We start from the raw sequence: 57,671 nt of genomic DNA, 5'->3' as shown, positions 1-57,671 counted from the left end.
ATATATTTTATATCAATATTCCGTTAGGAATTATTGCTACAATCTTGGCACTTACCTTTGTAAGAAGTCCAAAATATGGAGAGAAATTAAAAGCAAATCAGGTTGACTGGTGGGGAATTATATTATTAGCCGCTTTTATTGGATCACTTCAATTCGTTCTGGAACACGGACAACAAGATGATTGGTTTAACGATTCGCTTATTGTAACCTTAAGTGTGGTTACTGTTCTTGGATTAATTTTATTTGTATGGAGAGAGCTTACTTATAAACATCCAATTGTAAATTTAAGTGTTTTAAAAGATGGTAACTTAAGAATTGGAACTGTAATGTGTTTCATTCTTGGTTTCGGTTTATACGGATCGACTTTGATTATCCCAATTTATACGCAATCTATTCTAGGATGGACCGCAACTGATGCCGGATTACTATTGATTCCAGGTTCGATTACAACCGCCATAATGATGCCATTTGTTGGTAATATGATTCAGAAAGGTGTTCCGCAAGGATATATGGTTGGAGTAGGATTTTTAATTTTCTTCTTCTTTACCTTCATGATGAGAAATCGTCTGACACCGGATACAGGAGTTGAACATATGTATTGGCCTTTGATTTTAAGAGGAATTGGTTTAGGATTACTTTTTGTGCCTATTACTACACTTTCGCTTTCTACATTAAAAGGAAAACATATTGGTGAAGGAGCTGCTTTTACCGGAATGATGAGACAATTAGGAGGATCATTTGGTATTGCAATTATTACCACTTTTATCACCCGTTTGAGTCAGGAACACAGAGTTAATTTATTAACGAATTTAGATCCTGCAAATTATCAGGTTCAACAACGCATTATAGGAATGCAAAAAGCTTTTGAAGCAAAAGGTTATAGTGCCGATGTTGCTCTTAAAAAATCCTATCAGGCAATAGATTACGCCGTTTTAAAACAAAGTACAGTGATGTCTTATATGGATATTTTTATGTATCTGGGAATCATGTTCTTATTCTGTATACCAATTATTCTTTTCATTAAAAAAGGAAAAAACAAAATTAATCCTGCTGATGCAATGCATTAATAATAATTGATTTATAATACGAAAAAGCCGAACTATTTATTTAGTGCGGCTTTTTTATTTTTATGTGTAATGATGATTACAGTTATATAATTTGAAAGGATTGAAAGCCAGCTCAAATATTTGCATAATCTGAAGGGATTAAAATCCCTTCTTACAATATAATCCGAATCTTCGAATCTCTCCTAAAAAACTTATTATTTCAGAATCTTAGAACCTTAAAAATTACCTCGTAAATACTAAATGATTTCCTTCAGAAAGATTAGCGTCAAAATGATATCCTTCGTAATCAAAACCTTTTAAGTCATCGATAGTTTCAGCGTTGGTATCAATAATATAACGAACCATCATACCTCTCGCCTTTTTCGCGAAGAAACTTATGATTTTTAATTTTCCGTCTTTGTAGTCTTTAAAATCCGGAGTGATAACCGGAACTTTTAAAGCTTTTACATCTACTGCCGAAAAATATTCGTTACTCGCCAAATTCACAAACAACTCACCTTTTTCTAATTCTTTGTTTAGTGCTTTAGTAACTGTTGGTTTCCAGAATTCGTGTAAATTTTTGTATTCCTCAATTGGCAATTTAGTTCCCATTTCTAAACGGTATGCCTGCATTAAATCCAGTGGTTTTAAAACGCCGTAAAGTCCGGATAAAATTCGAAGTTTGTTTTGTAAAACTTCTACCTTTTCAAGCGGAATTGTATAAGCATCTAAACCCGTGTAAACATCTCCATCAAAAGTATAAATTGCCGGACGTGCATTTTGAGGTGTAAAAGGTGTTTTCCAATCTTGATTTCGTTTCCAGTTTAAATCTGATAATTTATCTGAAATTGACATTAATTGAGATAATTCAGCAGGCTTTTTTTCTTTTAAAACTTTATGAACCTGACGCGCTTCTTTCAAAAAAGCAGGTTCTGTATATTGAGATGTTGGTAATTCTTTTTCGAAATTTAATGACTTCGCGGGCGATATAACAATTTTCATGTGTGCGTTTTTATAGAACTCAAAAATACAAATTGAATTTCTAAAAAAATATTATTGTAATTGATTTGTTTTATTGCTGCATAGTTTTTTCCGCCACGAATTGCACGAATCTCCACCAATTATTTTTTTATTAAGATTGCGAAGATTTTTTTACCACAGATTAAAAGATTTCTACAGATTTTTTTTTAAAATCCATTTAATCCTTTTAATCTGTGGCTATATTTTTTTCGCCACTAATTGCACTAATTCCCATGAATTATTTTTTTATTGAGGTTGCGAAGTTTTTTTTGCCACAGATTAAAAGATTTCCACAGATTTTTTTTTAATCAACTTAATCCTTTAATCTGTGGCTATATTTTTTACGTCACTAATTGCACTAATTTTTTGATCCTTTTAATTCATTAATCTGTAGCTAAAAAAAATTAATTAGTGGAAATTCGTGCAATTCGTGGCAACTCTTTCTCAATTCATAAAAATTGACGTTACAAAATGTGAAATTGTTCAAAAAAGTCAACAATACATTATTATAGGCATTTTCTATGTTGTAAATTTGCAGACGTTTCATTCTCTTCCAGAAAAGAAATGTAATATTTAAAATTAGTGAATTCGTGGCTATACAAACAAACTATACAACAGCTTTACAACATAAAATCTTCGGAGTAATTTCGAAAGCATCTCAGGAACTAAACGTCGACAGTTATGTTATTGGTGGTTTTGTCCGGGATTTGCTTTTAAACCGGGGATCTAAAAAAGACATTGATGTTGTTGCTGTTGGTAGCGGGATCGAACTCGCTTTGAAAGTTTCTGAATTACTTCCGAAAAAACCAAAAGTACAGGTTTTTAAAACTTACGGAACAGCCATGTTGCGTTTTGAAGATACTGATATTGAATTTGTTGGAGCAAGAAAAGAGTCTTATAATTTTGACAGCAGAAACCCTATTGTTGAAAATGGAACACTTGAAGATGATCAAAATCGTCGTGATTTTACCATAAATGCTTTGGCTTTATCATTGAACGAAAAAACATTTGGAGAGCTTTCTGATCCGTTTAATGGTTTTGCAGATTTAGAGAATAAAACGATCAAAACACCTTTAAACCCAGATATTACTTATTCTGATGATCCGTTAAGAATGCTTCGCGCGATTCGTTTTGCTACGCAATTGAATTTCGAAATCGAGAAAAACTCTCTTGACGCAATTACTAAAAATGCGGAGAGAATTAAAATTATTTCAGGTGAACGAATTGTCGATGAATTAAACAAAATTCTATCGACTGATAAGCCTTCGACAGGATTTTTACTTTTATACAAAACCGGACTTTTAGATCTTATTTTACCTGAATTAACAGCTTTGAATCAGGTCGAAGAAATTGAAGGTCATACCCATAAAAACAATTTTTATCATACGTTAGAAGTTGTAGATAATATTTGCCCAAATACAGATGATGTTTGGTTGCGTTGGTCGGCTTTGCTGCATGATATTGGAAAAGCACCAACAAAACGTTTCACTAAAAAACAAGGCTGGACTTTTCACGGACATGAATTTTTAGGCGGAAAAATGGCTAAAAGAATATTCGAACGCCTTCATATGCCGTTGAATCACAAAATGAAATTTGTGCAAAAAATGGTTATTATGAGTTCGCGTCCAATTGTTTTGGCGCAGGATATTGTAACGGATAGCGCAGTTCGTCGCTTGGTTTTTGATGCCGGAGAAGATGTCGAAGATTTAATGACGTTGTGCGAAGCTGATATTACAACCAAAAACCCATCTAAATTCAAGAAATATCACAAAAACTTTGAAATCGTCCGCAAGAAAATTGTCGAAGTTGAGGAGCGCGATCATGTTCGTAATTTTCAACCGCCAATTTCCGGTGAAGAAATTATGGAAATATTCGATTTGAAACCTTCTCGCGAAATTGGAGTTTTGAAAGAAGCGGTAAAAGAAGCCATTTTAGAAGGTGATATTCCGAATGAATATCAGGCGGCTTATAATTTTATTATTAAAAGAGCTGAAAAATTAAATTTAACGCCTAAGAAATAATGGATATTTTAAAAATAATTTTTAGAATTTTACTGGTAGCAATAGTAGTATATCCTAATTTTTATTTTTTAAAGAACTAAAGAATACTGGAAAATATCATTTCAAACATACATTGTTTTATTTTATAATGTCACTTATTCTTCCCTGTTCTATAATCTTTCTTATTGCCGTCATAATAACAAGTCCAGTGTTAATAGATTTTTTGAATCTTGACATTGACACTACAGGTTATACTTATAGGTTTATTGTTGGGGCTATTATATTCCCTTCAAGCTTTATATTAAATATATATTTCGCGAAATTCTATTTAAAAAGAATTTCCAAAACAAAAAATGAAATCGAATTAATTGGAAAAGAATGAAAAAAGAGAATAAATCAGTAATCATTTGGTTACTATCAGGTTGTGTTTTATTGTTTTTAATGGTTGTCGTTGGCGGAATTACCCGTTTAACCAATTCAGGGTTATCAATGACAGACTGGCATTTGGTAACCGATACTTTTCCACCTTTGACTGATGCAAAATGGAATGAGGCTTTTGAGCAATACAAGAAATTTCCTGAGTATCAAAAAATCAATATTCACAACGATTTTCAATTAGCCGATTATAAATTTATTTACTTCTGGGAATGGTTTCACCGTTTTATAGGAAGAATTATTGGATTGGTTTTCTTTGTACCATTTGTTTATTTCTTAATCAGAAAAAAACTGGATCGCGATACTATCAAAAAGTGTGTTGTTCTTCTGGCAATGGGAGGTTTTCAAGGTTTCCTTGGTTGGTTTATGGTTCGTAGCGGATTAATTGACAATCCTGATGTTAGCCATTTCAGACTATCACTACACTTAACTTTTGCCTTTATCACTTTTGCATATACTTTGTGGGTTGCACTAGATTTAATTTATCCTGAAAGAACCATAACTAAAGTAATTCCGCTTCGTAATATTGCACGTTTTGCACTTGTAGCTTTGTTAATTCAAATCATTTATGGTGGATTTGTTGCCGGATTAAATGCCGGATTAATTCACAATCACTGGCCTTTAATGAGTGACGGACAATTTATACATGATTCTGTTTTTATAGAACAATCTACTTTGGTCAAGAATTTAATAGAAGGTAAAAGCGGAGTTCAGTTTGTACACAGAACTTTTGCTTATGTTGTTGTGGCTTTTATTCTGTTTTTATATTACAAAAGCACAAAATTTGCGCTTACCAGAACACAGTCAAACGGAATTAAAACTTTAGTTGTATTTGTATTTATCCAGTTTGCATTGGGTGTTTTTACACTTTTATATAGTGTTCCGCTGGCATTAGGCTTAATTCACCAAATTATGGCTTTCTTCCTTTTAAGCGCCATGACTTTTACTTTGCACAGATTGAGTAAATAAAAAATAACTGTAAATAAAAAAATCCTTCAGCCGAAGGATTTTTTTATTTGTAATTGATGCTAAATATTTGTCTAATCTTTGTGTTAACCGGATTGAAATCCGGCTCTACAAAATAATTCGAGCCTACGGCTCTTTCATGTTAGATCAAATTCCGTAGGAATGGCTAATATTGTTCAACCGGATTAAATACGATTTATCCAAGCCAAGCCTTAAAATCCTGCACTTTCTCGCGGCTTACAATTACTTCATCTTCTTTATAAGTTGGTAAAATCACTTTTAAGCGGGAGTTTGTATATACCTGAATTTCTTTTATTGCTGTAAGCGGAACAATAAATTTACGGCTTACACGAAAGAAATCCTTCATATCCAGTTCTTGCTCCAGAACTTCTAAAGTAGAATCGATTAAGTAATTCCTATTATCGAAAGTATGGATATAAGTTCCCTTGTTTTCACTAAAAAAACATTCAATTTCATCAGTGGTAATCACTTTTAAATGCTGACCAATTTTAACGGTGAATCGTTTTTTATAATTCTTTTCGAAAGGATTAGACAACATTTGTCGTATCTGCTCAAAATCAAGCTGAAGGTTTTGATTTCCTGAATCGGTTTTAGGAATTCGGGATTTAAATTTCGTAACGGCAATTTCTAAATCATCTTCGTCAATTGGTTTTAAAAGATAATCGATACTATTTAGTTTGAATGCCTTTAAAGCATATTCATCATAAGCAGTTGTAAAAATAATGGCACTTTGAATGTTTATTTTTTCGAAAATTTCAAACGACAAACCGTCTGACAACTGAATATCCAGAAAAATTAAATCAGGATGTTCATTATTGGTAAACCAATGAATTGATTCTTCTACAGAGTGCAACATGGTTTCTACGGCAATATCTAACTTTTCGAGTTTTCGTTGCAATAATCTTGCTGCGGGTTTTTCGTCTTCTATAATTAATGTGGTCATTTAATACAATGCAAAAATTCAGTCTAAAATTACTCCCATTTATTTTTATTCTGAGCATCTTTATCCATATATTTTTGGATTTTCTTTTGCTCCCAATTGTCACTAAAGAAAATATTTGGACCAAACACTGCAAATGCATGTATCAGCAACGCTATTCCCCAATAAAATGCTGTCGAATAAATCTCCCAATCTCTAAAACCTCTTACTTCAACATGATTTCCTGCAAAAAAATGACTTCCAAGATAAGTTCTATTCAGGCTTGAAACAATGATAATAATATTTACTAAAATGTAAACTTTCAAATGCGAATAAAATCCTTTTATCTTTTTTACTTTTTTGTACGCAACATTATAACTTTCATCTGTACTAAATTCGTGTCTGTAATCTTCATACATACGTTGTCTAAATCTTCCCATTTTATCATAAATTAAATTATTGCCATTTATTTTTATTCTGTCTTTCTTTTTCCATCAATTCCTGGATTTTTCTTTCTTCCCATCCTTTTCCAAGAACCGGAAATACTTCAAAAACCTTTAATCCATGAAAAACAACTCCAAATCCCCACCACATCAAAGGCCAGTAAAACCACAAATGATTAGGTGATGTATATAAATTGATAAAAATCAAAATTGCGTTTACTAATAAAAAAGAAGTCAGATTTCCGTAAAATCCCTTAATATTTTCGACTTTCTTTTTTGCAATATAATATTTGTCCTCTTCGTTTAAATTTACTTCCATGATTACTCCCATTTTTGTTTTTTTACTTTTTTCTCTAAAATACTTTTCATTTTACGTTCCTCCCATTCTTCATTAAAGATTTTATAAGAGGCAAACAAATCAATAGCCGAAACTAAAAATACACTCGTCCAGATTATCATGACTACACTATTTAAATATTTTATTGGAAAGAAATTCAGAGGCACTCCGTAATATTCTTTTAGAACAAAAGCAATTAATCCAATAGTATAAATAAAAGCATGAATATAAAAGGACTTAAGTTTAATAACCTTTTTGCTGAAAAATTCTTCAAATTCAAAGTTTTCATGGTCTTTGTTGCAATTTGGTTCCATGACTATTTCCAGCTTTGCTTGTTATTTTCTTTTTCTAAAATCTCTCTGATTTTTCGTTCTTCCCAATCTGAGCTGTAACCAAAAACCTTAAAAGCATGCATCGTAATTCCAAATCCCCAACCTAAAGCCGAAAACCAAAACCATTGAAATCCGGGAGAGAATCTTAAATTTATAAATATCAAAAACGGAATTACGCAACAATATGATATGATATTTGCATAGAATCCTTTTAACTCTTCTACTCTTTTTTTAGCTCTGAAATAAGCTTTATTTTCATCGCTGTATTCTGCACTTGTTTCCATAACTGTAACTTGTTTGGTTAAAATTGGAATTTTGACTGTGAAATTTTTCTCGTTTTGTTCAATCAATACTTTTCTGTTCGTTATAATTCCGTATCGATTGACAATATTCTGCAAACCAACCCCTTGCCTGTCTTGTAGAACTTCTTTCTTTTGAAAATCATTCTGAATTGCCAGATAATCTCCATCAATAAAAATTCTGATATGCAATGGTTTTTGCTCGCTTACAACATTGTGTTTTACTGTATTCTCTAATAAAAGCTGCAACGATAACGGAACCACTTTTGCATCCGGATTTATATTTGTTGTTGGCAATTCGTAAAACAAACTATTCTCGAAACGCATTTTCAACAAATTCATATAGGTTTTTGCAAATGATAATTCATCTTCTACAGATACCAGTTCTTTATCTTTTTGCTCTAAAACATAGCGATAAATTTTAGACAAAGAAGTTGTAAATCGCTGCGCATTATCCGGATTTTCTTCGATTAAAGAACTTAAAACGTTTAAACTATTAAAAAGAAAATGTGGATCAATCTGATTTTTTAAACTTTCGAATTTAGCACTTGCCGTTCCTGCAATAATCTTTTGTTGTGTGATTTCAAATTTTGATGCTTGTTTCCATTTTACCATAAAGCTTCTGGCTTGCAAGAAAGTAGAAACTCCTAAAGACAAAATGATATAAAAAAGGTGAACCCAGATCATTCTTTCATTAAAAAACCTTTCCAGAGGTAAATGCTGAATTACAACAAAAATTATATAATTGATTCCTAAAACTGCTGGAACGGTGTAGAGAACCGTAACCAGAATTCCGTAATAAACCCTGAGATTTGTTTGTTCGAGCCAATCCCATTTTTTATCTAAAAGAACGTTTAAAAATCCATTACCAAAACCTAGTCCAAATGAATACAAACAGCTTAAAAAGAACGTAATTGCTACATTTTTTACATTAAAATCAGCTCCTAAAAAAGCAGAGAATATTACTGTAAAGACCATAGAAATCCTGAAACAAATTATTGTTCCACTTTTTAAACTAGAAAATGAGTTTCTATGATCTTTCATTATAATTTGCTTTTATTTAATTTTATTTTTTACAATTTTTTTGAGTTTCCAAAGCTCTGTCTAATCCCCATTTTGGCGAAAAAGGAGTTGCCGGTTTAAAAGTAGCAAAAAGTTCAACAGCTTTATCAACTTGCGCACAAAGTGGTTTTGTGTCAACACCTGTCCATTTTGCACCGCCTAATGCGTAATCAGCTTCTCCAAAAACAATTCTCGGGTTATTTGGATCGATCGCTTTTCCTTTTGCATAAGCTTCCATCACTTTAGCCGAATATTTCATTCCGTTAGTCATTGGATCTGCAACTACATAACCTGTGTAAATCAAAGCCTGCATGGCGTATAATTCGGCATTGTTTTGATCTTTAATCAATTCAATATCTAGTGCGTCTTGTGCTTTTGTCAATAACAAATCGATTTTTGTTTTATCTTTTTCGCTAAAAGCTGATGTAGTGTTGATTAAAGCTACATAATAATTAGGCAAATAACTTGTTTTTTCTGCCGCAGCAATTCTTTCAAATAATGCAGATGCTTCTGTGTTCTTTCCTTCTTTCCAAAGTCCGAAAGCTTTTCCCATTCCTTGTTCAAACTGTGTTTGTGCAGAACTTACTACGACTACAAATAATGCTACTAAAGTGATGATTTTTTTCATTTTATAAATAATTAAAATGGTTGTTTTAAATTGTTTTGTTCGTTATTATTATAATGTAATTTCAATTTTTGAATCTTTCGCAATGGCAAATTTAGCATCTTTATACGACGGCGGTCCCATAAATCCTTTTGCATTATTCGAAGCTGCATAATCTTCAGAAGGAATTCCCATCATATTTTTATCGAGTTTTCCGTTATTATTTTCATCGTGATAAGTCGAAATTGCATATTCTCCCGCGGGAAGATTGTCGAATGTCACAACTACTTTGTTATTTTTAATTTCAGACCCAACACTTTTATACGTTGTTTTAAGAAATGTACCGTCTGAGTTATACAAACCTACTTTAACAGTTCCTGCATTATTTTTTAAACCCGAAACAGAAACGGTTAGTTTTACATTTTGAGCAGATATAAGACTGCAGATAAATAATGTGATTATTGTAATAATTTTGGTCATGGTTCTTTTTTTTGATAGTGTTAATATTTGTTTCAAGTTTAAAGTTTCAAGTTTTTTGATTGATGAAATGAAACTCTGTTTGTTAATTTATACTTCAAAAGTATGTTGGTTTTTATTGTTTTAAAATTAAATAATACTGAGTTGTTGATTTTTGCGACTGAATTGTTATTCTTTTGAGGAACAAAGGTTCAGAGTGGCAAAGGTTTTCTTTTAAATTCTTTAAATCTCAATAAGTTAAAAACTTTGTACCTCTGAGCCTTTGTCACTTTGTACCTCCTTTTACAAATTTTTCAATTGATTCTCATTTTTGTTATCGCTGATTGTCCAGAAGAAGCCTACGAAAAAGAATCTGTCTGCGTTTGGTACAACCGCTTGTCTTTGGTAAACTCCATTTGGATCAGGTAATTTTGCGTAATCGTAACCAAAAACATTTTGAGTTCCCAATACATTCGAAACAGAGAAATAAAGGATTTTTTGGGTAGTCAACAAATATGCCCAGTTAAAACTCAAACTATTGTATGATTTTGTTTTTCCGTTCATGAACTGCGTTTGATTTGGATCGTTATACGGTCTTCCTGAACTGTAACTGTTGGTGAAACCTATTTGCGATTTCCAATCTGTAATAAAATATTTGGTTACGATGGATAAACTATGATTGGCTACGAAATTTGGAGTCGCCATGTTTGGAAAATTCTTGTATTGCCTTTCTGAATCAATGTAAGAATAGGATATCCAATATTCCAGGTTTTTATATAAATTACTGTCTCTCCAAAACAAATCCAAACCTTTTGCATAACCGGAACCGTTGTTATTGAAAACCGAATTGTACTGAATATCTCTGGTATCGTATTGAACTAAATTGCTGTAATCTTTATAATAAGCTTCTGCTCTAAAAGTCTGATCTGGTTTAGTAAACTGATAATTCAGGATATAATGTTTTGCTTTTTCACTTTCGAATTGATGGTATTTAGAATATTTAATATAATCAACCACGGGAGTTTGAGAAAAATCTCCATAAGCAAATGAAAACTGACTGCTTTTAGAAACTTTATAAGCAATTGAAGCCCTTGGTGCAATATTAGTTTCGTCTAGCAAATTATTATTCGAAAGTCTGAATCCTACTTTTGCAGCCAGCTTTTTCGAGAATAAAATATCTCCTTCTGTATAAAAAGCGGCAATATTTGAGTCATAACCGTTTGCCGTTTTTATAGAAACATTATCCGTATAATTTTCATTGTATTTGGTAATAAAATAGTCGACTCCAAAAGACAATTTAAAATAATTAGAGATGTTTTTTCTCAATTTCAATTTCAGCTGTGCTGCATTTTCGTTGCTGTCAACATCATTTATATCATATTTGACTTTGTTATTGCTGTAACCATAACTAATTCCGGAGGTAAGTTGCCATCCTGTTCCAAAATCTCCTTTGTAAGACGCATTCAGATAAAAATTATTATTGTTTAAATCTGTTCTGATTGGATTTGCAAAATTTACATTCTTCTGGTTCAAATCGAATTTTTCAGCATCAAAAGCGGCATATAATTTAAAAATACCTCTTTCAAAATGATATCTGTAAACTGCTTCGCCGCCCAAAGACTGATACGGATTATTCCAGTCTACATTTTGAGGAATTACAGCCTGATATGGAGCAAGATTTATATAATTGGTATTAATACTAAACGAACTTTTTTTCCATTTTTGCGTATTTCCAATTCCTAAACCTACGGTCATTAAAGCAATATCAGTTTTATTTTGGTCCGGTTCATCTTGTGTATTCAATAATAAAACACTTGACAAAGCTTCACCATATTCTGCTGAATATCCTCCGGTTGAAAAAGCAATTCCGCTAAATAAAAAAGGCGAAAACCTGCTTCTGGTTGGTAAATTATTAGTTGTTGCGCCATATGGCTGCGCTACACGAAGTCCGTCAACAAAGGTTTGCGTTTCGCTGGCTTCACCTCCACGAACAAATAAACGGCCATCTTCGCCAACGTTTTGTGTTCCTGGTAAAGTTTGCAAAGCTGCAATTATATTTCCGGCAGAACCTGCTGTTGTTACAATATCTAATGGTTTTAAAACAGAAACCCTTGCTTTATCTCCTGATTCTAAAGTTCCTGCGGTAATCACAACAGCGTCAAGTGCATTTACATTTTCTCGAAGCTTTACGGTTTGATCTTTATAATTGGTAACATCAATTTCTTTTTTGAATGTTTCATAAAGCAAAAAACTAACCACCAAATTCTGATTTCCTGTTGTGGTTGTTTCAAAAGAAAAATCTCCTGTTTCAGAACTTGTTGCTCCGTCATAAGTTCCGTCTATATAAATATTTGCGCCCGGAACCGGTTTGCCTTTTTGATCTACTACTTTCCCAGAAATAGTGTTCTGGGCATAAATGAAAGAAGTAAGTAATAATAAAATTAAAGTAAAATTGGTTTTCATATCCTTGGTTTTGATGAGACAAATATATTTTAACAGTTTTAGTTAAAAAATATTAAATAACCCAATTGTAGAATTTCAGGGATGAGTTGTAAAATACTTATTTGTATCTTAGCTTTCAAGTTTTAAAAACGACCTATTATGTCAGAAAGTAAAAGAGTTTCGAGTTTATATCAATCCATTTATAATGGAAATCCTTGGCTGGAGGTTACTTTGGCACATACTTTAGAAAATGTAACTGCTGAGCAGGCTTACAGAAAAATAAATCCAAAATTAAATACGATTTGGGAAATCGTAAACCATCTTATCCAATGGAGAAGAAATATTTTAAGGCGTGTTCAGGGAGAAACGGTTACGACTCCTGATCATAATTATTTCGTGCCTATTCTAGATTCATCAGAAGCAGCCTGGGAACAGTCTTTGCAAAGTCTTGGAAAATCACAGGAATTATGGGATGCTTTTTTTGAAGATTTTGATGACTCGGATTTCGAAAAAATATATCCACACAATAATCATACATATTACGAACACATACACGGAATCATTCAGCATGATGTTTATCATTTAGGACAAATTGTTATTTTGAAAAAATTACTTTAAACAAAAAATACGAACCTTCATGAATACTGAAAAAGAAAAAATGATTTCGGGAGAATATTACATTGCCGGAGATCCTGTTTTAGTAAAAGAACGCCGAAAAGCAAAAAACTTATTACACCGCTTAAATGTAACCGAATATCGTTTGACCAAAAAAGCGAAAGAAATTTTAGCGGAATTAATCCCGAATGTTGGAAAGAGTTTTTATATCGAACCTCCATTTCATTGTGATTATGGTTACAATATTTCTTGCGGAGACAACGTTTATTTTAATGTCAATTGTGTTGTTCTAGATTGCGCTCCCGTAAATATTGGGTCGAATGTATTTTTTGCACCAAATGTTCAAATTTATACAGCAACTCATCCGCTTGACGCCGAATTAAGAAAAACACTCGAAAATGCTTTACCAATTTCTATTGGAGATGATTGCTGGATTGGCGGTAATTCTGTAATATGTCCTGGAGTAACTATAGGGAAAGGATGCGTTATTGGCGCTGGATCTGTTGTGACAAAAAATATTCCGGACAATTCATTAGCCGTTGGAAATCCGGCAAAAGTAATTCGAAAATTAAATCAGGAACCTGAAAAAAACATCTAATGCTTACCTTAAACAAAATTCATCATATTGCCATTTTATGCTCTGATTATCAAGAATCCAAAACTTTTTATACTGAAATTCTGGGATTAACTATTATTAGAGAAATCTACCGTGAAGAGCGCCAATCGTACAAACTCGATTTGGCTTTGAACGGTATTTATGTTGTCGAATTATTTTCGTTTCCAAATCCTCCACAACGACCTTCAAGACCTGAAGCCGTTGGTTTGCGTCATTTGGCTTTTGAAGTCATTAATCTGGAAGAAACAATCGCATTTTTGAATACTAAAAACATCGAATCTGAACCTATCAGAATTGATGAAACGACCGATAAGCGTTTTACTTTTATCGCTGATCCTGATTTATTGCCTATTGAGTTTTATGAAAGATAAAGTTTTAAAATAATCTCGCAAAGTCGCAGATTCGCAAAGTTTTTCTTTAAAAATATTGCTTAAACGTGTAGTTTGTCATTTCGACGAAGGAGAAATCTTCACGAGTAGCTCCGCAATCAAAATCGCCAATCTTTGTAGAGTTTCTTGCGAAGATTTCTCCTTCGTCGAAATGACAAATACTGCCTTTAAATCATTGTCTCTAAATTGAAAATCGTGCCTTTTTAGCTAATTTACAAGTGAAAGAATTTTCTCTAATTAGTAACTTTAACACAATATACTGAGTGTTTTTCATTAAAAAACGAATATGATTCTTTAATTTTGTGAAATCGCAAATATAATTCTGCGATTAACAAATCCACTTCTGATGAACAAAACGGCGAAAATCAAAAAAAATCATCAATTCATTGTCCTTCAAAAATTAGTTATCGTTTCTATCTTAATTGGCTTTCTTTCTGCCTTTTTAGGAATCTCACTTAAAAAAATTACGGAATATTACGAAGAAATCTTCTTTCATCAAGTATCTGTAAATCCTCTGTTTTATATACTTTTTCCGGTTTTTGGATTGTCTGTAATTTATTTTTTGCGACAATATCTCTTTAAGAAAAAAGAAAATAAAGGAATCAAGGAAGTATTTGAAAGTACCAAATCAACTTCAAAAAATTTACCATCCTATAAAATTCCATCACACTTTATAAACGGATTATTGACTGTTGTTTTTGGAGGTTCGACCGGAATCGAAGTTTCGACTGTTGTTGCCACCGCTACAATTGGATCTGTTGCCCAACAAAAAGAAAATGTATTTCGTAAATACAAAACAGAGCTTATTTGTGCAGGAGTTGCGGCCGGAGTTACAGCATTATTCAGCAGTCCAATTGCAGGAATATTATTTGCTCTTGAAGTAATTTCCAGAAAAGTGACCCGCGCATTTATTATTTCAAATATAATTGCAGTTTCAGTCGCTTTTGGATTACTTACAATATTAAAAGAAGAACCTTTGTTTGCCGTTTCGATTACAACCTGGCATTTAAAAGCGATTCCGTATTTTATACTTTTAGGAATTTTAGCCGGAATAAATTCGGTTTATTTAACCCGTTGTGTTTTATTTTTTAAATCTCAGTTTGGCAAAATCGACACTCATTATTATAAAATCTTAATAGGTTCTGTGGTTTTAAGTGTTTCGTTATTTATTTTTCCTCAATTGTATGGCGAAGGATATCACGCTATAAAAGGAATCTTTAGCAATTCAGCCGAAATCCCGCTAACATTAACTTTAGCTTTTACTTTTGTTGGAGTTTTATTACTTAAACCTATCGTAACTTCGATAACATTAGCGTCTGGTGGCGATGGTGGAGTTTTTGCTCCCAGCCTTTTTATTGGTGCTTTTTTAGGATTATTGCTGGCATCAGTTCTTAACACTTTTTTCCATGTACATGTTCTGCCGGTTAATTTTATGATTCTTGGTATGGCTGCTGTTTTAAGCGCCAGTATTCACGCGCCATTTACAGCAATTTTCTTAGTCTGCGGATTAACAAATGATTATACTTTGTTTTTACCGATTTTAGTAGTTTGCTTAATTTCAAAATATACAGCAAAAATGATTTATCCTTATACAGTATATAGTTACGCTCCAAGCTTGACTAAATAATTTTTTGCCAAGAATTCACGAATTCATGGCGCATAATACCACAAAAAATATTAAACATCTATGCCAACTCCAAAAATAAAAAGAGGGTATCGTAAAACACGTTATATACTTTACAAAGAAACTTTAATAGATTACAAAGAACATTTCTGGTCATTTATAGGTTCTTTTATCGGTATCGGAATTCTCTCTTATCTAGAATCCATCCGTTTTTCAGGTACAGATATTGTTTTTTTAATTGGTTCTTTTGGCGCATCAAGCGTATTGGTTTACGGAATTATTCAAAGTCCGTTCTCGCAACCTCGAAATTTAATTGGCGGTCATCTTATCTCAGCCGTTATTGGAGTCACAATAAACAAATTGGTTCCGGATATTGTTTGGTTATCAGCGCCTTTGGCCGTTTCTCTTTCGATTATATTTATGCAAATTACCAAAACACTTCATCCTCCCGGAGGTGCAACGGCACTTATAGCGGTTACAGGTTCTGCCCAAATAAAAGATTTAGGGTTTATGTATGTACTTTCTCCGGTTTTAGATGGTGTACTGATTCTTTTTATAACAGCATTGATTTTTAACAATATGACTTCAAGCAGAAGTTATCCTAGTCATAGCACTTATCATAAGCATTATCACAAGATCAGGAAAAGATTGGTTGGAAGGTGATTTTAACTTGTCATTGCGAGGAACGAAGCAATCTCACTTGTTTAATCATTTTGCGTTTATTTGTAGTGTGGTTGCTTCGTTCCTCGCAATGACAAACTAACCGCTAATCTATCTTTTTAAAATCTTTTCAACAAAACGTAATTCACAATTCGTATTTCGTTTTTTATATTTTACCTTTGACCTTTCAAAAAAACAAAGATTATGGTTTATAAATTTAGAGTAATTCTAGACGCCGAAGAAGATATTTTTAGAGACATTGCAATTCTTGAAGATGATACTCTTGAAGATTTACACAATGCAATCTTCAACGCTTTTGGTTTTGACGGAATGGAAGTAGCTTCGTTTTATACTTGCGATGAAACTTGGAATCAAGAAGACGAAATTGCTCTTTTTGATACCGGCGACGTTCCCGGAGAACAAAAAACCATGAGCGATTATCAATTATCTGATATCTTAGATAAAGATAATACCAAAATCATCTATGTATATGATTTCATTAATATGTGGACTTTCTTAGTTGAATTAGCCGCTATTGAAGATCAGATTGCAGGAGTTCCTTACCCGGAAACTTTATTCTCTCACGGAGAAATGCCTGACGAAGCTACAGAAAAAAGCTTCGAAGCAGATATGCACGATGATATCTACGGAGAATTTGAAGATGATCTTGACGAAGACGATCTTGACATGTTCGAAGGCGACGACAGCTTTGAAGATTTTGGATTTGAGGAGAATTGGAATTAAGAGGAAAGGTACAAAGGTACTGAGTTGCAAAGGTTCTAAGTTTTTTGTTTTGAAAGTTTTTTCTTATATTTAATTTTATTGCATAAAAACTAAATATAAAATGAGCAACTTTAGAAGTCTACTTATCTGGCAAAAATCAATGGCCTTAATTACCAAAATCTATTTTTCAACAAACAAATTTCCAAAAGAAGAGATCTTTGGATTAACTTCACAAATCAGACGTAGTTCCATTTCGATTTCCAGCAATATTGCCGAAGGATTTGGACGAGAAAGCACTAAAGATTTTTTACGCTTTTTAAATATTTCAGTAGGTTCATTATTTGAAATGCAAACTCAATTAGAGATTGCTAAAAACATAACCTATCTTAACGAAGAAGAATTTAATAATTTATACGAGGACAGTCGAGAAGTAGAGAGAATGTTGGTTTCGTTTATTAAGAAATTAAAAGACAGAAACTAAAACACTTAGAACCTTAGCAACTTAGAACCTTAGCACCTTTAAATATGATCAACCTTTTCAACACCCACATCGAGACGCTTGCGATACACCGCGTAGGAAACAAAAGCAGAAACGAAGCGATTTTTTTATCAGAACAACCATTTAATCTAAACGATGAAATTGTTCCTTTGATAAAAGAGTACTTTTTTAAACCTTTTAGAGAGAAAGAAGAAAACTATTATCAGTTTGCGCACGAAGTCGATTTGGATTACAACGACATGTTTAAATATGCTACTGAGATTTTTGACAATCCGAACAACTTACAGGAGATTTCGAAAAGAATCACAACGCATTTATTCGAGCAGTCAAATCATCCTCACATTAAAAACGGAGAGGTTTATGTAACGTATTTAACAAATCTAAGTATCGACAATAATGTTGTTGATGCTATCGGAATTTTTAAAAGTGAGTTACAAGCTGATTTTTTACAATTTGAAGAAAAAAACAGTAACCTTGAAATGATCTTGCAACAAGGTATTAACTTGAGTAAATTAGATAAAGGCTGTTTGATTTTTAACTATAAAAAAGACGAAGGGTACAAAATTCTAACTGTTGACAGCAACCGTTATGATGCGCGTTACTGGTTAGAGCACTTTTTATCAGTTGATGCTTTTGAAGATGAGAACTTCATCACTAAAAAATACTTGAAATTCTGTCAAAACTTTGCAAAAGATGTTGTTTTGCCAGCAGAAGACAAAAAAGAAGAAGTAATGTTTATGAACCGATCTGTGAATTATTTCGCTAAAAATGATCAGTTCGAAGAGCAAAACTTCCTGAATGAAGTATTAGACAATCCTGACTTGATTCCTGAGTTCAAAAACTATAAAGTTGATAAAGGAGAAAAATACAGCATCGAAGATGTAACCTCATTCCCTATTGCTAATGCAGCAGTTTCTGATGCTAGAAAATCGATTAAAAATGTTATTAATCTGGATACTCACATCCAGATCAAAATGGATTTTATCAATCCTGAAAGCGCAGAAAAATTTGTTGAAAAAGGCTGGGATGAAGAAAAACAAATGTATTACTACTTAGTTTATTTCAATAAAGAAGAAAAAAGCTAATAGTCATTCATTTTCTATTACTTACTTAAAACAAAAAACGGCAACTACAGTAGTAATTGCCGTTTTTTTATTGACTTACTTTTCTGTTCAATAATAGACATTAAGTTTTTATCGCAATAATAAAATGCCGTTTTTATACTCTTTAAAAAAAGACAATTGATTGAAAAATTCAGTAGATTTGATACTTAACGTATAACATAAACAATGGCACCTCAAAAAAATACAGAATCTACACTAGAAGAACGCGCTTTTGAATGTGCCAAAACATTACTCCAAAAATATCAGAATCCAGATCTCAAACTTGAAGAAAATTCAAATTTAGAGGATTCTTACACTATTCTAATTACTCTTTTATATACACAAGAGTTGGAAACAGAAGAACAATCAGCAATTGCAACTATTATAGATGAAATGAAATTACTTGACGGAAACAGGTAATTATTTTTAATTTTTTAAAAAGAAAAAATCTAATCGTTATTATTCATTTTCTATTAAAAACAAAAAACGTTAATTACACTTGTAATTAACGTTCTTTGTTTTTTCAGCTTTCCTAATCATTACAATATAGAAAACATTGCTTTTATAATATCATCATAAACTTGTTTGTCTCTTTCGCCAGTTCGGGCTAAAACCCTGATTCCGGAATAAGTATTAAAAATGGATCGGGCTAAAACTCGTGCGCTATTTGCTTTGGAGATATGTCCTGAATCCTGCCCTTTTTGTACGGCTTTTGTAAAAACCTCTTCCATTATCTGGCTGTTGTTTTTTACAATTTTTGCAATCTCTTCATCATGCATTGCCAATTCTACAGAAGAATTTACCATAAAACAACCTTTTGTAATGCGGTCTTCTAAACTTTCTATAACAGCTTGTTTAAAGATATCCCTTAAAGTTTCTTTGATATTATCTGACTGCTCTAATAAATCAACGATTTGATTTTGAGCATTTTTTTGGTAACGCTGCAAAGACTGAGCAAACAGCTTTTGCTTATCGCCAAAGGTATCATACAAACTGGAACGACTTAAACCTAAATGTGTTACTAAATCCTGGGCAGATGTTCCGTTGTAACCTTTGTGCCAAAAAATTTCAATCGCTTTATCTAAAGCCTGATCTTCATTAAATTCTTTTGTTCTAGCCATGACTTCAAAATTAAATTATCATTACAAAGGTATGAAAAACGGAACAATCGTTCCTGAATTTGTGTAAAAAAAATTATACTACTGCATTAACAGTAAGACCTCCATCTACAACAATTTCGGCTCCTGTAATAAACGATGCATCATCTGAAGCAAGGAAACTAACAGTTTTTGCAATTTCTGAAGCCTGACCAAAACGTTTCAATAATATTTTTTCACCTAAAACTGCTCCAAAACCTTCTACCTCTGCTTTTTCTAAACCTAATTTTCCGTAAAGCGGAGTTTCAACCGGACCAGGAGAAACTGCATTTACTCTGATTTTTCTTGGTGCCAATTCTGTTGCAAATACTTTATTCAAAGATAATACTGCTGCTTTACTGGCTGCATAAACACTTGAATTTGGCATACCAACATGCGCATTTATAGAAGTATTAAAAATAATAGAACCTCCATCATTTAATATTGGTAAAACTTTTTGAACGGTAAAATAAACTCCTTTTACATTTACATTCATAATGCTGTCATAATGTTGCTCTGAAGCTGATTCTACCGGAGCAAAAGAAGCTGTTCCTGCATTCAAAAATAAAATATCAACTTTACCAAATTGAGCTTTAAGTTGTTCTACTAATGCATCAATTGATTTTAGATCAGATTGATCTGAAACAATTCCGGTAACATTCAATTCTTTTTCGGCTTGAACCAAAGCTTCTTTGTTTCTACCTGTTACAATTACTGTTGCACCTTTTGCTACTAAATCTGCAGCAGCTGCGTAACCAATTCCACTATTTCCACCAGTTACAATTGCTACTTTGTTTTCTAAATTTTTCATTTTTATTGTTTTTAAATTATTGATTATTTAATTATTATGGTACAAAGATATAATAACGGAACGATCGTTCCGTTATTATTAAAGTTAATATTTTGTTAAAATAATAATTACCCCTAAAAACACTGATTTTCAGCAAGTAAAATCTATGGAACGATAGACGAAAGAAATAAGAAAATGACAAACATTCTTAATTTATGCTTAATTTTGTACTCTAAAAAAAACTTAACATGGATATTCATTTACATAAAGAAAGTCCCTTTAAAACCATAATTTCATTTCATAAACTAATTGAATCTTTTGAAGAAATTGCTTTATCAAATGTTGATTACCGAGCCAACTACGCCAAAGCCATATTAAAACAAACAGAATTAATACCTGAATTTAGAACTGGTATTGAGGATTTTTCTATTATAAAAAACAATGAAGCTTTAATTAAAAATTTATTAGCAGATTTGTTTCCAACTGCTTTGACAAATAATGAGATTAAAGCTGTTACAATTCCTTTCCAGAACGTATCTTTTAATTATACAGACCGTTTCAAGAAAATCCTGCGTAATGCCGGTGATGAATTTTATATGGAAATTCGTGATTTTGATGATCACCAATTCTATATCAACAACTGCTGTCTTATTTTAGGAGTATATTATAAACAAAAAATAGATTTTAATAAGCCATTTTTCTATGACATTCCGGATGAAGATGGCGTAGAAAAACATTATCGTATTTTGTACAATGCTGATTTTATGGAAATTATTCCAACAAATGAATCTGTACATTTAACTCAGGACGATATTAATTTACTAATTGACAATTATAATGATATCGAACTCTGGAAATCGAAATTTCCTCCGGGAAGCTGGACTCTTAAAGGTTTTGGTATTGTTTCTCTATTTGATGCAACGATAGAAAGTGCTATTTCTAACTTAAAAAGTAATTTATTAAAACCTGATTCTAAAACAGTTGCAACGGATGAAATTGTAACTAATATTTTTAGATCTATATTTAAGGTTCCTGATTTAAAAGTTGGTTTTATAGTTTATAATCCAGAGGAAGAAAAATTTCTAAGACCGCTTAAGTTTGATCATCAGCTTCAGAGTTTTCTGCTTACAAAAGATCAGGAAGTCGATTGTAAAAATGCTTTTTTTGGCTGCTCATTCGAAAATCTTCTTGATAATAAAGAACTATTTGTAATTTCTGACGTAAAAAAATTCATCGAAGAATCATCTAACAAAAAACTTGGTGAGCATTTATTAAGACAAGGGATTCAGAGTTGTGTTTTTGCACCAGTTATAAAAGACGATCACTTATTGGGTGTTGTAGAATTAGTTTCTAAAAATGTTCGGGATTTAAATAGTATAAATGCGACTAAACTAGAATTGGTCCTTCCCTACTTAACAGATACTATTGATCGCTACAATACAGATATGCAACATCAGATTGCATCAATTATTCAGCGTGAATACACTACGATTCACCCAAGTGTATATTGGAAATTTAAGAAAGAATCTCAGAATTATTTTCAGACTACAAACAATCAGACTAAAGATTATATTTTTAAAGAAATTGTTTTTAAAAATGTATATCCTTTATATGGTCAGATCGATATTAAAGGTTCCTCTGAACATAGAAATGAAACTGTAAAAAGAGACCTTAAAAACCAGCTGACTGCTCTGTTAAAGATTTTTGAATCTCAGGATCCTAATACAAACTTAGTGTTGCTGGAACAAAGAAAATTTGAATTAGAATCGTTTCGCAGTGAATTAGATTCTCCTTTAAAAGCGGATACAGAACAATATATTCAACGTTATATTGAAGAAGAAATTCATCCTTTGCTAAAGAACACGAAAGAAACCGAAAAAAGTCAAAAACTAGAGCGTTTGTATTTTGAAAGCCTGGATGAAAAAACCGGATTATTTTATCAGGAAAGAAAGAAATTTGATAATGCAATGTCTATTATCAATAAAAAATTAGCTACTGTTCTGGATAGAAAACAAATTGAGGCACAACAAATTTATCCGCATTATTACGAGCGTTTTAAAACAGACGGTGTTGAACATAATTTGTACATAGGGGCGTCAATTGCACCAACACGTCCTTTTGATATTATGTATTTGCACAATTTGCGTTTATGGCAATTGCAAACATTATGCGAAATGGAACTTGAACATCATCAGCTAAAGGAATCATTGCCTTATGAACTTGATGTTACGTCTTTGATTTTGGTATTTAGTGCTCCGCTTTCTATCCGTTTTAGAATGGATGAAAAACGTTTTGATGTTGACGGAACTTATAATGCGCGATATGAAGTGGTCAAAAAACGTATCGACAAATCGAATATTAAAGGTACAAAAGACAGAATTACAGAGAAGGAAAAGATCACAATCGTATATTCTCAAAACAGTGAAGAAGCTGAATATTTAAAATATATTAAGTACTTACAACACAAGAAAATCCTTGAACCATCAATAGAACAATTTGAGGTCGAAGATCTTCAGGGTGTTTCAGGTTTAAGAGCAATTCGTGTAAAAGTGATTAATAATAGCAATCAGGTGACTCAAAAAATCACCTATCAGGATTTATTAGATGAGCTCAACTAAATAGTTGAGCTTTTTTTTTAAATCGATTTAAAAGCAATTATAAAAGATACTACTGTAACAATAAGACCAACCATAAAAAAGTTATAGGCTATTCGCAGTAAATTATATTTGCGCTGTAAAACTAATCCCAGATAATATAAATCTTTAATCATGTTAGAATAAAGATAATCTCTGTCTTTCATCATTTCATTCATTGCCCAATCATATTCTTCTAAAGGCATTTTGTAAAAGTTTCCAAAGAACAATAAATTAATTTTTTTATTTTCGATATCTTCTCTTGTAAAAACTCCGGAAGTAACTTTTGGTCGTGTAGAAAGTATGGCAAAGATTATAGTAATTACACTTGACATTAACATTATAAAAGTGGGAATTACCAAATGGGCATTTTTAGGACTATCCAGTTTTGGAATAATCGACGAAAGTGCAATCGAAATAATAATCGCATTTACAGACAATAATATATTGGCTTTACTATCTGCAATTCCGCTTAAACGCGTATGATTTCCTAAAGTAACACGAAACAAAGTATCAACTCCACGATCCGGTTTTTCGACTTTGTCTTTCTTTTTATTGTCTTCTTCTATTTTATCCGCTTCTTTCTTTTTTTGCTTTTCAATCTTCTTCTGAATAAGAAGTAAGTTTTTCTCTTTTAGAGGTTGCCATTTTTTCATGGCATAATCAGTATAAAATCGATGTTTATTGATTAGAAAATTAAAATTTTCTTTTGCCCATTCTTCATTAGAAAAATTCAAATCCCAGGTATTTTTCAACTCAATACGCAGTAATTCACATGTTGTTTCATATTCTGTTCCCATAATATGAGCAAAATCAGCATCTTTAATAATTTTCTCCAAATGTGTTTTTGGTACATACTCTTTTATTGTAGCCAAAATTAAACTGGAAACAGTTGCTATAAATTCTTCAGATTGGTGTTTTTCTTTCAAAAACTCCGTTGCGATTTTAACACTTTGTGCTTCATGGTTTTCATACCCTTCTGTATAACCTGTATCATGAAACCATGCCGCAACCAGAAGCAGTTCTTTATCATCGCCTTTAACTTCTTCTTTTTTACATAGCTCTTTTACCGCATTTACTACCGTTAAAGTATGGTTAAAATTATGATAAGAATATAGATTAGAAAGTTTATCTTTGAGTAAATTACTGACGAAATCTTCGGATTGTTCTATTAGATTCATGGAGATTATTTTTATACCACTAAATTATGAAATTGTTTTTGGATAATCATTTTATTACTAAAATTAAAAACCGGTTTTTAGCAATTGTTGCCTTATTACTGGTTTATTCCTGTGCGACGCATAAAGTGCAATACGGAAAAGATGTTAGTGCCAACGAAACGGAAAACGCAACAGATACTATAAAAATTGCACACACCATTTATTTAGTTGGAGATGCCGGAAATGCAGATGAAGTGCAAGCGCAGCAAACGCTTGAATTACTGCATGAAAAATTAAAGAAATCGAATAAAAAAGCGACCTTATTATTTTTGGGAGATAATATTTATCCTAAAGGTTTCCCTAGTGATGAAAACGCCGCAGAGAAAGCTTTGGCCGAAACGAAACTTACGAATCAATTAAAACTTACCAAAGGTTTTAAAGGAAAAACGATTGTTATTCCGGGTAATCATGACTGGTATAATGGTATAAAAGGTTTAGAGCGACAAGCAGATTTTGTAACTAAATATCTTAATGATAAAAAGGCATTTTTGCCTAGAAAAAGTTGTGCTATCGAAGATGTAAAAATTGATAGTACCGCAACTTTAATTACAATCGACAGTGAATGGTTTCTGGAAGATTGGGATAATCACCCTACGATAAATGATAATTGCGACATAAAAACGAGAGAAGATTTTTTTGACGAACTTGAAAATCTTTTAAATAAAAATCAGGAAAAAACAGTTGTTATTGCTATTCATCATCCTTTGATGAGTAACGGAACACACGGCGGACAATTTTCGTTAGAGAAACAATTATTTCCGTTAGAGAAAAAAATACCGTTGCCAATAATTGGTTCTTTTATCAATTTGCTTCGAAAAACATCTGGTGTAAGTCCGCAGGATATACAAAATAAACAATACACGATTTATGCTAAGCGAATTAAAACACTTTTACAAAAACAAAAAAATGTAATTGTTGTTTCCGGACACGACCATAATTTGCAGTATGTCAATAAAGAAAATATTAAACAAATTATTAGTGGCGCGGGATCAAAATCTGAAGCTGCAAGGGCTATAAACCCAACTGAATTCTCTTATGGAGGAAATGGTTATGCAACTTTGACTTTATTTAAAAGCGGAGATGCAAAAGTTTCTTTCTTTGGAAATGAAAACAACAAAGAAAAACTGCTTTTTGAGCATGAAATCATAAAAGCAAAAGAAATTAATTGGGCTGCAACAGTCGATAATAAATTTCCGGCAACAGTTACAACCTCAATTTATTCAACAAAAATGACAGATAAGAGTTTGTTCCATAAATTCTTATTTGGGCAACATTACAGAAAGTATTACAGTTTGCCAATAGAAGCAAAAACGGCCACTTTAGATACTTTAATGGGCGGTTTAAAACCTATTCGTGAAGGCGGAGGCCATCAATCTGTATCGCTAAGAGTTTCAGATCCTAAAGGCAGGGAATATGTAATGCGTGCCTTGAAAAAAAGTGCCACTGTATTTTTGCAATCCGTAGCTTTTAAGGATCAATATGTTGTCAATGATTTTGAAGATACTTATGCTGAGAACTTTTTATTTGATTTCTACACCACTTCGCATCCTTATACACCATTTGCAGTTGGTAGTATGGCAGATAAAATTGGTTTGGCACATACAAATCCTATCCTTTACTATATACCAAAACAAAATGGTTTAAAAGAGTTTAACTCGAATTTTGGAGATCAGCTTTATATGGTTGAAGAAAGACCTGCTGACAATCATCTTGATGGCAAAAATTTTGGAAATCCAACTGATATTATCAGTACTGAAGATATGATGAAAAATCTTCATAAGGATGAAAAATACAGTGTTGACGAAAAGGAATACATGAAAGCACGTTTATTTGACATGCTTATTGGCGATTGGGACAGACATAGCGATCAATGGCGTTGGGCTGAACACAAAAAAGACGGCAAAGTAACTTACATCCCAATTCCTCGTGACCGCGATCAGGCTTTTGTGAAATATGACGGAACTTTACTTTCTATTTTAATGAATATTCCGGCACTTCGACACATGCGAACTTTCAAAAATAAAATCGACAATGTAAAATGGCTTAACAGAGAACCTTATCCAATGGATTTAGCATTTTTAAGAACTGCTGAAGAAAAAGACTGGCTCGCTCAGGCTAAATATATCCAGGAAAATTTATCTGACAGTGATATCGATAATGCCTTTAAAAACTTACCAAAAGAAGTACAGGACGGAACGATTGAAGATATTAAGCATAAATTAAAAAACAGGAAAAAAGATCTTCAAAAATATGCATCAGAGTATTTTGACATCTTAAGTCATACGGTTATGATTGCCGGAACTGACAAAAAAGATAAATTCATTATCAACCACAATGCTAAAAAAAGTATCGAAATTCAGGTTTTAAGAGTTAAAAAAGAAGGTGATGAATTGGTTTATACCAAAACTGTTACAGATGCTAAAACTAAAAATCTTTGGATTTATGGTTTAGATGATAATGATGTTTTTGAAGTAACTGGCGATCATAAATCGAAAATAAAAATTCGTTTGATTGGTGGTCAGAACAATGATACTTATAACATTGAAAACGGAAAAAGAGTTATTGTCTATGATTTTAAATCAAAAGAAAACACTTATAATCTGGACTCAAAAACCCAAACACAATTGACAGATGACTATGATGTCAATTTATACAATTACGAAAGACCTAAATACAATGTAGTATCAGGACTTCCTAACATTGGGTTTAATCCTGATGATGGTGTAAAAGTGGGGATTAATTTAAATTATACTGTTAATAATTTCAAACAGAATCCATATACACAAAGACACGTTTTAAATGCTTTTTATTATTTTGCAACTGGAGGTTTGGAATTTAATTATGTAGCACATTTTCCTGGTTTGTTAGGAAAATGGGTTATTGATGTTGAATCGCAATATACAACCCCAAATTTTGCTGTAAATTATTTTGGATATGGAAATGAATCCATAAACAATTCTGAGGAGTTTGGAATGGATTATAACCGTGTTCGTATTCAGAGATTTAATCTTTCAGGAGCTATTAGACACGTTGGCAGATATGGCAGTGAATTTAGCATTCAGCCAATGTTGCAACAAATGAGAGTTGAAGAAACTGAAAACAGGTTTATTGATACTCCGGGTATTATAAATCCTAACGTTTTTGACAGTCAGGTTTATGGTGGTGCAAAAATTAAATACCTTTTTAAAAATGCTGATTTTGCTGCAAAACCAACTTTAGGAGTTGCTTTTATGGCTTCGGTAACATGGCTTTCTAATTTAAATGATACAAAACAAAACTTCCCTGCTATTGAAAGTTTTTTAGGATTTACTCATAAAATCGATCATAACGGAAAATTGGTTTTAGCTACAATTTTAAAAGGAAAAGCAATACTAAACAACAATTACGAATTTTATCAAGGTGCTACTTTAGGTGGAGACACTGATTTGCGTGGTTATAGAAACGAACGCTTTTTAGGAGATTCTTATTTCTCTCAAAGTTCAGATTTACGATTAAGTATTGGTAAAATAAGAAAAACGATTGCTCCTCTAACTTACGGAATTCTGGGTGGTTTTGATTACGGAAGAATTTGGCTTGACGGAGAAAATTCAAAAAAATGGCATCAGGATTATGGTGGCGGACTTTGGCTGAATGCAATCAATGTTTTAACAGCAAGAATCTCTTATTTTAAATCTCCTGACGAAGAAGGAAGGGTTATTTTTGGAGCTGCATATAGCTTCTAGTAAGGCACTAAGGCTCTGAGTTGCTAAGAGGCTAAGTTTTCCAGGAAAGGTTCAAAGCACCAAAGGCTCAAAAAGACAAATTTTTAGCCACGAATTCACGAATTATTTATAATGAAATTCGTGAATTCGTGGCTATTTTTTTGTAACTCTAAGCTTATCAACTTAAAAGAACTTAGCATCTTAGTAACTTAGCAACTCAGCAACTTTATTCTCACTTTAGCTTAAACTCATAAACATTTCCTCCTACTTTATTTGTTTTTTCATCGGCGATCAATAACGTATTATTGTCTTTGAAAACTATGGCTTCTTTTTGAGAAAAGTGATTTAATTTTATTTCCGTCTGGGATCCTTTATGAAATAAATCTCCTTTGAAATCTTTAAACAAGACAATTTTATCATGACTTAACAAAACTACTTTTTTACCATCCGGACTAATTGTAGCGCTTGTTAGAACACAATGATTATAATTGTTACAGGTTTTAAATTCACCAATTTTAGTTGCTTTTTGAGTTCCCGGCGCATTTAATATTTTATAAATAAAAGCTGTTCCGTCGAAGTTTTTACTTCGGTTTTTTGTAAAAAGATAAAAATAATTTCCGTGCTCAAAAAATCCTTCAACATCATAAAATAATTCTTTTTTCTTTGGTGGAAATTCCGTTTGCTCCGGGTAAGAAAATGAAATTTTATATTCGGCTACAGCCAAATCTTTATTTAATTGGTTTTTATTGACTTTATAGATACACAAATCTTTGCGTTCGTTATCGTTGTTCCCAAAATCTCCAATATAAATATTGCCGCTTTTATCTTTTGTAATATCTTCCCAATCTACATTTGTGGCGTTTGTAATTGCAATGGTTTTATTAATCTTCCCTTCTGAATTTATGGCGTAGATTTCATTTTTATTTCCACTGTCTTCTAAGGTATAAATCAAATTCGAATCTGGAAAATAAGTAATTCCCGATACTTCTTTTAACTTTTTAGGAAGCGAATACAATGTCTTTAAATCACTATTTGATTGTTGCTGGCAAGCCAGTAAAGCAATGGAAAATCCAAACAAGAAAAACTTTTTCATATTATATTTTTAATTAATTAGCCACAGATAAAAATGATTCTCCTGAAATAAATCAGATAAAAGACCTAAATAATCTGTGCAATCTAAAGCATAAAAACCCTAGATTAAATTCGTGTTTTTAAAATTACGTGTAATAAATTCAAATGCAGCGAACATAATGTGTCCCATTGATCTGGCATTTTTAAATTTCATATCATTTGTATAACGATACAATTCCATTTTTAATTGATTCAGATGTTCCTCTGTCGAAATAGTATCGTGGCACATTATATTCAATAATTTTTTGATCCTGTTTTCAGCAGAATGAATACGTTTTGCTAAAATTGCTCTTTCTTCATCTTTATATTGTATTATAGATCTGTCTTCGAGCTTTTCCTTTATCAACTGAATCATTGGATAATTCTCCTTGAAAAACTGCGGACGATATACTTTAAAATTACCTTCGTAACATTGCTGATCAAAATCTATAGGGCGAATTTTATACACCACCTGATCAAAATCGTGAATAGGTACAATTACATAATTATACGCACGCATATCACCCAAAAGCCTGATCATACATCGTTCATTAAACTTTACAAATTCTTTTGCAATCTGGGATTTTTCCATTTCTGTACAATTATCCAATAAAGTATCCATAAAAACATCACCAGGAATGCCAATAATATGTTCCTCAATCAAAGTGTCTTTATAAACCAGGAAGTTAATTTTATCCGGTGATAGGATATCTTCTAATTCCAGTCCGTAAATTCTGGAAGCATCTGCTTTCTTTATATAAAAATGAACATAATTATCATTGAGAATATTTCGGACTTTTATTCGGAAAGGTTTTGAGTTTCCAAAAGTACAATAGTCGATTGCATCGATATTTAAAAACTGAATAATCTCACTGTTTCCATCAGAATGCAAAAGCGAATAGATCTTTTTCAGGTTTAAATCGATTTCATTTCTTTCAAATTCATTATAATAAACCCGAATCCATAAAGTATCCGTTTCATTTTTATCATAGACATTTACAGAACCTGAAAATCGCAGTAAATCATCATAGAACACTGACACTTTCGAAATACGCTCGTATCGTTCTAAATAATTTAAAAGAGATTGCGTTAAAGGATAAGATGGTTTTTTAAAAACCATTAAAGGTTCGCTCATTTTGAATATCTTTATTACAAATTTACATTAAATAAAATTTAGCGTAACAATATATAAGTTGAATCGTCATACTTAAAACTAAAACCGAAATAAATTTGGAAACCATACTTACTATTGAAAATCTGCATAAAAGATACGGGCGAATTCAAGCCTTAAAAAATGTTTCTTTTGAAATACAAAAAGGCCGTGTTTATGGCATTTTAGGTCCTAACGGAAGTGGTAAATCAACTACTCTGGGAATTGTGCTGAATGTTGTAAACCGCACATCAGGAAATTACAGCTGGTTTGGAGGGAGAGTTCAGACTCACGAAGCTTTAAAAAAAGTAGGCGCTATTATAGAACGTCCTAATTTTTATCCGTACATGACCGCGGAAGAAAACCTGAAATTAGTTTGCAAAATAAAAAGCATCGACTATTCTAAAATCAGCGAAAAATTAGATTTAGTTGGTTTAACCGAAAGAAAAGACAGTAGATTTAGTGCTTTCTCATTGGGGATGAAACAACGTTTAGCTATTGCATCAGCGCTTTTAAACGATCCTGAAATTCTGATTTTAGACGAACCTACAAATGGTCTTGACCCACAGGGAATTCACCAGATTAGGGATATTATAAAGAAGATAGCATCACAGGGAACTACCATTTTACTAGCTTCTCATTTATTGGATGAAGTCGAAAAAGTTTGCTCGCATGTAATTGTTTTAAGAAAAGGAGAAATTCTTTATTCAGGTTCTGTAGATGCAATGTCTGCAAATGAAGGTTTCTTCGAAGTTATGGCAGATGATAGTGTTATGCTAAAAAATATTTTGGCACAACATTCAGCAGTTGACAGAATTACCGAGGAAGAAGGGAAAATTTTGGTATACTTAAAATCAGATCTATCAGCTTCAGATCTAAATCAGTTTTTATTTTCTAAAAACATTTCATTGAGTCATTTAGTGAAACGCAAAAACAGTTTAGAAGCTCAATTTTTAGAATTAACCAAAAACGCCACTACCAAAATCAACTAAACCATGAACAGACTTATCGCTATAGAATTACAAAAAATCTGGAAAAACAAGGCCAGTCGAGTACTTACACTAACTTATTTTATTTTACTGTCCTTTATTGCATTGCTGGCATCCATTAAATTTAATATTGGACCAATTCGCATTGATCCGTCAGAAATGGGGTTTTTCAATTTCCCTTATATCTGGCATCTTACCACTTATATCGCTGCTTTGCTAAAGTTTTTCCTTGCTATTGTAATTGTTTCCATGATGGCAAATGAATACAGTTATGGCACCTTAAAACAAAATTTAATTGATGGTTTAAGTAAAAAAGAATTCATTTTATCAAAATTCCTAACAGTTGTACTATTCTCATTAATTTCTACAATTTTTGTTTTTATAATGAGTTTAATTTTAGGACTTTGCTTTTCGTCCTACACTGAATTTGGAATTATTTTTACTGATTTAAATTATCTATTGGCCTTTTTTGTAAAATTAACAGGATTCTTTTCTTTCTGTTTATTTTTGGGAATTTTGATTAAACGTTCTGCCTTTGCATTAGGTTTTTTATTGGTTTGGAATTTTATTGAATGGATTTTAAAACTGGTTTTGATTTTTATAGTTTTTCCAAACAGTAATAAGGGAGATTATATTACACAATTTTTCCCTTTAGAATCAATGTCTAATTTAATTATTGAACCTATTACCAGATTATCAGTTATAAGAAGCATAGGATCCCAAATGGGTGTTACGAATGTAAAAGATTACAGTGTTCATTATTTTTCGATTTTAATAGTTTTGGTGTGGACATTTTTATTCATTTACTTTTCTTACAAATTATTAAAAAATAGAGATTTGTAGTATATTTGTCAGACTATGAATTATTTTAAAGTTTCTTTGTTCTTTATCCTAACGTGCTTACTATCTGCAAAGATTAAAGCACAAAACATTACAATAGATGCTACAAAAACACCAGATGAACTAGTAAAAAATATATTGATTAACAGTTCCTGTATAAATATTGGAACTGTTAATGCTTCTGGAAATCCTGCTAATACAGGAAACAGTTATGCTTACTTTAATGCAGTAACCGGTAGTTTTCCTTTTTCTGGCGGAATTGTTCTAAGTACATCTGCCAGTAAGAATGCTGCGGGTCCTTTTAATCAATCAACTTCTCAGGGACAAACGAATAAAAACTGGAATGGCGACGCTGATTTAGAAAAAGCAATAAACAAAGATGGAAGCACTCAGGCAACGGTTCTAGAGTTTGACTTTGTAGCCTTAACAAACTCGATTAGCTTTAACTATATTTTTGCTTCAAATGAATATCAGACCTATTATCCTTGTGAATATTCTGATGGTTTTGCTTTTTTGATAAAAGAAGCAGGAAGTTCAGGAGATTATAAAAACCTAGCTGTTTTACCCAATACTTCTACCGCTGTTTCCTCTACTACTGTTCATACAAAAATTGATCCCGTTTTTATGAATGGGGAAAGTTTTAGTGGTTGCGATGCTATAAATGAAAACTATTTTAACGGTTACAATACGGTAAATAGTCCTATAAATTATGCCGGACAAACGGTCGTAATGAACGCTCAGACTGAAGTAATTCCGAATAAAACATATCATTTAAAATTAGTAATTGCAGATGATCCAACTGGTCAGTATAACTCTGCTGTTTTTATTGAAGCCGGAAGTTTTGTTTCGACCATAAATTTTGGAGTTGATAAAACAATTGCTAATAATAATCCTGCGTGTTTTGGAGAAAATGTAACGCTAGACACTCAATTAAATAGTGCTTTGTATACTTTTAAGTGGTTAAAACAAGATGCCAGCAATAATTATGTCGAAATTGTTCCTGCAGAAACCGGGGCTGTATATAACGTTAAAACAACAGGAAATTACAAAGTCGAAGCAACCTTAACGGGCACTACTTGTGTATCTACAGGAAGTATTAAGATCGAGTACGCACCAGAAATACTTTCAACTAATACAAGTCTGTTACAATGTGATGACAACACAGACGGAATTTCTGATTTTAATCTAACAAAAGTAGATAACATTATTAAAAATAATGTTGCTCAAACTTTGAATAAAGGATACTATGAATCCTTAACAGATGCTCAGGCAAAGTTAAATCCAATTTTGACTCCTGAAAAATATACGAATAAAACTTCAGGTCAAATTGTTTTTACCAGACTGGAAAATCAGTATGGATGTTTTAAAATTGCCGAAGTAACATTAAATATTTCAAGCACAACAATTGCAGATCAAAAACCAATAGCAACTTGTGATGGTGATGAAAAACAAGATGGCTTATATCAATTCGATCTTCAAGCACAAGTAACGCCACAATTATCAACAGGTTTGCCAACTGGTTTGGTCTTTACGTATTATTTAAACACAGATGATGCTTTATTAGAAAAAAACGCATTACCTAACATCTTTAAAAATATAAATCCTTACAGCCAGATAATTTATGCAAAAGCTACAAATGGAGCTGATTGTTTTGATATAACACCTGTTACGCTTGTTATAAATACATTTGATCCTCCTGGTTTTGAAAACACAACTGAATATCTCTGTAAAGGAGAAGAAATAACCTTGGATGTAGCTTCAGGTTTTGTGAGTTATTTATGGAATACAGGAAGTACAACCAATACTATAAAAATAAATTCAGCTGGCGATTACTCCGTAACTGTAACTGATGAAAATGGTTGCGAAAAAACTAAGAATTTTAAAGTAATTGCATCTGAATCAGCTTTAATAACAGATGCTGTTGTTAAGGATTTTTCAGGAACTGACAATTCAGTATTAATAAAATATACAGGAAGTGGAAATTATGAATTTTCATTAGATGGTACAGTATTCCAGAATGATCCTTTATTTACTGCTGTAAATCCTGGAACTTATTATGCAACTGCAAGAGATAAAAATGGTTGCGGGCTATCTAATTCATTTACTATTTACGTATTAGATTATCCCAGATTTTTCACCCCTAACGGAGATGGATATAATGATTTATGGTATATCAAAAATATAGATCAGCTTCCGGATTATAAAATTTTGATTTTTGATCGTTACGGAAAATTATTAAAAGAAATGAACCAAAACAGCGAGGGCTGGAACGGTGTTTTTAATAGCCAGCAATTACCGTCAGATGATTATTGGTTTACCCTACAATTTATAGATGGTAAAAGTGTAAAAGGTCATTTTAGCCTTAAGAGATAAAAAATATTTAATTTATTTCTTAGACGTTTTTGTATATTTGATTTTGATGAAAAATATATGAAATCTATCCGATTAATAACATTCATTTTATTCCTCATTACAATTCCCTCTTTTGCGCAAAAAGAGGCAGCTATCTGGTATTTTGGTTATGGAGCAGGATTAGATTTTAATTCCGGAAATCCAGTAACCTTAACAAACGGGAAATTATTTACAAATGAAGGGTGCACCAGTATTTCTGATAAAAATGGAAAACTTTTGTTTTATACTGACGGATCGATTGTCTATGATAAAAATCATCAGGTCATGCCGAACGGTACAGGATTATTAGGACATCGATCCAGTACACAATCAGCAATTATAGTTCCTAAACCTAAAGATCCAAATCTATATTATATATTCACGGTAGACGAACCCAACCCACTTAATGCTGATAATAATACAAGTAATGATGAAGATGCCCCAAATAGCGGTTTAAATTTTTCTGTAGTCGATCTTAGATTAAATAATGGTAATGGAGATATTGCTTCAACTGAAAAGAATATCCATCTTATCACCTACAATGTAAATGATGCAGAAGATATAAAGTTTAAATGCTCAGAGAAAATTACTGCCGTACAACATAGTGATGGTATTTCGTTTTGGGTCATTACTCATTTCAAAAACACATTCTACAGTTTTAAAATAAGTACTACAGGTATCGACCAGACTCCAATAAAAACTATAACAACACAAAATGTACCTCTTGGTGGATATAATACAAATGCAATTGGTTATTTAAAGGCGTCGCCAAATGGTAAAAAAATTGCCATGGCAAATATGGCAACAAAAACTTCTAACGATTTTAATCAAAGTGGTCAGATAAAAAGAAATACAGGAAATGTTTCTCTTTATGATTTCGATACAAGTACTGGAATTTTAAACAATGAAATAATAGTATTAAGCAATGTTGATCCTTACGGCGTAGAGTTTTCTCCAAAAGCAACGAAACTTTATCTTACTTTCAACAGATATAATGATGTAAATGGTATTTCGCTTGGAAGCACTCTCATACAATTTGATTTAAAAAAAGTAGACATTATAGGTTCTCAACAAATAATAAATTCTTCAAATTATGTTGCAGGTGCGTTGCAACTTGCTATCGATGAAAAAATTTACAGATCTGGTTATTCAAATACTGACAGTAATAGCAATAAACTATCTGTAATCAACAATCCGGAATCAGATGGCATAAATTGCAATTATATTCAAAATAAAATTGACTTAAAAGGTGGCATTTCAAAATTAGGACTACCTCCCTTTATCACTTCTCTCTTTCTCTACACGTTCGATTACGAATTTAACTGTTTTGGACAATCAACACATTTCTTTGTGAATTCTTCCGAAAATATAGATAGCTTTTTATGGAATTTTGGAGACGGAAATAGTTCAAATAAAAAAGATGCCTTTCATACTTACACAAAACCGGGAGATTATAAAGTAACGCTTGTCAAAACTGTTAATGGTGAAAACAGAGAACCCATCGAAAAAATAATAACCATTTATGAAAATCCTACTGTACTTGGAACTCCGTATAAATTAATTCAATGTGATACTCAGGATAATAATTCATTAGACGGATTGGCTACTTTTAATCTTGCTGTGGCAAATGAACCTATTTCATTAAGGAATAAAGATTATAAGGTTTTTTATTATCATAATAAAAGTGATGCCGAAAATGATATAGCAAGTACGTTATCAATTGATACTATTTATAGAAATGTTACGCCTAATGAAACAGTTTATGCAAAAATAAGCCAACCAAATTCGTCCTGTTATAGCTTCGCAACTATAATATTACAGGCAAATCCCAATATTTATATTAATGCCGATGACTTTCATAAATGCGATTTAGGTGTTGGAAAAGCTGAATTTGACTTAGAACAAAAAAGACACCTTATTAAAAATCAATTAAACATGCCTTTAGACGTTAAATTATTTTTTTACAATTCCGAAAATGATGCAGCTTTATCATTGAACGAACTTAAAAATATAATTACAACAAATTCAAAAAATGTATTTATACGAGCCGAAAATACAGATGGCTGTTATGGGACAGGAAAATTTGAACTAATCGTCGACCCAATTCCACTTTTAATACCACAATCTGAAAAAGTTATATGCGAATCTGTACCCAATGCAACATTAATTTTAGAATCAGGGGTTCAATTATCTGAGATCAATAATTATACTTATTTATGGTCAACCGGAGCTATAACTCCTACAATTACCGTAAATAAAGAAGGAAATTATAATGTAGTTGTAAAAAATAAAGCAGAATGTACTAATAAAGTGGATATTCCTGTAAAATTATCTCATCTAGCTTTTATAAATAAAATTGAAATTAATGATCTAAACACCTTAAATCAACTTATAATAGATGTAAATAATCCTAATAATTATAAATATAGAATTCATTTTCAGGACGGAACGTTTAGTGATTTTCAAAGTTCAACTATTTTCGAAAATATACCGGGAGGATTTCATGAATTAATCATAGAAAATATTGATGGCTGCGGAAGAATCTTTAAGAACTTTGCTGTATTGAATGCTCCCAAGTTTTTCACTCCTAATAATGATGGTTATAATGATTATTGGAATTTTAGCGGAATAAATGATCCTATTTACAAGAATTCTGTAATCTATATTTATGATCGGTACGGAAAACTGCTAAAACAATTATCTCCGTTTGAGGCAGGATGGGACGGAACTTACATTAAAGAACCAATGCCTGCTTCTGATTATTGGTTCACCATTAAACTTGAGAATGGCAGAGAGGCAAAAGGTCATTTTAGCCTTAAGCGATAATAAACTTATAATCATTATTCAAATAGGATCGTTAATTCTAATCGTAGTCTTAAGAGATTAAGTTTAGAACTCAAAAAAAGATATAAAAAAATCCCAAATTCCAGTTCCGATATCTCGGGAGGAATTTGGGATTTTCAATATTAAATGTTAGAAATGGATTTAGATTTTAAATCTTTTTCTATCAGTTTCTGTCAAATAGATTTTTCTCAAACGAATAGATTTTGGAGTTACCTCTACATATTCATCTTTTTGAATATACTCTAAAGCTTCCTCTAATGAAAAAATAATTGGAGGGATGATTCTTGCTTTTTCGTCATTTCCAGAAGAACGAACGTTAGATTGTTTTTTCTCTTTAGTTACGTTCACACACATATCATCAGCACGAGAGTTTTCACCAATAACCTGACCTTCGTAAATTTCAGCATTTGGTTCAACAAAAAACTTACCACGATCTTGCAATTTATCGATAGAATAAGGAATAGCTTTTCCTTTTTCCATAGAAATCAATGAACCTTTGTTACGTCCGGCAATTTCTCCTTTGTAAGGCTCATATCCAATAAAACGGTGCGCCATAATAGCCTCACCAGCTGTTGCAGTAAGTAATTGATTACGCAATCCAATAATTCCACGTGATGGAATATTAAATTTCACAATCATACGCTCCCCTTTAGTTTCCATAGAAAGCATTTCTCCTTTACGCAATGTAACGAATTCAACTGCTCTACCTGAAAGGTTTTCTGGTAAATCGATTGTCAATTCCTCAATTGGTTCACATTTTTTACCATCAATTTCTTTGATGATAACTTGTGGCTGTCCAATTTGTAGCTCATACCCTTCTCTTCTCATTGTTTCAATAAGAACAGATAAGTGAAGTACTCCACGACCAAAAACCATGAATTTATCTGCAGAATCAGTTTCACCTAACTTCATAGCTAAGTTTTTCTCTAATTCTTTTGTTAATCTTTCTCTAATATGACGAGAAGTTACAAATTTACCCTCTTTACCAAAGAAAGGTGAGTCATTGATTGTAAACAACATACTCATTGTAGGCTCATCGATATCAATCGTTTTTAGACCTTCAGGATTTTCATGATCAGCAATAGTATCACCAATTTCAAAACCTTCAACTCCAATGATTGCACAAATATCTCCAGCAATAACCTCTTGTACTTTTTTACGACCAAGTCCTTCAAAAGTATGAAGTTCTTTGATACGAGATTTAGATACCGTACCATCTCTTTTTACTAATGAAATTGGCATACCTTCTTTAAGAACTCCTCTTTCAAGACGACCAATAGCAATACGACCTGTAAAGGCTGAGAAATCTAAAGAAGTAATCAACATTTGTGGTGTTCCTTCAGAAACTTTAGGAGCAGGTACATTAGCAACAACCATATCCAATAATGCTTCAACATTATCAGTTACGTTTTCCCAATGATCAGACATCCAGTTGTTTTTAGCAGAACCATAAACTGTTGGAAAATCCAACTGCCATTCTTCAGCACCTAATTCGAACATTAAGTCAAAAACTTTTTCATGAACTTCTTCAGGAGTACAGTTTTCTTTATCAACTTTATTTATAACTACACAAGGCTTTAAACCAAGATCAATCGCTTTTTGTAATACAAAACGCGTTTGTGGCATTGGACCTTCAAAAGCATCAACTAGCAAACATACACCATCGGCCATGTTTAATACACGTTCTACTTCTCCTCCAAAATCGGCGTGACCAGGAGTATCAATAATATTGATTTTTGTTCCTTTATATTGAACTGAAACGTTTTTTGAAGTAATAGTAATACCTCTCTCACGCTCTAAATCGTTATTATCAAGAATTAAATCACCTGTGTTTTCGTTGTCACGAAATAATTGACAGTGATACATAATTTTATCAACCAAAGTGGTTTTACCGTGATCGACGTGGGCAATAATTGCAATGTTTCTAATAGATTCCATCTGTGATTTTTAATGGGTGCAAAGGTACACTTTATTTTGATATAAAAAACGTTTCTGCGATAGTTTGCGTATAGACAAGTAATTAGTTCGTTAAAACAATGTAAATTTAACCTCCAAATTGAACTTTCGTTATTGTTTAATTATAGTTAATTTAACTATATTTGAGTAATGAAAAGTAAAACTCTCCAAATTACTCTAATTTACGTTATCATATCGCTAATTATGGCAGCAGTCTGTCATAAAATACTTACTACCTACTTTTCTAAACTAGAATATTTTTATTTGTTTTTCTTAAAAGACATTATTTTTATCCTCGCTACAGGTTTTATCTTCAAATATATACTTTCAAAAAAAGAAAGAAAAAATGTTTCCGTTTTTGAAAAATTAAAAAGTACAAACGAAGAAATTAAGGAATCCAATGAAAAATACGACATTGTTGCAAAAGCAACAAGCGATACAATTTGGGATTGGAAAATTCAGGAAGACAGTATCAACTGGAATAAGGGAATAGAAAGTATTTTTGGTTACAAATCTGCTGATGTTGGGAAAACATCGAAATGGTGGTTTGATAAAATTCATCCTGAAGACAGTATCAGAATGTCAATTAAACTATATTCTTTTATTGAACAAAAAACTGAAAAATGGCAAGATCAATATCGTTTTAGATGTGCTGACGGAAGCTACAAATATGTTCTTGATCGTGGTTTTTTATTGAAAGATGAAAACGGAAGAGCCATTAGAATGATTGGAGCCATTCAGGATATTACCAAGCAAAAAGAAGAAGAGCAGCGATTAAAACTTCTGGAAACCGTAATTACACAATCTAAAGATTCGATCTTAATTACAGAAGCAAACTCATCAGACCGAAAAATCCCAAAAATAGTCTACGTTAATCCTGCATTTTCACACATGTCCGGATATCTTTCGCATGAAATAATAGGAAAATCTACCAATATATTTAAAGGACCAAAATCTGATTCAGAAGAACTGAAAAAACTATTAAGAGCAATAAAAAACGAAGAAGAATGCCTGATAGAAACAATTAGTTACACAAAGAAAAATGAAGAATACTGGGTTCGATTCTCTATGATTCCAATTTTCAACAACGAAGGTGTTATTTCGCACTGGATCTCGATACAAAGAGACATTACAGATGAGAAAAAATTAGAAACAGAAAAAGAACATCTAATTAGGGAGTTAACTCAAAACAACAAGGACCTAAAACAATTTTCGTACATCACATCACATAATTTACGGGCACCATTGTCAAATCTAATTGGGTTATTAAATCTCATTGAAGATATTGCCATTGAAAATCCGGAATTAGAAGAAATCCTTGCTGGTTTTACTAAATCAACTCACCTTTTAAACGAAACAATCAATGATTTGGTAAAAGTAATTATTATCAAAGACAACCCTTCTATGCAAAAAGAAGAAGTTTCTTTAAAAGAGGTTTTCGAAAATGTATTTAGTCAATTATCTTTTCAAATCGAATTACACAAACCAATCATCAAACTAAATTTCGAAAAAGTTCCATTATTAAATACGAACAAAGCATATATTGAAAGCATTTTACTTAATTTGCTCACCAACTCGATTAAATACAAATCTGAAAACAGAAAATTAAAAATATCAATTACCGCAGAACAAATTGAACATCAGGCAATTTTAACTTTTAAAGACAACGGAATTGGGATTGACCTGGAAAGAAACGGTGACAAAGTTTTTGGTTTGTATCAAAGATTTCACAATTATCCTGACAGCAAAGGACTAGGTTTATATCTCGTAAAATCACAGGTAGAAACAATGGGTGGAACAATAAGTATTGAAAGCGAAGTAAATAAAGGAACGACATTTACAATAACATTTAAAAATTAATTTTTATGCTGGAGCAAATTTTATGCATTGACGACGATCCTATCACATTAATGTTATGCAAAAAAGTAATTTCAAAATCATCATTTTCCAAAGAAATTATAACAGCTCAAAATGGCGAAGAAGCGCTACATCATTTTAACAATTTAAAATACACCAACAATAAAAACAAAGTAAACAAAAAACCGGAATTAATATTCTTAGACCTAAATATGCCAGTAATGGGCGGCTGGGAATTTCTGGATCACTTTACTTCTCCTGCTTATGCAGACTTTAATTCTGCACACGTAATTGTATTATCCTCAACAATTGATCCTGACGATTTAGCCAAAGCAAAAAAATATCCTATCATTATAGATTTTCTTTCAAAACCTATTACACAACCTATGTTAGAATATCTAAAAAAGAAAATCAATCTTTAAATCTATTCTGCAATTATAGATTAAGTCTTATGGCGTTTCCCTACGGGTCGGGCTGTACGCTAAATCTTTTGTTCCAGTTCGTTTATTAAAAATCAAAAAGTTTGGATTATCACAAAAGGATACCGCTTCCATCCCTAACGCAATTGGCTATAAACATAAAAAACAGATTTCACAAACTCAAAATTCCCATAGATAACCTGTACTTTGGGATTTTTTTTGATTTTAAAAACTAAAAAACAGTTTGTTTGAAACAAAAAAAGTCCTCTTAAAGAGGACTTTTTATATATTTTAGGAAATTGTAGTTAATTACAATTTAGCAACATGCTTAGTTAATTTAGACTTCAAGTTAGAAGCTTTATTATCATGAATGATGTTCTTTTTAGCTAATTTATCAATCATAGAGATTACAGTTGATAATTTTGAAGTTGCATCAGATTTATCAGTAGCTATTCTTAATGCTTTAATAGCGTTACGAGTAGTTTTATGTTGATATCTGTTAAGAACTCTTCTTTTTTCGTTACTTCTGATTCTTTTTAATGCTGACTTATGATTTGCCATTTTGTTTTAATTTTAGATGTAATAATTGTTATAGATACTAGTTAAAAAAGAAAAACCTCCCACAATTGCTAAGCAATCACTTTGGTTTTAACTAATAAAATAAAAATCGAGACACCAATTTTTATTTTATAAAACTTATTCACAACTAATTTTAGTAGTCTGTAAGGGAATCGAACCCCTGTTACCAGGACGAAAGCCTGGAGTCCTAACCCCTAGACGAACAGACCATTCTCGTTCTAAGTTTTCTTCAATTATATTAATTGAAATTGTAGCCCGTAGCGGAATCGAACCGCTCTTACATGGATGAAAACCATGCGTCCTAACCGATAGACGAACGGGCCATTTTAATTCTCAGTATTTAAAGAACAATTTCGCAAAAAAAGTAGTAGCCCGTAGCGGAATCGAACCGCTCTTACATGGATGAAAACCATGCGTCCTAACCGATAGACGAACGGGCCTGCTTCCCTAATGCGGATGCAAAGATACATCTATTTTTTAGTTGCACAATAGCTGATGCAAAAAAAAATAAAATTTTTTAATATGCCTTAGCAAAAAGCACTCTTTTTGTAGACGGATTACCAGTAAACACACAGGTTCCCGCCTCTTCTACAGCATCCAAAGGAATGCATCGAATCGTAGCTTTTGTCAAATCTTTTATCTTCTCTTCAGTAGCTGCAGTTCCATCCCAATGTGCAGATACAAAACCACCTTTACCGTCTAAAATTTCTTTAAATTCCTCAAAACTATTTACTTCCGTAACATGAGTATTACGATACTCTAATGCTTTATTAAATAAATCAGTTTGAATCTGTTCTAACAAGTCATTTATATAAGTAACTATTCCTTCACCAGAAACTGTCTCTTTTGTCAATGTATCACGTCTGGCAACTTCAAAAGTTCCATTTTCTAAATCTTTTGGTCCAACAGCAATTCTAACAGGAACTCCTTTTAATTCCCATTCAGCAAACTTGAATCCTGGTTTTTGAGTTGTTCTGTCATCATATTTAACAGAGATCTTTAACTTCTTTAATTTAGCTGTCAATTCGTTAACAGCGGTTGTAATTTCAGCAAATTGCTCGTCTGTTTTATAAATTGGCACAATAACAACTTGTATTGGCGCTAAATTAGGAGGCAAAACCAATCCCTGATCATCTGAGTGCGTCATAACCAAAGCTCCCATTAAACGAGTAGAAACTCCCCAAGAGGTTCCCCAAACGTGTTCTTGTTTTCCTTCGGCATTTGCAAACTTCACATCAAAAGCTTTTGCAAAGTTTTGTCCTAAAAAGTGAGATGTTCCCGCTTGCAAAGCTTTTCCGTCTTGCATCAAAGCTTCGATACAATAGGTTTCATCAGCACCGGCAAAACGTTCTGTTTCGGTTTTTATACCTTTTACAACCGGAATAGCCATAAAATCCTGAACAAAATCAGCATAAACATTCATCATTTTTTCAGATTCTTCTATAGCTTCTGCCTTTGTAGCATGTGCCGTATGTCCTTCCTGCCACAAAAACTCAGCAGTTCTTAAAAATAAACGTGTACGCATTTCCCAACGAACTACATTTGCCCATTGATTAATTAGCAAAGGTAAATCTCTGTAAGATTGCACCCATCCTTTATAGGTAGACCAAATAATAGCTTCACTGGTAGGACGAACAATTAGTTCTTCTTCTAGTTTAGCATTTGGGTCAACCATTAGTTTTCCGGGTTTGTCCGGATCGTTTTTTAATCTATAATGTGTTACGATAGCACACTCTTTTGCAAATCCTTCTGCATTTTTCTCTTCAGCCTCAAACATGCTCTTAGGCACAAATAAAGGGAAGTACGCATTTTGATGTCCTGTTTCTTTAAACATTCTATCTAACTCAGCCTGCATTTTTTCCCAAATAGCATATCCGTAAGGTTTAATAACCATACATCCCCTAACGCCTGAATTTTCGGCTAGATCTGCCTTTACAACCAGCTCGTTATACCATTTCGAATAATCTTCTGATCTTGTAGTGAGGTTCTTACTCATATTGAATAGTTTGGCACAAATTTTGTTTTAATAATTTTAACTAAATAGTTTGACAAAACTAACTATTTTTGTAATGTGCAACAATAAAAAACACCACAGATATGAAAACTTATACTTCTCTTCGCCAAAACTCAAGTCATATTTACTTAATTGGATTACTGAGTTTTCTTTTAGCATCGTGTGGTTCTTACCAAAATACTTCTTACAATGATAATGACGGAGTATATGGTGGCTCACCAAGAACGTATGCTCAGACAAACACCACAAATACTAACAATCAATACAAAGATTACTTTAAATCTTTGCAAGATGATAATCAGCCAACCGAAATTTTTACAGATGTTGACAGTTACGGCAATTATCAAGATAGCGACAGCACACAAACAGTAGCAACTGCTTACCCGGCTTGGGGAAGTGCCAATTCAGAAGTTTCAGTAAACGTTTACTCTGACCCTACATGGTCAATGGGATTCGGCTTTGGTTTTGGATATCCATATTACGGTTACGGATATGGAGGAGGTTATTGGGGCTACCCTGGATACGGATGGGGATATCCTGGATACTGGGGAGGCGGATGGGGCTACCCTGGTTATTACAGACCTTATTACGGATATAACAACTACTCTTACAGTTATGGAAGAAGAGGTTCTGCTGCATATTATGGAGGAAGAAATTATGCTTCTAACAGAAACTTTACTACAAACAGAGGATATAACAGTAACAGAAACTACAGTTCAAACAGAAGTTATACTACAAACAGAGGAAGCTATACAACTAACAGACAAAATGGCTACTCTGACTACAGAAGAAGCTCTTCTGTAAACGGAAGAACATACAACTCTTCAAGCCCTACTTTTACAAACAGAAGAAGTACGACTCAAGGTCAAAGCAACAGTTATGATTACTCAAACAGAAGATCATCAAGTAACACAACAACGAGAAGTTACGATAGTGGCAATTCATCAAGAAGCTACTCTCCTAGCCCATCCCGTTCTATGAACAGCGGTAGTGGCGGAAGCATGAGATCATCTGGCGGCGGTGGCGGTGGCGGAAGATCATATAGCGGAGGCGGTGGTGGAAGAAGATAATCTCTTCATTCACTAATCTAAAAATCACATAAAAAAACTTATCCCAATGAAAAAAATATTATTCCTACTTATTACAGGACTAACAGCCAGCGTCTCACATTCACAAGAAATATCTGATGCTGTTCGTTATGCACAAGACAATTTAACCGGAACAGCAAGATTCAGAGCAATGAGCGGTGCGTTTGGAGCAGTTGGTGGAGATTTATCTTCTATGAGTGTCAATCCGGCAGGATCTGCAATTTTCTCTAACAATCAAACTGGTATAAGTTTTAGTAACCAAAATATTAAAAATAATTCTAACTATTTTGGAACTCAGACAAGCGAAAAAGAAAACTCATTTATCCTAAATCAGGCAGGAGCCGTTTTTGTTTTTCACGACCACAATCCAAGTAATAACTGGAAAAAGATTGCAATTGGAGTAACTTATGAAAACACAAATAATTTCGACAACAGCATTGCATCAGTAGGAACAAATCCAACAAATTCTATTGACAAATATTTCTTAGCCTATGCGAATGGTATTCCTTTAAGTACTATTACAAACGTCCCTTACAGAGATCAGTTCTACGATGAACAACAAGCCTATTTTGGATACAAAGGATTCGTAATAAATCCGGTTACAGATACTGATAATAACAATCAATATATATCAAATGTACCAGCCGGCGGTAATTACTATCATGAAAACGAAGTTTATACAAGCGGATACAACAGTAAATTAAGTTTTAATATCGCTACATCTTATAAAGACAGAATTTATCTTGGAGCTAATTTAAATGTACATATAACTGATTATAGAAGATCAAGCAGTTTTTATGAAGATAACAGCAATCCATTAGAAGCAAATCCAACTATTTCAAATTTGCGTTTTAATAACGACTTGTATACTTATGGTAATGGTTTTTCTTTTCAACTTGGAGCTATTGCAAAAGTTACAGAATCATTCCGTCTTGGTTTAGCCTACGAATCAAATACGTGGTATGAAATGAATGACGAAGTTTCTCAAAGTCTTTACACAACTACACAAGCTATCAACGGACCAGAAGATTACGCAAATGTTAACCCAAATATTGTGAATGTTTATGATTCATATACTTTACAAACTCCGGGGAAGACCACTTTTAGTGCTGCGTATGTATTTGGAAAATCAGGTTTGATCAGTGTTGATTACGCTATCAAAGATTACGGAAATACTAAGTATAAACCAACAGATGATGCTGGTTTTAGAGGTGTAAACAATGATATTAGCAATCAACTAACAAGTAATGGCGAATTACGAGTTGGAGCTGAATATAAAATAAAACAATTGAGTTTACGCGGTGGTTATCGTTACGAAGGAAGCCCTTATAAAGACGGCACAACAATAGGAGACACAAACAGTTATTCAGGAGGTTTAGGATATAATTTTGGAGGAACTAAACTAGATTTAGCGTACTCTTACCTGGAAAGAAAATCGAATCAGGGATTTTTCGCAACTGGATTTACTGACGGAGCTAACATTACATCAAAACTGAACAATGTTACTTTGACTTTATTATTTGAATTGTAATTAAGAATAAATAGATGAATTGAAATTTCCGTCAGGTTTTACCTGACGGATTTTTTTTTAGCCCCGATAGAAGCGACATCCTTTTTCTTGCTCCTTTAGCAAGGAAAAGATATAGCGGAGAGCGGGAATAGCTTCATAAAAAACACGTAAAAGAAAAGGAAACAAGCGGTGTTTGAATAAAAAAGCGTAATTTTGCACTCCAATTTATAAAAGTATGAGAACCAAGTCTTTAAAAAAGAACAAAATTAACGTAATCACTCTTGGGTGTTCGAAAAATGTATATGATAGTGAAGTCTTAATGGGACAGCTTCGTGCAAACGGCAAAGAAGTGACTCATGAGGCGCCTGCAGCAGAAGAAGGAAACATTATTGTAATCAACACTTGTGGTTTTATTGATAATGCTAAAGCAGAATCAGTAAACATGATTTTGGAATATGCAGACAAAAAAGACAAAGGATTAGTTGATAAAGTTTTTGTAACAGGATGCTTATCTGAGCGTTACAGACCTGATTTAGAAAAAGAAATTCCTAATGTAGATCAATATTTTGGTACAACTGAATTGCCTCAGTTATTGAAAGCTTTAGGAGCTGATTATAAACATGAATTATTAGGAGAACGTTTAACAACAACCCCTAAAAACTATGCTTACCTGAAAATTGCCGAAGGTTGCGACAGACCTTGCAGCTTTTGTGCTATTCCGCTTATGCGTGGTAAACACGTTTCTCAATCTATCGAAAAACTGGTAAAAGAAGCTGAAGGTTTAGCTAAAAATGGCGTTAAGGAACTAATCTTAATTGCTCAGGATCTAACTTATTATGGTCTTGATATTTATAAAAAGAGAAATCTTGCTGAACTTTTAGAAGCTTTAGCAAAAGTAGAAGGTATTGAATGGATTCGTTTGCATTATGCCTATCCTACAGGTTTCCCTATGGATGTTTTAGAATTAATGAAACGCGAACCTAAGATCTGTAATTATATCGATATTCCGTTGCAGCATATCTCTGACTCTATCTTAAAATCTATGCGTCGTGGTACTACTCAGGCTAAAACGACTCAATTATTAAAAGATTTTCGTGCAGCTGTTCCCGGAATAGCTATCAGAACAACTTTAATTGTTGGATATCCTGGTGAAACTCAGGAAGATTTTGAAATTCTAAAAGATTTCGTTCAGGAAATGAAATTTGACCGAATGGGATGTTTTGCTTATTCTCATGAAGAAAATACGCATGCTTATTTATTAGAAGATGATGTTCCGGATGATGTAAAACAAGCCAGAGCAAACGAAATAATGGAACTACAGTCACAAATTTCATGGGACTTGAACCAGGAGAAAGTAGGACAGGTTTACAGATGTATTATTGACAGAAAAGAAGGCGCTCACTTTGTTGGAAGATCTGAGTTTGATAGTCCGGATGTAGACAATGAAGTTTTGATTGACGCATCTAAACATTATGTAAAAACAGGAGAATTTGTTAATATAAGAATAATAGAAGCAACAGAATTTGATTTATACGGAGAACCTGCTTAAATTTACGCTGAACAATTATCAATTTTAGATAAAACAATCTTATGAAACCTATACAATCTTTATTTCTTTTAGTTTTCACCTTATTCTGCTTCAATTCTGTTTCGGCTCAATACGGAAATGGATACAATAACGGTTACGGAGGTGGCGGTTATGGAGGAAACGGATACGGAAGAGGTGGCGGAATGGGTATGGACAGAAGTATGATGGGCGGTGGACAGCAAGGTAACACCAGCAAACCTAAAGAAGTTCCTGTAGAAGAAACTGCTGCCAGAATTGTAGAGCAAATGAAGCCCGTGGTAAATCTTGATGAACTTCAGGCAATTGCTATTACAAATGTTTTTACTGACAGCATGAAAGAACAAGGTGTTCTTTTGAAAAACGAAAGCAGCAGCCAGGACGAAAAACTAGAGCAGATTAAAGCTTTAAGAGAAAGCACTAATAAAAAAGTTACTGCTTTTTTGAATCCGGACCAGATTGAAAAATATACTGCTTTTATGGCAGATTTTAAAGAAATCAAAAAACCTGCTAAATCGAAAAAGAAAAAAGATTCTAAAGAAAACAAAAATAAAGAAGAAGTTAAAGAAGATACTGAAACAATAAAAGCTCAAGAATAACTGTTTCAATCTTATCTTATAAACATAACTAACCATGGCAAAAAAACATTTTTGTTTCCTGATTTTGGCCCTTATTATTACTGCTTGCTCGACAAACCCTTATAAAAACACAGAAAAGGTTTACGACAAACAGCTTAAAACTCTAGAGAATCAAATCACAAATAAAGAAGCTCAACCAATTCCGGCAGTTACGCCTGTTGTTATTGACACTACTTATGCAGCACAATTAGGAATTGTAAAAGATACTTTATCTAAAACGGGTTCTACGTACTTATTAAATGGTGTAAATACAGAATGGATTGGAACAGTAAACTTTAACTTAAGAAAACCAAGCTTTATTGTTATTCACCATACTGCTCAGGATTCGATCCAGCAAACCATAAAAACATTTACCATAACAAGAACACAGGTTAGTGCCCACTATATTATATCTGAGAATGGAAAAGTGGTTCAGATGCTAAACGATTATTTAAGAGCCTGGCACGCAGGAGCATCTACTTGGGGAAAAAATACAGATTTAAACTCTTCTTCTATTGGTATTGAACTTGACAATAATGGTTTTAAACCTTTTACCGAAGCACAAATTAGCAGCCTTGTAGCACTTTTAACGAAATTAAAAAAAGATTACAATATTCCGACTCAAAACATATTAGGTCACGCAGATATTGCACCAGGCAGAAAACAAGATCCAAGTGCCTTGTTTCCGTGGAAAACCTTAGCAGAAAAAGGATTTGGAATCTGGCCAGATGAAATTTTAGAAGAAGCTCCGTTTGATTTTAAAATCGAACCGGCTTTGAGAATTATTGGCTATAATACCAAGAATCTTTCGGCAGCAATTCAGGCTTTTAAATTACATTATATTCAAACTGATACTACTGCTACTTTAGATCGAAAAACAATAGATACTATCTACTCGATTTACAAAAAGCAACTGCAATAAAAAAGCATACAAAACGCGTTTCTAAAATTTAGAAACGCGTTTTTTTATTACTTGAAGTTTGCCACGAATTACACAAATTTTCACGAATTAAAAGGCAAAAATTAGCTGTTCCCAATCTCTATTAGACAAAAAGTTGATTGTTTTTTATCTGTTTTAATTTGTACTTATACTTGATGATGGTGTTATTGTTGCTTGAGAATTCTTACAGATAGCAGGAATTGATGGATGACTTTTTAAATAAACTGTGCTTATTGAAAAATTTAATAGAGAAAAAATTAGTGTAATTTGTGAAATTCGTGGCAAAAAAAACCAGAATAAACTCTGCTGAGTTTACATACATTGTGCGAGTTTGCACAAATAAAGAATATGAAATTTAGCTGTTAATTAAGATTAATAATAGTTCTGCCATGACCTAGAGAGATAAAAAACAAGCAAAAGTAACTGTCCAAACCAAAATAAAAAATTAGAGCAAATTAGTGTAATTCGTGGCAAAAAAAATCAAACCATAGTTCCTATCTAAATTTAAGACAAAAAATAACAGGAATACATTCAAATAAAAAAGCTGCCAAAACATTAGTATGTTTCGACAGCTCCAAAAAAAAAAAAAAAATATCAATCTTTATCTCTAGAAAGAGTATGTTGTAGCAATTAATCCGAAGAAAGATCCTCCTGTTGGAGCGACATCTTTATCTAAAAAGATATCATTCGATGCAGCATCGTATCTTAACTCAGGAATTATGGTTAGTTTTCCAACTTTGTAATTTAAAGAAACTGTGTTTGCAAAAACATTCGATCCTGTCAATGTTCCTAAACTCGCAGCAGCATCTTTAGCATCAAAATATTCTATTCTGTAAGCCAAACTCAAAGATGGCATGAAGGCATAATTAGCATATCCTACTAATGCAAACCAATCACCGTCTAATTCACTATCGAAATCATTTTTAGTTTTAGCATATGTTGCATTAAATCCTAAAGAAAAAGCATCTGTTATTGTTTTAGACGCTACAAAATCGATTTGTGTTTTATTCTCATCAGATGCAGGATTACTACTGCCTGACGTAAAATTTAAATAAGCACTTCCGGTATCACCAATATATCCTAATTGTGCGATATATGTTTTTTGGCTTGACCCCGCATCCATAGCAGATTTAAAATCTGTTGGGTTTGTAATCCCAGCCATAGCTGTAAATTTTCCCGAAGTATATACTGCTTTTACTCCAGTATTAAAAAATGGACCGTAAGAGAAAGCATATGACATACTATAGTTTTTATTCCCTATCGCATCTAACACTTCATACCCTATATGCGTACCAAAACTACCTGCGACTACTTTAAATTTATCTGTTACCTGATAAGTGAAAAATAATTGTTTGATTAAAAATTTTGCTGTAACATCCTTATCTGTTGTTTCATTATATGAAAATTCCCCCGCTCTTTTTCCGAAACCTAAGTCTACAAAAACTGAAGCCTTCCCGAACGTGTGCGCCGCCTGAATTGAGGCCATTCCTAATTCGAATGAATCTTGTGAGTTGGTAAAGCTCGTTAATCCGTTCATTTGTTTTGAAAAATCATATTTATAATAAGCGTCTGCTGATCCTCCCCAAGTGGTTGCTGGCGAAACTGAAGCTTCAGTCTCATCTTGGGCAAAAGCAAAAGAACTTGTTAACATCGCGGCTAATACGTGTAATACTTTTTTCATGTGTTAATTGGTTTTTAGTTATTAATTGATTCTGGTTAGTTAATCTTTTATATATCTATTTAATAGTATAAGTCATTTCTAAAACCTCTTATTCGCCTCTAAAACATTCTCTTTTTCATTAGCGAATTTATTAACTTTTGTATGAGGAAAAGAATTGAAGTCTGTTTTTTTGACTATTTAGGGCAAGAATTATGGATTACAAAAATTAAATTAACAATAATCATGATTTGACATTTATATTAATTTATTTTTGAAAATTCAATAACCAGTTTTTACAATAAACCCTCAATAAATAAAGATAAATACGACATTTACTGATTTAAAAACATATTTAAGCATCAATAAATAGATACAAATACACATGACCCCCTTAAAAAATAGGGTATAAAATTTTTTAATTAAAAATAAGCTGAAAAACACATTTACTATTTCAAATTAAAAGCAAAAAAATAGTCCATAAAAATTCCTACAAAAAAAGCCTGATCAAACTGAACAGGCTTTTCTAGTTTATGCAAATTAATACTAGTTTTGCGTATTGTATTTTCTTAAAAACTCACGGACTTTAATTCCTGACTCTTTTAAATCTTTATCTTTCCAATTGCCTTCTGACTTTGCAGACTTTTTTAGAATAGAACAGGTTTCCTCTTTATCAGAAACGGACCAGGTTATCCAGCTTAATTTTCGTGCTTCCATCCAGTCTATATATTCTTGCCAGGCTTTCATGTTTAAAGGACCGTCTCCTGAGGCTTCCATACCTGCAGATTCTGAAACAAAAATTGGTAAACCGTTTTTTATTGCCTCATCTGTTCTGTCTCTTAATTCTTTGCCATGCGTTGCTGCATAAAAATGCATCGTGTACATTATATTATTAAATCCTTTAATTGGGTCAGCAGCTGCAAGATCAACATCCTGATCCCAATGTGGCGAACCAACTAAAATGATATTGTAGGGATCATTTTCACGAATCACTTTTATCACTTGTTCTGCGTAAGTTTTAACTTCTGACCAGGACTCATGATCCGGCTCATTAAATATCTCATATATTATATTAGGATACTTTGCATATTTTTTTGAAACCTCATCAAAAAATGCTGTTGCTTCTTTTAGATTAATGTTATGGCTGTGCCAGTCAATAATTACATATATATCATTTTTTATAGCTCCATTTACAACCGCTTCGATTTTTTCTTTAGAAAATTGCTTCTCCTTTATATATGCCATTTCCCCTAACTCAATTCCCATAGCTGCACGAACCACATTACAATTAAAATCTTTTTTTAGCCAACTAACTGCTTTTTCATTATAAAATCTGGGCCACATACTGTGCCAGCCAAAACTGAGACCGCGCAAAACAATTGGATTATTATTTTTATCTGCTAACTGCGTTCCGTTAACGCTTAGCTGACCATGATTTTTGACAAACTGTGCATTCGAAACAAAAAACATCAATAATAAGGTAACGATAAAGTAATTTGTTTTCGTTTTCATTAGTATCAGATTTAAGGAATTAATCTAAGCGTAATTACATCATGAGATGCAATATCTGCAGTAAAATTCTTTTTTGTATTTCCTGATTCCCTATTTTTCCAAAGATCTTTTAATTTATAAATCGTTTTACCAAAATTAGCTTCATAACCAAAATCAGCATCCTTGATAATATGCTTTTTCCAATCAAAATTGATTTTTTTAGCCACATCACTTCTGTTTAAAAAGGTTACTGCCCAATTACCATCTGATAAGGGTTTTACCCAAACTTCAACTCCATCTTCAGCAGAATATTTAAAACCCTGAATTCCTAATTTATCCTGATTAACAGCAATTAATTCTTTATTGGTTAAAATCGCAAGTGTCTCTTTTGACATTTTTCTAAAATCATTTCCTGAAACAAGCGGTGAAGCCATCATACACCACATTGCAAAATGTGATTTATCTTCGGTATCATTCATTTCATTTCCTACTTCCATCATATCAAAATCGTTCCAATGATCAGGTCCAGAATATTTACGAATGTCTTTACGCATCTCTACGATCTTCATAAATCCCCAGGAAGACCAATTTCCTTCTTCATGTTTAAATTCACAATCAAAGCAAGGATATATATCTCCTGAAATCCTCCATAAATTACCAACCGGTTTTCCCCATTCCCATGGCTGATTATCTCCCCATTCACAAAGACTAAACACAATAGGTCTTCCAGCAGTTTTAAGCGCATTACTCATCGTTGTATAAGCTTCTTTAGCTGTGATTCCTTGTGTATTACACCAATCATATTTCAAGAAATCTATACCCAGTCTGGCATAAAAACGAGCATCCTGATATTCGTAACCACGTGTTCCGGGATAACCGGCGCAAGTTTGTGTTCCGGCGCAATTGTACAAACCAAATTTTAAACCCTTGCTATGAACATAATCAATTACAGCTTTCATTCCGTTAGGAAACTTTGCCGGATCAGGAACTAAATCTCCGTTTGCATCACGTTCTCTGGTCATCCAGCCATCATCGAGCACAATATAATTATATCCTGCCGAAGCCATTCCGGACGAAACCATAATATCTGCGGTTTCTTTTACTAATTTTTCATCGATACTTGTCCCAAAAGTATTCCAGGAATTCCAACCCATTGGAGGCGTCATTGCCAGACCTTCAAATTTTCCTGCCAGTTGTGTATGTGTATTTCCCTGACTAAACCCTAAAGCTGATATGCTTAAAGCAAACAATACTACTACTGCTTTTTTCATTTTTGATTATTTTGATATTTTTTTTATTCTATTTACTATTTAATAAGTAGTTATTGAATTAACTATTGAATGCTATAAAAAACTCCATCGCGATATTTCGAAATGGAGTTCTCATTAAAAAAAGAACTTAATTTAATTGACAACTAAGTTTTGAGTTTTTACAATTCCGTTTGGATATGTTACCTGCACAATATAAAGTCCAACTGTTAATGAAGCTCCAACCGTTGCTTTTAACGGAAATGAAGTTGATGTTGCCGATAAAGGAAAAGTAGCTTTTAAAACTCCTGAACTATTGTATACTTTGCAAATTGTACCAGTTCCTACTGAGCTAATTGCCGGAGCATAAATTGTTATGTATCCGTTGCTATATGGATTTGGCGCTATTGTTACCTCATAATTTATTCCGGGAATATTATTAGAACATCCTGTCAGGTTTAAAGAAATTGAGTTTCCATAAGATGTTGATGTAACTGAATTTGACAAACATCCTGACGAAGAGGTTGTACTTGTAACATCATATAGAAAATAGGATTGTCCGTTTAATGGCAGTTTTAATTCGAATACATTTTTAGAAGTCTGCGTAATTACAATACTTGCATCTGCAACTCTTGGAGAAATATTAAAATTGGTATTCGGACTCGGATTTGGATTCGGAATAATATTAACTGTTATTATATGATATTGTGTTGTACAATAATCATTTGTTTTCGTGACATAATAACTGGGCTGAGCCGGTAAATCTGGTGCTATAAAAGTAAAAACACTACTTTGAGCGACTACATTTGTACCATCAAGAAATTGTACTGTAAGTGTTGTACCTCCCGGAATTGGTCCCGGATTTTTGTATAAAACTTTAGACAATGATAATAATGATGGATTTCCTGAAAATGTCACACTTGGATCACTGCAAATCCATTTTACTTCAGTGTAACTGATATTTGCCGGAGGCGGCGAAACTGTATAAGTAGGATTTGAAGACAAACAATAAGGATTTACGCCTGTAATAACCTGAGCATTTGTTATAAAACTAATTAATATTAAAATAAAACTTAATATCGAAAGCTCATTTTGTTTTGAAATTTTAAAAGTGCGAACACTTGAAGAGTCATTTTTTTTCATGATTTTTTTGATTTTTATGGTTGTTAGTAATAAATAAATTTAACCAGAAAATTAAACAATAAATGATATTATTTCTTCAAATAGCAGTATTATAAAATCATATAACAAATTGATTATCAATTAAAAAGCATCAAAAAATAAAATTTAAAAAAGTATTCCCTAATTGAGTAGATTAGGGAATACTTAAAACAAAACTCAAAATAATATACTATTTCAAAACAAATCCCATGTCATCCATAAGGATCGTATTACCTCCAAAACCTCCGGATTCCTGCAATGTTAACTGATCAAAAGTTGTAGGATTTCCTATCTCAGAAAAAGGAATTTCGATAGTAGTCCAGTTTGTGGCAAGAGATTTCTTAATTTGATACGCCCAACCGCCAAAAACAAATATTATACTTGCATTTGTATTTGCCGAAACACTTTTAACTTTAACCCTAAAAGCTTTGTATTTAGAAACATCTCTTGAATTAAACTTCATATCAGCGCCATTCCATCCGCCAAAAACAAATTTAATCGATGATTCTCCCTGCACTTTATCTACTTTGTAACCTGTATCAAAAGAATCTGCTGACTGCCACATCCAGTGACCTGCGTCTCCTTGCATTACATCATCATAAAGTGCTGAACCAATTGCTTCAGCAGAAACAGCAGAACCTGAAATATTCGTCACTGTTACATATTTATCAGTGGCATTGGCTGGCATTTTAAATTTAATTTCAGTTAAAGTAGAAGACACAACCGGTACATTTTCCGTCCCTACTTTTACAATAGGATTCAGGAAATAATCACCACTAAGAGTCACCATATCACCTTCTTGAGCATTTATAGAATTAAACCAATTAAATGTTGGTGCTGGTGGTGCAACAGTTAAATTAAAAACAGCTGTTCCGCTTCCTGTTACTACTTTTAACTGATTGGCAGCATTAGCATAAGGCGTTTTTTCATCAACCAATATCACAATATCTGTATCTGTTACAAAAGTGGGTCTGAAATACGTTTCAAAATCATTAAAATATACTTTTTGCGTAGACAGTAATCCTTTTCCATGTATGATATAATAATTTTTTGGATCTACTAAAGTAACCGGAGTAGATGGTAAAAGATTTCCTGCAGTATCATAACCTGAACGTGATATGGATTCTATAACCGGCGCACCTGTATATACTGAAGCATTATCATCATTTGAGCAGGAACTAAAAAACATTAAAGATAACATCCATGCCATACATGCTGTTAACGAAACAATTTTTATATTTTTCATATTTTTATTTTTAAAAATTATTTAAAAGTATACGGCGCTACTTCTGTTAATTTTGGATTTTTAATCAAATCATCTGCCGGATAAGGCAATAAAAGATTCGTTGCAGAAATCGAGATGTGTTTTTCTGTAACCTTATCTCCTCTATTTTGTGCTTCAAGAATTGCTTTAGCTTTAGCGAAAGGCAAACGTCCTAAGTCAAAATAATAATCTCCTTCGCAAGCTAGTTCTGCACGTCTTTCTTTGAAAATATCATCAAATGAAATCGATGCTTTAGCCGGAAGACCAGCTCTTAAACGAACTGCATTGAATGATTTCAAAGCCATAGCATCTGTAGTACTGCCTGATTGTCCGCCTAAAATAGCTTCGGCATGAATTAATAACAGTTCCGCATAACGCATCATATAACTGTTCATACTGCTTTCACCGTTAAACGGAGGATTAAATGGTCCGGTAATTGGTAAATTTTCTTTTCCGATTACGTATTTTTTTAATCCCGCCCCTGAACTTTGAGCTTCATTTTCTATCGCAAATGTATAGCCTAAAATTAGCGGAGAATCAACAGCAAGTGTTTGAGCATAAGTTAAGTTAGGATAAAAATCACCTGGCAACATAAAAGTTTCTTTTCTTCTTTTATCACCATCTTCAAAAACATTATGAATCAAATCCTGAGAAGGCGCTATCTGACCTGAATAAGTAGTTTCTACCAATCTGTTTTCAGGAGCGAACAAAGTATTAGAAAAGTTACCTTCAAAATAAGTTCCGGCACCTGTCCATTGCCATGAAAATATAGACTCTTCATTATTGTTATTTTTTTGCAAAAATAAATCGGCAAAAGATTTTGTAGGTAATTCTTCTCCACCCAACAATTTAAACTCACCACTATTAATTACTTCCTGAGCCATTTGTCTTG

The 57,671-nt window shown here is 32.6% G+C and carries 48 protein-coding genes and 3 tRNA genes (2 of these 51 cut by a window edge); 25 read left to right on the top strand and 26 right to left on the bottom strand.

Features of this window, described 5'->3' with window-relative positions:
* A protein-coding gene (locus tag ASF10_RS18730; RefSeq protein WP_056252536.1) for a DHA2 family efflux MFS transporter permease subunit crosses the window boundary here: on the top strand, positions 1-1,067 show its 3' portion. It extends 520 nt beyond the left edge of the window; only the last 1,067 of its 1,587 coding nucleotides appear in the window; the start codon falls outside the window, past its left edge; its stop codon occupies positions 1,065-1,067.
* Positions 1,068-1,289: 222 nt separating this feature from the next.
* Here the strand turns inward: ASF10_RS18730 and yaaA are convergent, their stop codons facing one another.
* Entirely contained in the window at positions 1,290-2,048 is a 759-nt protein-coding gene (yaaA, locus tag ASF10_RS18725) for a peroxide stress protein YaaA (RefSeq protein WP_056252534.1), read from the bottom strand.
* 608 nt (positions 2,049-2,656) lie between these two features.
* On the opposite strand from yaaA, the gene ASF10_RS18720 reads away from it, so the two are divergent.
* Together ASF10_RS18720 and ASF10_RS18710 are read left to right on the top strand one after the other, a co-directional pair.
* Entirely contained in the window at positions 2,657-4,087 is a 1,431-nt protein-coding gene (locus tag ASF10_RS18720; protein WP_056252532.1) for a CCA tRNA nucleotidyltransferase, read from the top strand.
* 357 nt (positions 4,088-4,444) lie between these two features.
* A complete protein-coding gene (locus ASF10_RS18710; RefSeq protein ID WP_056252527.1) occupies positions 4,445-5,470 on the top strand; it encodes a COX15/CtaA family protein in 1,026 nt (341 codons plus the stop codon).
* Positions 5,471-5,663: 193 nt separating this feature from the next.
* On the opposite strand, the gene ASF10_RS18705 is transcribed toward ASF10_RS18710, so the two are convergent.
* The 8 genes from ASF10_RS18705 to ASF10_RS18670 form a co-directional block, all read right to left on the bottom strand.
* Positions 5,664-6,431 carry a LytR/AlgR family response regulator transcription factor gene (locus ASF10_RS18705; RefSeq protein WP_056252521.1) on the bottom strand — a complete coding sequence of 256 codons (768 nt, stop codon included), beginning with the start codon at positions 6,429-6,431 and terminating at the stop codon, positions 5,664-5,666.
* Between the two features lie 29 nt (positions 6,432-6,460).
* The gene (locus ASF10_RS18700) at positions 6,461-6,847 is read right to left on the bottom strand and encodes a 2TM domain-containing protein (protein WP_056252518.1); all 387 of its coding nucleotides are present in this window, start codon (positions 6,845-6,847) and stop codon (positions 6,461-6,463) included.
* Positions 6,848-6,863: 16 nt separating this feature from the next.
* The gene (locus ASF10_RS18695; protein ID WP_241774986.1) at positions 6,864-7,169 is read right to left on the bottom strand and encodes a 2TM domain-containing protein; all 306 of its coding nucleotides are present in this window, start codon (positions 7,167-7,169) and stop codon (positions 6,864-6,866) included.
* Positions 7,170-7,171: 2 nt separating this feature from the next.
* Positions 7,172-7,501, bottom strand: a complete 330-nt coding sequence (locus ASF10_RS18690) for a 2TM domain-containing protein (protein WP_056252512.1) — start codon at positions 7,499-7,501, stop codon at positions 7,172-7,174.
* Between the two features lie 2 nt (positions 7,502-7,503).
* On the bottom strand, positions 7,504-8,862 hold the full coding sequence (locus ASF10_RS18685) for a histidine kinase (protein WP_056252511.1): 1,359 nt from the start codon (positions 8,860-8,862) through the stop codon (positions 7,504-7,506).
* Between the two features lie 22 nt (positions 8,863-8,884).
* Positions 8,885-9,508, bottom strand: a complete 624-nt coding sequence (locus ASF10_RS18680; protein WP_056252508.1) for a hypothetical protein — start codon at positions 9,506-9,508, stop codon at positions 8,885-8,887.
* A 48-nt stretch (positions 9,509-9,556) separates the two neighbouring features.
* Positions 9,557-9,964, bottom strand: a complete 408-nt coding sequence (locus ASF10_RS18675) for a DUF2141 domain-containing protein (RefSeq protein ID WP_082472471.1) — start codon at positions 9,962-9,964, stop codon at positions 9,557-9,559.
* A 279-nt stretch (positions 9,965-10,243) separates the two neighbouring features.
* The gene (locus ASF10_RS18670) at positions 10,244-12,403 is read right to left on the bottom strand and encodes a TonB-dependent receptor (RefSeq protein WP_056252505.1); all 2,160 of its coding nucleotides are present in this window, start codon (positions 12,401-12,403) and stop codon (positions 10,244-10,246) included.
* A gap of 138 nt (positions 12,404-12,541) precedes the next feature.
* Here ASF10_RS18670 and ASF10_RS18665 point away from each other — a divergent pair, with 138 nt between their 5' ends.
* From ASF10_RS18665 to ASF10_RS18625, 9 genes are all read left to right on the top strand, one after another.
* On the top strand, positions 12,542-13,000 hold the full coding sequence (locus tag ASF10_RS18665) for a DinB family protein (RefSeq protein WP_056252503.1): 459 nt from the start codon (positions 12,542-12,544) through the stop codon (positions 12,998-13,000).
* A gap of 19 nt (positions 13,001-13,019) precedes the next feature.
* Complete coding sequence (locus tag ASF10_RS18660; protein WP_056252501.1) at positions 13,020-13,595, top strand: sugar O-acetyltransferase; 576 nt, start codon at positions 13,020-13,022, stop codon at positions 13,593-13,595.
* The gene (locus tag ASF10_RS18655; protein WP_056252498.1) at positions 13,595-13,984 is read left to right on the top strand and encodes a VOC family protein; all 390 of its coding nucleotides are present in this window, start codon (positions 13,595-13,597) and stop codon (positions 13,982-13,984) included. The genes ASF10_RS18660 and ASF10_RS18655 overlap by 1 nt, the downstream gene beginning before the upstream one ends.
* 364 nt (positions 13,985-14,348) lie before the next feature.
* Positions 14,349-15,629 (top strand): chloride channel protein, encoded by a 1,281-nt coding sequence (locus ASF10_RS18650; RefSeq protein ID WP_056252495.1) that lies wholly within the window; start codon positions 14,349-14,351, stop codon positions 15,627-15,629.
* Between the two features lie 60 nt (positions 15,630-15,689).
* Positions 15,690-16,289 carry an HPP family protein gene (locus ASF10_RS18645; RefSeq protein ID WP_056252492.1) on the top strand — a complete coding sequence of 200 codons (600 nt, stop codon included), beginning with the start codon at positions 15,690-15,692 and terminating at the stop codon, positions 16,287-16,289.
* Positions 16,290-16,490: 201 nt separating this feature from the next.
* Positions 16,491-17,030: an IS1096 element passenger TnpR family protein gene (locus ASF10_RS18640; RefSeq protein WP_055095666.1), complete on the top strand. Its 540-nt coding sequence runs from the start codon at positions 16,491-16,493 to the stop codon at positions 17,028-17,030.
* A 100-nt stretch (positions 17,031-17,130) separates the two neighbouring features.
* On the top strand, positions 17,131-17,490 hold the full coding sequence (locus ASF10_RS18635; RefSeq protein WP_056252489.1) for a four helix bundle protein: 360 nt from the start codon (positions 17,131-17,133) through the stop codon (positions 17,488-17,490).
* 44 nt (positions 17,491-17,534) lie between these two features.
* A complete protein-coding gene (locus ASF10_RS18630; protein WP_056252487.1) occupies positions 17,535-18,593 on the top strand; it encodes a nucleoid-associated protein in 1,059 nt (352 codons plus the stop codon).
* 204 nt (positions 18,594-18,797) lie between these two features.
* Positions 18,798-19,031 carry a hypothetical protein gene (locus tag ASF10_RS18625; RefSeq protein ID WP_056252485.1) on the top strand — a complete coding sequence of 78 codons (234 nt, stop codon included), beginning with the start codon at positions 18,798-18,800 and terminating at the stop codon, positions 19,029-19,031.
* A 119-nt stretch (positions 19,032-19,150) separates the two neighbouring features.
* Here the strand turns inward: ASF10_RS18625 and ASF10_RS18620 are convergent, their stop codons facing one another.
* Together ASF10_RS18620 and ASF10_RS18615 are read right to left on the bottom strand one after the other, a co-directional pair.
* On the bottom strand, positions 19,151-19,732 hold the full coding sequence (locus ASF10_RS18620; RefSeq protein ID WP_056252482.1) for a TetR/AcrR family transcriptional regulator: 582 nt from the start codon (positions 19,730-19,732) through the stop codon (positions 19,151-19,153).
* A 73-nt stretch (positions 19,733-19,805) separates the two neighbouring features.
* Positions 19,806-20,558, bottom strand: a complete 753-nt coding sequence (locus ASF10_RS18615) for a glucose 1-dehydrogenase (RefSeq protein WP_056252479.1) — start codon at positions 20,556-20,558, stop codon at positions 19,806-19,808.
* A 227-nt stretch (positions 20,559-20,785) separates the two neighbouring features.
* Between ASF10_RS18615 and ASF10_RS18610 the strand changes: the two genes are divergently transcribed.
* Positions 20,786-23,155, top strand: coding sequence for a GAF domain-containing protein (locus ASF10_RS18610; RefSeq protein ID WP_056252476.1), 2,370 nt, complete (start codon positions 20,786-20,788; stop codon positions 23,153-23,155).
* A 17-nt stretch (positions 23,156-23,172) separates the two neighbouring features.
* On the opposite strand, the gene ASF10_RS18605 is transcribed toward ASF10_RS18610, so the two are convergent.
* Entirely contained in the window at positions 23,173-24,351 is a 1,179-nt protein-coding gene (locus tag ASF10_RS18605) for a Pycsar system effector family protein (RefSeq protein WP_056252473.1), read from the bottom strand.
* Between the two features lie 26 nt (positions 24,352-24,377).
* Here ASF10_RS18605 and ASF10_RS18600 point away from each other — a divergent pair, with 26 nt between their 5' ends.
* Entirely contained in the window at positions 24,378-28,112 is a 3,735-nt protein-coding gene (locus tag ASF10_RS18600) for a metallophosphoesterase (RefSeq protein ID WP_056252470.1), read from the top strand.
* Between the two features lie 211 nt (positions 28,113-28,323).
* On the opposite strand, the gene ASF10_RS18595 is transcribed toward ASF10_RS18600, so the two are convergent.
* Positions 28,324-29,184, bottom strand: coding sequence for a hypothetical protein (locus tag ASF10_RS18595; RefSeq protein WP_056252467.1), 861 nt, complete (start codon positions 29,182-29,184; stop codon positions 28,324-28,326).
* 99 nt (positions 29,185-29,283) lie between these two features.
* Positions 29,284-30,336, bottom strand: coding sequence for a hypothetical protein (locus ASF10_RS18590; protein WP_056252464.1), 1,053 nt, complete (start codon positions 30,334-30,336; stop codon positions 29,284-29,286).
* A gap of 95 nt (positions 30,337-30,431) precedes the next feature.
* Between ASF10_RS18590 and ASF10_RS18585 the strand changes: the two genes are divergently transcribed.
* From ASF10_RS18585 to ASF10_RS18570, 4 genes are read left to right on the top strand one after another with little or no spacing between them, the layout of a single operon-like run.
* On the top strand, positions 30,432-31,343 hold the full coding sequence (locus ASF10_RS18585) for an ABC transporter ATP-binding protein (protein WP_056252461.1): 912 nt from the start codon (positions 30,432-30,434) through the stop codon (positions 31,341-31,343).
* A gap of 3 nt (positions 31,344-31,346) precedes the next feature.
* Positions 31,347-32,183, top strand: a complete 837-nt coding sequence (locus ASF10_RS18580; RefSeq protein WP_056252458.1) for an ABC transporter permease — start codon at positions 31,347-31,349, stop codon at positions 32,181-32,183.
* Positions 32,184-32,198: 15 nt separating this feature from the next.
* Entirely contained in the window at positions 32,199-34,553 is a 2,355-nt protein-coding gene (locus tag ASF10_RS18575; protein WP_056252455.1) for a T9SS type B sorting domain-containing protein, read from the top strand.
* Positions 34,554-34,610: 57 nt separating this feature from the next.
* Positions 34,611-37,397 carry a T9SS type B sorting domain-containing protein gene (locus ASF10_RS18570; RefSeq protein ID WP_056252453.1) on the top strand — a complete coding sequence of 929 codons (2,787 nt, stop codon included), beginning with the start codon at positions 34,611-34,613 and terminating at the stop codon, positions 37,395-37,397.
* A gap of 159 nt (positions 37,398-37,556) precedes the next feature.
* Here ASF10_RS18570 and typA read toward each other — a convergent pair whose 3' ends face one another.
* Complete coding sequence (gene typA, locus ASF10_RS18565) at positions 37,557-39,353, bottom strand: translational GTPase TypA (protein WP_056252450.1); 1,797 nt, start codon at positions 39,351-39,353, stop codon at positions 37,557-37,559.
* 222 nt (positions 39,354-39,575) lie between these two features.
* Between typA and ASF10_RS18560 the strand changes: the two genes are divergently transcribed.
* Both ASF10_RS18560 and ASF10_RS18555 read left to right on the top strand, forming a co-directional pair.
* Positions 39,576-41,231 carry a PAS domain-containing protein gene (locus ASF10_RS18560; RefSeq protein WP_241774985.1) on the top strand — a complete coding sequence of 552 codons (1,656 nt, stop codon included), beginning with the start codon at positions 39,576-39,578 and terminating at the stop codon, positions 41,229-41,231.
* A 5-nt stretch (positions 41,232-41,236) separates the two neighbouring features.
* Positions 41,237-41,650 (top strand): response regulator, encoded by a 414-nt coding sequence (locus tag ASF10_RS18555; protein WP_056252445.1) that lies wholly within the window; start codon positions 41,237-41,239, stop codon positions 41,648-41,650.
* 306 nt (positions 41,651-41,956) lie between these two features.
* Here ASF10_RS18555 and rpsT read toward each other — a convergent pair whose 3' ends face one another.
* The 5 genes from rpsT to proS all read right to left on the bottom strand — a co-directional run bounded on the left by rpsT (position 41,957) and on the right by proS (position 44,222).
* Positions 41,957-42,208, bottom strand: coding sequence for a 30S ribosomal protein S20 (rpsT, locus tag ASF10_RS18550; protein ID WP_056252442.1), 252 nt, complete (start codon positions 42,206-42,208; stop codon positions 41,957-41,959).
* Between the two features lie 155 nt (positions 42,209-42,363).
* A tRNA-Glu gene (locus ASF10_RS18545) sits at positions 42,364-42,435 on the bottom strand.
* A 42-nt stretch (positions 42,436-42,477) separates the two neighbouring features.
* Positions 42,478-42,549, bottom strand: a tRNA-Glu gene (locus ASF10_RS18540).
* A gap of 45 nt (positions 42,550-42,594) precedes the next feature.
* Positions 42,595-42,666, bottom strand: a tRNA-Glu gene (locus ASF10_RS18535).
* A 77-nt stretch (positions 42,667-42,743) separates the two neighbouring features.
* Entirely contained in the window at positions 42,744-44,222 is a 1,479-nt protein-coding gene (gene proS / locus ASF10_RS18530; protein ID WP_056252439.1) for a proline--tRNA ligase, read from the bottom strand.
* A 101-nt stretch (positions 44,223-44,323) separates the two neighbouring features.
* On the opposite strand from proS, the gene ASF10_RS18525 reads away from it, so the two are divergent.
* From ASF10_RS18525 to ASF10_RS18505, 5 genes are all read left to right on the top strand, one after another.
* Positions 44,324-45,310: a hypothetical protein gene (locus ASF10_RS18525; protein WP_056252435.1), complete on the top strand. Its 987-nt coding sequence runs from the start codon at positions 44,324-44,326 to the stop codon at positions 45,308-45,310.
* Positions 45,311-45,356: 46 nt separating this feature from the next.
* Entirely contained in the window at positions 45,357-46,859 is a 1,503-nt protein-coding gene (locus tag ASF10_RS18520) for an OmpP1/FadL family transporter (RefSeq protein ID WP_056252433.1), read from the top strand.
* 214 nt (positions 46,860-47,073) lie between these two features.
* Entirely contained in the window at positions 47,074-48,387 is a 1,314-nt protein-coding gene (gene rimO / locus ASF10_RS18515; protein WP_056252430.1) for a 30S ribosomal protein S12 methylthiotransferase RimO, read from the top strand.
* A 41-nt stretch (positions 48,388-48,428) separates the two neighbouring features.
* A complete protein-coding gene (locus tag ASF10_RS18510) occupies positions 48,429-49,001 on the top strand; it encodes a hypothetical protein (RefSeq protein ID WP_056252427.1) in 573 nt (190 codons plus the stop codon).
* Between the two features lie 34 nt (positions 49,002-49,035).
* Positions 49,036-49,941 carry an N-acetylmuramoyl-L-alanine amidase gene (locus ASF10_RS18505; protein ID WP_056252424.1) on the top strand — a complete coding sequence of 302 codons (906 nt, stop codon included), beginning with the start codon at positions 49,036-49,038 and terminating at the stop codon, positions 49,939-49,941.
* 625 nt (positions 49,942-50,566) lie between these two features.
* Here the strand turns inward: ASF10_RS18505 and ASF10_RS18500 are convergent.
* The 6 genes from ASF10_RS18500 to ASF10_RS18475 form a co-directional block, all read right to left on the bottom strand.
* Complete coding sequence (locus ASF10_RS18500) at positions 50,567-51,640, bottom strand: outer membrane beta-barrel protein (protein WP_056252422.1); 1,074 nt, start codon at positions 51,638-51,640, stop codon at positions 50,567-50,569.
* Between the two features lie 522 nt (positions 51,641-52,162).
* The gene (locus tag ASF10_RS18495) at positions 52,163-53,128 is read right to left on the bottom strand and encodes a glycoside hydrolase family 5 protein (protein WP_056252419.1); all 966 of its coding nucleotides are present in this window, start codon (positions 53,126-53,128) and stop codon (positions 52,163-52,165) included.
* A gap of 11 nt (positions 53,129-53,139) precedes the next feature.
* Positions 53,140-54,378: a glycoside hydrolase family 27 protein gene (locus ASF10_RS18490; RefSeq protein ID WP_056252416.1), complete on the bottom strand. Its 1,239-nt coding sequence runs from the start codon at positions 54,376-54,378 to the stop codon at positions 53,140-53,142.
* 132 nt (positions 54,379-54,510) lie between these two features.
* Positions 54,511-55,497, bottom strand: a complete 987-nt coding sequence (locus ASF10_RS18485) for a T9SS type A sorting domain-containing protein (protein ID WP_056252414.1) — start codon at positions 55,495-55,497, stop codon at positions 54,511-54,513.
* Positions 55,498-55,705: 208 nt separating this feature from the next.
* Positions 55,706-56,761: an IPT/TIG domain-containing protein gene (locus ASF10_RS18480; protein ID WP_056252411.1), complete on the bottom strand. Its 1,056-nt coding sequence runs from the start codon at positions 56,759-56,761 to the stop codon at positions 55,706-55,708.
* Positions 56,762-56,778: 17 nt separating this feature from the next.
* Positions 56,779-57,671: the 3' portion of a RagB/SusD family nutrient uptake outer membrane protein gene (locus ASF10_RS18475; RefSeq protein WP_056252408.1), read on the bottom strand. It continues 706 nt past the right edge of the window; the window shows 893 of its 1,599 coding nt (coding positions 707-1,599); its start codon lies beyond the right edge, outside the window; its stop codon occupies positions 56,779-56,781.

It is taken from the genome of Flavobacterium sp. Leaf82 (assembly GCF_001422725.1).
Classification (GTDB): Bacteria; Bacteroidota; Bacteroidia; order Flavobacteriales; family Flavobacteriaceae; genus Flavobacterium.
Note: the sequence above shows the minus strand (reverse complement) of the source record. Positions and strands in the feature narration are given on the sequence as shown.

Bases quoted from the DNA above. Each gene is read 5' to 3' on its own strand.
- ASF10_RS18485 (WP_056252414.1), bottom strand. From the start codon at position 55,497: ATGAAAAAAAATGACTCTTCAAGTGTTCGCACTTTTAAAATTTCAAAA.
- ASF10_RS18710 (WP_056252527.1), top strand. From the start codon at position 4,445: ATGAAAAAAGAGAATAAATCAGTAATCATTTGGTTACTATCAGGTTGT.
- ASF10_RS18650 (WP_056252495.1), top strand. From the start codon at position 14,349: ATGAACAAAACGGCGAAAATCAAAAAAAATCATCAATTCATTGTCCTT.
- ASF10_RS18575 (WP_056252455.1), top strand. From the start codon at position 32,199: ATGAATTATTTTAAAGTTTCTTTGTTCTTTATCCTAACGTGCTTACTA.
- yaaA (WP_056252534.1), bottom strand. From the start codon at position 2,048: ATGAAAATTGTTATATCGCCCGCGAAGTCATTAAATTTCGAAAAAGAA.
- ASF10_RS18555 (WP_056252445.1), top strand. From the start codon at position 41,237: ATGCTGGAGCAAATTTTATGCATTGACGACGATCCTATCACATTAATG.
- ASF10_RS18645 (WP_056252492.1), top strand. From the start codon at position 15,690: ATGCCAACTCCAAAAATAAAAAGAGGGTATCGTAAAACACGTTATATA.
- ASF10_RS18610 (WP_056252476.1), top strand. From the start codon at position 20,786: ATGGATATTCATTTACATAAAGAAAGTCCCTTTAAAACCATAATTTCA.
- ASF10_RS18570 (WP_056252453.1), top strand. From the start codon at position 34,611: ATGAAATCTATCCGATTAATAACATTCATTTTATTCCTCATTACAATT.
- ASF10_RS18675 (WP_082472471.1), bottom strand. From the start codon at position 9,964: ATGACCAAAATTATTACAATAATCACATTATTTATCTGCAGTCTTATA.
- ASF10_RS18620 (WP_056252482.1), bottom strand. From the start codon at position 19,732: ATGGCTAGAACAAAAGAATTTAATGAAGATCAGGCTTTAGATAAAGCG.
- ASF10_RS18640 (WP_055095666.1), top strand. From the start codon at position 16,491: ATGGTTTATAAATTTAGAGTAATTCTAGACGCCGAAGAAGATATTTTT.
- typA (WP_056252450.1), bottom strand. From the start codon at position 39,353: ATGGAATCTATTAGAAACATTGCAATTATTGCCCACGTCGATCACGGT.
- ASF10_RS18665 (WP_056252503.1), top strand. From the start codon at position 12,542: ATGTCAGAAAGTAAAAGAGTTTCGAGTTTATATCAATCCATTTATAAT.
- ASF10_RS18525 (WP_056252435.1), top strand. From the start codon at position 44,324: ATGAAAACTTATACTTCTCTTCGCCAAAACTCAAGTCATATTTACTTA.
- ASF10_RS18590 (WP_056252464.1), bottom strand. From the start codon at position 30,336: ATGAGCGAACCTTTAATGGTTTTTAAAAAACCATCTTATCCTTTAACG.
- ASF10_RS18660 (WP_056252501.1), top strand. From the start codon at position 13,020: ATGAATACTGAAAAAGAAAAAATGATTTCGGGAGAATATTACATTGCC.
- ASF10_RS18630 (WP_056252487.1), top strand. From the start codon at position 17,535: ATGATCAACCTTTTCAACACCCACATCGAGACGCTTGCGATACACCGC.
- ASF10_RS18680 (WP_056252508.1), bottom strand. From the start codon at position 9,508: ATGAAAAAAATCATCACTTTAGTAGCATTATTTGTAGTCGTAGTAAGT.
- ASF10_RS18700 (WP_056252518.1), bottom strand. From the start codon at position 6,847: ATGGGAAGATTTAGACAACGTATGTATGAAGATTACAGACACGAATTT.
- proS (WP_056252439.1), bottom strand. From the start codon at position 44,222: ATGAGTAAGAACCTCACTACAAGATCAGAAGATTATTCGAAATGGTAT.
- ASF10_RS18600 (WP_056252470.1), top strand. From the start codon at position 24,378: ATGAAATTGTTTTTGGATAATCATTTTATTACTAAAATTAAAAACCGG.
- rimO (WP_056252430.1), top strand. From the start codon at position 47,074: ATGAGAACCAAGTCTTTAAAAAAGAACAAAATTAACGTAATCACTCTT.
- ASF10_RS18670 (WP_056252505.1), bottom strand. From the start codon at position 12,403: ATGAAAACCAATTTTACTTTAATTTTATTATTACTTACTTCTTTCATT.
- ASF10_RS18615 (WP_056252479.1), bottom strand. From the start codon at position 20,558: ATGAAAAATTTAGAAAACAAAGTAGCAATTGTAACTGGTGGAAATAGT.
- ASF10_RS18655 (WP_056252498.1), top strand. From the start codon at position 13,595: ATGCTTACCTTAAACAAAATTCATCATATTGCCATTTTATGCTCTGAT.
- ASF10_RS18500 (WP_056252422.1), bottom strand. From the start codon at position 51,640: ATGAAAAAAGTATTACACGTATTAGCCGCGATGTTAACAAGTTCTTTT.
- rpsT (WP_056252442.1), bottom strand. From the start codon at position 42,208: ATGGCAAATCATAAGTCAGCATTAAAAAGAATCAGAAGTAACGAAAAA.
- ASF10_RS18510 (WP_056252427.1), top strand. From the start codon at position 48,429: ATGAAACCTATACAATCTTTATTTCTTTTAGTTTTCACCTTATTCTGC.
- ASF10_RS18625 (WP_056252485.1), top strand. From the start codon at position 18,798: ATGGCACCTCAAAAAAATACAGAATCTACACTAGAAGAACGCGCTTTT.
- ASF10_RS18495 (WP_056252419.1), bottom strand. From the start codon at position 53,128: ATGAAAACGAAAACAAATTACTTTATCGTTACCTTATTATTGATGTTT.
- ASF10_RS18695 (WP_241774986.1), bottom strand. From the start codon at position 7,169: ATGGAAGTAAATTTAAACGAAGAGGACAAATATTATATTGCAAAAAAG.
- ASF10_RS18690 (WP_056252512.1), bottom strand. From the start codon at position 7,501: ATGGAACCAAATTGCAACAAAGACCATGAAAACTTTGAATTTGAAGAA.
- ASF10_RS18595 (WP_056252467.1), bottom strand. From the start codon at position 29,184: ATGAAAAAGTTTTTCTTGTTTGGATTTTCCATTGCTTTACTGGCTTGC.
- ASF10_RS18685 (WP_056252511.1), bottom strand. From the start codon at position 8,862: ATGAAAGATCATAGAAACTCATTTTCTAGTTTAAAAAGTGGAACAATA.
- ASF10_RS18505 (WP_056252424.1), top strand. From the start codon at position 49,036: ATGGCAAAAAAACATTTTTGTTTCCTGATTTTGGCCCTTATTATTACT.
- ASF10_RS18560 (WP_241774985.1), top strand. From the start codon at position 39,576: ATGGCAGCAGTCTGTCATAAAATACTTACTACCTACTTTTCTAAACTA.
- ASF10_RS18580 (WP_056252458.1), top strand. From the start codon at position 31,347: ATGAACAGACTTATCGCTATAGAATTACAAAAAATCTGGAAAAACAAG.
- ASF10_RS18480 (WP_056252411.1), bottom strand. From the start codon at position 56,761: ATGAAAAATATAAAAATTGTTTCGTTAACAGCATGTATGGCATGGATG.
- ASF10_RS18520 (WP_056252433.1), top strand. From the start codon at position 45,357: ATGAAAAAAATATTATTCCTACTTATTACAGGACTAACAGCCAGCGTC.
- ASF10_RS18490 (WP_056252416.1), bottom strand. From the start codon at position 54,378: ATGAAAAAAGCAGTAGTAGTATTGTTTGCTTTAAGCATATCAGCTTTA.
- ASF10_RS18705 (WP_056252521.1), bottom strand. From the start codon at position 6,431: ATGACCACATTAATTATAGAAGACGAAAAACCCGCAGCAAGATTATTG.
- ASF10_RS18605 (WP_056252473.1), bottom strand. From the start codon at position 24,351: ATGAATCTAATAGAACAATCCGAAGATTTCGTCAGTAATTTACTCAAA.
- ASF10_RS18635 (WP_056252489.1), top strand. From the start codon at position 17,131: ATGAGCAACTTTAGAAGTCTACTTATCTGGCAAAAATCAATGGCCTTA.